The sequence below is a fragment of the Martinezella sp. CNPSo 3959 genome (genome assembly GCF_057784355.1).
Genome location: NZ_JBXSOV010000010.1, coordinates 1 through 55,562, shown reverse-complemented (window position 1 = coordinate 55,562; position 55,562 = coordinate 1). Strand labels below are relative to the sequence as shown.

General features: G+C 60.6%; 54 protein-coding genes and 1 tRNA gene (1 of these 55 running past the window's edge). 27 read left to right on the top strand and 28 right to left on the bottom strand.

Going from position 1 to position 55,562, the window contains the following annotated elements; translation table 11 throughout:
* Together AC13RE_RS20100 and ftsE are read right to left on the bottom strand one after the other, a co-directional pair.
* Positions 1-413, bottom strand: partial view of a cell division protein FtsX gene (locus tag AC13RE_RS20100; protein ID WP_112336440.1) — the beginning only. 535 nt of this gene lie to the left of the window's left edge; the window shows 413 of its 948 coding nt (coding positions 1-413); it begins with the start codon at positions 411-413; its stop codon lies beyond the left edge, outside the window.
* Between the two features lie 88 nt (positions 414-501).
* Entirely contained in the window at positions 502-1,161 is a 660-nt protein-coding gene (gene ftsE, locus AC13RE_RS20095) for a cell division ATP-binding protein FtsE (protein WP_015341323.1), read from the bottom strand.
* Positions 1,162-1,371: 210 nt separating this feature from the next.
* On the opposite strand from ftsE, the gene AC13RE_RS20090 reads away from it, so the two are divergent.
* The 3 genes from AC13RE_RS20090 (at position 1,372) to AC13RE_RS20080 (ending at position 3,246) form a co-directional block, all read left to right on the top strand.
* Positions 1,372-2,037, top strand: coding sequence for a hypothetical protein (locus tag AC13RE_RS20090; RefSeq protein ID WP_488564235.1), 666 nt, complete (start codon positions 1,372-1,374; stop codon positions 2,035-2,037).
* A gap of 141 nt (positions 2,038-2,178) precedes the next feature.
* Complete coding sequence (hpt, locus tag AC13RE_RS20085; protein ID WP_132720689.1) at positions 2,179-2,727, top strand: hypoxanthine phosphoribosyltransferase; 549 nt, start codon at positions 2,179-2,181, stop codon at positions 2,725-2,727.
* A gap of 159 nt (positions 2,728-2,886) precedes the next feature.
* Positions 2,887-3,246 (top strand): response regulator, encoded by a 360-nt coding sequence (locus AC13RE_RS20080; protein WP_106999186.1) that lies wholly within the window; start codon positions 2,887-2,889, stop codon positions 3,244-3,246.
* Positions 3,247-3,319: 73 nt separating this feature from the next.
* On the opposite strand, the gene AC13RE_RS20075 is transcribed toward AC13RE_RS20080, so the two are convergent.
* The 4 genes from AC13RE_RS20075 to argH all read right to left on the bottom strand — a co-directional run bounded on the left by AC13RE_RS20075 (position 3,320) and on the right by argH (position 9,281).
* Complete coding sequence (locus AC13RE_RS20075; protein ID WP_488564234.1) at positions 3,320-6,067, bottom strand: TIGR02302 family protein; 2,748 nt, start codon at positions 6,065-6,067, stop codon at positions 3,320-3,322.
* Positions 6,068-6,301: 234 nt separating this feature from the next.
* On the bottom strand, positions 6,302-7,573 hold the full coding sequence (lysA, locus tag AC13RE_RS20070; protein WP_488564233.1) for a diaminopimelate decarboxylase: 1,272 nt from the start codon (positions 7,571-7,573) through the stop codon (positions 6,302-6,304).
* A 13-nt stretch (positions 7,574-7,586) separates the two neighbouring features.
* Positions 7,587-7,781: an LPS translocon maturation chaperone LptM gene (lptM, locus tag AC13RE_RS20065; RefSeq protein ID WP_015341316.1), complete on the bottom strand. Its 195-nt coding sequence runs from the start codon at positions 7,779-7,781 to the stop codon at positions 7,587-7,589.
* Positions 7,782-7,880: 99 nt separating this feature from the next.
* On the bottom strand, positions 7,881-9,281 hold the full coding sequence (gene argH / locus AC13RE_RS20060; RefSeq protein ID WP_488564232.1) for an argininosuccinate lyase: 1,401 nt from the start codon (positions 9,279-9,281) through the stop codon (positions 7,881-7,883).
* A 23-nt stretch (positions 9,282-9,304) separates the two neighbouring features.
* Between argH and tlpA the strand changes: the two genes are divergently transcribed.
* Positions 9,305-9,970: a thiol:disulfide interchange protein TlpA gene (gene tlpA / locus AC13RE_RS20055; protein WP_488564231.1), complete on the top strand. Its 666-nt coding sequence runs from the start codon at positions 9,305-9,307 to the stop codon at positions 9,968-9,970.
* Positions 9,971-10,004: 34 nt separating this feature from the next.
* On the opposite strand, the gene AC13RE_RS20050 is transcribed toward tlpA, so the two are convergent.
* The 6 genes from AC13RE_RS20050 to AC13RE_RS20025 form a co-directional block, all read right to left on the bottom strand.
* Positions 10,005-10,883 (bottom strand): 3-hydroxybutyryl-CoA dehydrogenase, encoded by an 879-nt coding sequence (locus tag AC13RE_RS20050; RefSeq protein WP_488564230.1) that lies wholly within the window; start codon positions 10,881-10,883, stop codon positions 10,005-10,007.
* 144 nt (positions 10,884-11,027) lie between these two features.
* On the bottom strand, positions 11,028-11,957 hold the full coding sequence (locus AC13RE_RS20045; RefSeq protein WP_015341312.1) for an electron transfer flavoprotein subunit alpha/FixB family protein: 930 nt from the start codon (positions 11,955-11,957) through the stop codon (positions 11,028-11,030).
* A 26-nt stretch (positions 11,958-11,983) separates the two neighbouring features.
* Entirely contained in the window at positions 11,984-12,733 is a 750-nt protein-coding gene (locus AC13RE_RS20040; protein WP_488564229.1) for an electron transfer flavoprotein subunit beta/FixA family protein, read from the bottom strand.
* A gap of 195 nt (positions 12,734-12,928) precedes the next feature.
* On the bottom strand, positions 12,929-13,507 hold the full coding sequence (locus tag AC13RE_RS20035; RefSeq protein ID WP_488564228.1) for a cob(I)yrinic acid a,c-diamide adenosyltransferase: 579 nt from the start codon (positions 13,505-13,507) through the stop codon (positions 12,929-12,931).
* 182 nt (positions 13,508-13,689) lie between these two features.
* Positions 13,690-13,893, bottom strand: coding sequence for a twin transmembrane helix small protein (locus AC13RE_RS20030; RefSeq protein WP_047630776.1), 204 nt, complete (start codon positions 13,891-13,893; stop codon positions 13,690-13,692).
* A gap of 72 nt (positions 13,894-13,965) precedes the next feature.
* Positions 13,966-14,799, bottom strand: coding sequence for an SDR family oxidoreductase (locus AC13RE_RS20025; RefSeq protein ID WP_488564227.1), 834 nt, complete (start codon positions 14,797-14,799; stop codon positions 13,966-13,968).
* A gap of 112 nt (positions 14,800-14,911) precedes the next feature.
* Here AC13RE_RS20025 and AC13RE_RS20020 point away from each other — a divergent pair, with 112 nt between their 5' ends.
* Entirely contained in the window at positions 14,912-15,874 is a 963-nt protein-coding gene (locus AC13RE_RS20020; RefSeq protein WP_112400559.1) for a YihY/virulence factor BrkB family protein, read from the top strand.
* On the opposite strand, the gene gluQRS is transcribed toward AC13RE_RS20020, so the two are convergent.
* The gene (gene gluQRS, locus AC13RE_RS20015) at positions 15,839-16,720 is read right to left on the bottom strand and encodes a tRNA glutamyl-Q(34) synthetase GluQRS (RefSeq protein WP_488564226.1); all 882 of its coding nucleotides are present in this window, start codon (positions 16,718-16,720) and stop codon (positions 15,839-15,841) included. The genes AC13RE_RS20020 and gluQRS overlap by 36 nt on opposite strands.
* Positions 16,721-16,763: 43 nt before the next feature.
* Here gluQRS and AC13RE_RS20010 point away from each other — a divergent pair, with 43 nt between their 5' ends.
* Both AC13RE_RS20010 and AC13RE_RS20005 read left to right on the top strand, forming a co-directional pair.
* Positions 16,764-17,408, top strand: a complete 645-nt coding sequence (locus AC13RE_RS20010; RefSeq protein ID WP_488564225.1) for a DNA-3-methyladenine glycosylase family protein — start codon at positions 16,764-16,766, stop codon at positions 17,406-17,408.
* Between the two features lie 111 nt (positions 17,409-17,519).
* The gene (locus AC13RE_RS20005) at positions 17,520-18,077 is read left to right on the top strand and encodes an HNH endonuclease (protein ID WP_015341304.1); all 558 of its coding nucleotides are present in this window, start codon (positions 17,520-17,522) and stop codon (positions 18,075-18,077) included.
* A 268-nt stretch (positions 18,078-18,345) separates the two neighbouring features.
* Here the strand turns inward: AC13RE_RS20005 and AC13RE_RS20000 are convergent, their stop codons facing one another.
* From AC13RE_RS20000 to AC13RE_RS19980, 5 genes are all read right to left on the bottom strand, one after another.
* Positions 18,346-18,858, bottom strand: a complete 513-nt coding sequence (locus tag AC13RE_RS20000; protein WP_132720700.1) for a disulfide bond formation protein B — start codon at positions 18,856-18,858, stop codon at positions 18,346-18,348.
* Between the two features lie 18 nt (positions 18,859-18,876).
* A complete protein-coding gene (locus AC13RE_RS19995; protein WP_132720701.1) occupies positions 18,877-19,470 on the bottom strand; it encodes a YqaA family protein in 594 nt (197 codons plus the stop codon).
* Between the two features lie 147 nt (positions 19,471-19,617).
* Positions 19,618-19,944 carry a DUF6693 family protein gene (locus AC13RE_RS19990; RefSeq protein ID WP_488564324.1) on the bottom strand — a complete coding sequence of 109 codons (327 nt, stop codon included), beginning with the start codon at positions 19,942-19,944 and terminating at the stop codon, positions 19,618-19,620.
* Positions 19,945-20,119: 175 nt separating this feature from the next.
* A tRNA-Leu gene (locus AC13RE_RS19985) sits at positions 20,120-20,204 on the bottom strand.
* 144 nt (positions 20,205-20,348) lie between these two features.
* Positions 20,349-21,647, bottom strand: coding sequence for an MFS transporter (locus tag AC13RE_RS19980; RefSeq protein ID WP_374822700.1), 1,299 nt, complete (start codon positions 21,645-21,647; stop codon positions 20,349-20,351).
* 230 nt (positions 21,648-21,877) lie between these two features.
* On the opposite strand from AC13RE_RS19980, the gene AC13RE_RS19975 reads away from it, so the two are divergent.
* Positions 21,878-22,465 (top strand): TetR/AcrR family transcriptional regulator, encoded by a 588-nt coding sequence (locus AC13RE_RS19975; RefSeq protein ID WP_488564224.1) that lies wholly within the window; start codon positions 21,878-21,880, stop codon positions 22,463-22,465.
* A gap of 1 nt (position 22,466) precedes the next feature.
* On the opposite strand, the gene AC13RE_RS19970 is transcribed toward AC13RE_RS19975, so the two are convergent.
* The 3 genes from AC13RE_RS19970 to AC13RE_RS19960 form a co-directional block, all read right to left on the bottom strand.
* Positions 22,467-23,261: a class I SAM-dependent methyltransferase gene (locus tag AC13RE_RS19970; protein WP_488564223.1), complete on the bottom strand. Its 795-nt coding sequence runs from the start codon at positions 23,259-23,261 to the stop codon at positions 22,467-22,469.
* Positions 23,262-23,575: 314 nt separating this feature from the next.
* On the bottom strand, positions 23,576-24,556 hold the full coding sequence (locus AC13RE_RS19965) for an aldo/keto reductase (RefSeq protein WP_488564222.1): 981 nt from the start codon (positions 24,554-24,556) through the stop codon (positions 23,576-23,578).
* Between the two features lie 2 nt (positions 24,557-24,558).
* Entirely contained in the window at positions 24,559-24,774 is a 216-nt protein-coding gene (locus AC13RE_RS19960) for a hypothetical protein (protein ID WP_132720707.1), read from the bottom strand.
* A 36-nt stretch (positions 24,775-24,810) separates the two neighbouring features.
* On the opposite strand from AC13RE_RS19960, the gene AC13RE_RS19955 reads away from it, so the two are divergent.
* Positions 24,811-26,460 (top strand): AMP-binding protein, encoded by a 1,650-nt coding sequence (locus tag AC13RE_RS19955; RefSeq protein WP_488564221.1) that lies wholly within the window; start codon positions 24,811-24,813, stop codon positions 26,458-26,460.
* Here AC13RE_RS19955 and AC13RE_RS19950 read toward each other — a convergent pair.
* On the bottom strand, positions 26,447-27,718 hold the full coding sequence (locus AC13RE_RS19950; protein ID WP_488564220.1) for a GNAT family N-acetyltransferase: 1,272 nt from the start codon (positions 27,716-27,718) through the stop codon (positions 26,447-26,449). The two genes, AC13RE_RS19955 and AC13RE_RS19950, sit on opposite strands and share 14 nt — an antisense overlap.
* Before the next feature lie 2 nt (positions 27,719-27,720).
* Positions 27,721-29,136 (bottom strand): lipopolysaccharide biosynthesis protein, encoded by a 1,416-nt coding sequence (locus AC13RE_RS19945; RefSeq protein ID WP_488564219.1) that lies wholly within the window; start codon positions 29,134-29,136, stop codon positions 27,721-27,723.
* 248 nt (positions 29,137-29,384) lie between these two features.
* On the opposite strand from AC13RE_RS19945, the gene AC13RE_RS19940 reads away from it, so the two are divergent.
* On the top strand, positions 29,385-30,014 hold the full coding sequence (locus AC13RE_RS19940; protein ID WP_488564218.1) for a glutathione S-transferase family protein: 630 nt from the start codon (positions 29,385-29,387) through the stop codon (positions 30,012-30,014).
* A 128-nt stretch (positions 30,015-30,142) separates the two neighbouring features.
* Here the strand turns inward: AC13RE_RS19940 and secA are convergent, their stop codons facing one another.
* The gene (gene secA / locus AC13RE_RS19935; protein WP_488564217.1) at positions 30,143-32,863 is read right to left on the bottom strand and encodes a preprotein translocase subunit SecA; all 2,721 of its coding nucleotides are present in this window, start codon (positions 32,861-32,863) and stop codon (positions 30,143-30,145) included.
* Positions 32,864-33,109: 246 nt separating this feature from the next.
* Here secA and AC13RE_RS19930 point away from each other — a divergent pair, with 246 nt between their 5' ends.
* The 4 genes from AC13RE_RS19930 (at position 33,110) to mutT (ending at position 36,650) form a co-directional block, all read left to right on the top strand.
* Positions 33,110-34,033 (top strand): peptidylprolyl isomerase, encoded by a 924-nt coding sequence (locus AC13RE_RS19930; RefSeq protein ID WP_488486032.1) that lies wholly within the window; start codon positions 33,110-33,112, stop codon positions 34,031-34,033.
* 175 nt (positions 34,034-34,208) lie between these two features.
* Positions 34,209-35,450: a bifunctional glutamate N-acetyltransferase/amino-acid acetyltransferase ArgJ gene (gene argJ / locus AC13RE_RS19925; RefSeq protein ID WP_488564216.1), complete on the top strand. Its 1,242-nt coding sequence runs from the start codon at positions 34,209-34,211 to the stop codon at positions 35,448-35,450.
* Positions 35,431-36,240, top strand: a complete 810-nt coding sequence (locus AC13RE_RS19920; protein ID WP_488564215.1) for a GNAT family N-acetyltransferase — start codon at positions 35,431-35,433, stop codon at positions 36,238-36,240. The genes argJ and AC13RE_RS19920 overlap by 20 nt, the downstream gene beginning before the upstream one ends.
* Positions 36,237-36,650, top strand: coding sequence for an 8-oxo-dGTP diphosphatase MutT (gene mutT, locus AC13RE_RS19915; RefSeq protein WP_488564214.1), 414 nt, complete (start codon positions 36,237-36,239; stop codon positions 36,648-36,650). The genes AC13RE_RS19920 and mutT overlap by 4 nt, the downstream gene beginning before the upstream one ends.
* Positions 36,651-36,703: 53 nt before the next feature.
* Here the strand turns inward: mutT and AC13RE_RS19910 are convergent, their stop codons facing one another.
* The gene (locus tag AC13RE_RS19910; RefSeq protein WP_488564213.1) at positions 36,704-37,030 is read right to left on the bottom strand and encodes a hypothetical protein; all 327 of its coding nucleotides are present in this window, start codon (positions 37,028-37,030) and stop codon (positions 36,704-36,706) included.
* 385 nt (positions 37,031-37,415) lie between these two features.
* On the opposite strand from AC13RE_RS19910, the gene AC13RE_RS19905 reads away from it, so the two are divergent.
* Together AC13RE_RS19905 and AC13RE_RS19900 are read left to right on the top strand one after the other, a co-directional pair.
* Entirely contained in the window at positions 37,416-37,733 is a 318-nt protein-coding gene (locus tag AC13RE_RS19905; protein WP_488564212.1) for a hypothetical protein, read from the top strand.
* A gap of 173 nt (positions 37,734-37,906) precedes the next feature.
* Positions 37,907-38,089, top strand: coding sequence for a Flp family type IVb pilin (locus AC13RE_RS19900; protein WP_015341284.1), 183 nt, complete (start codon positions 37,907-37,909; stop codon positions 38,087-38,089).
* A 20-nt stretch (positions 38,090-38,109) separates the two neighbouring features.
* On the opposite strand, the gene AC13RE_RS19895 is transcribed toward AC13RE_RS19900, so the two are convergent.
* The gene (locus AC13RE_RS19895; protein ID WP_488564211.1) at positions 38,110-38,994 is read right to left on the bottom strand and encodes a methyltransferase domain-containing protein; all 885 of its coding nucleotides are present in this window, start codon (positions 38,992-38,994) and stop codon (positions 38,110-38,112) included.
* A 118-nt stretch (positions 38,995-39,112) separates the two neighbouring features.
* Between AC13RE_RS19895 and AC13RE_RS19890 the strand changes: the two genes are divergently transcribed.
* The 4 genes from AC13RE_RS19890 to AC13RE_RS19875 are packed head-to-tail and all read left to right on the top strand — an operon-like array spanning position 39,113 to position 41,483.
* Entirely contained in the window at positions 39,113-39,889 is a 777-nt protein-coding gene (locus tag AC13RE_RS19890; RefSeq protein WP_488564210.1) for a ComF family protein, read from the top strand.
* 30 nt (positions 39,890-39,919) lie between these two features.
* Complete coding sequence (gene grxC / locus AC13RE_RS19885) at positions 39,920-40,177, top strand: glutaredoxin 3 (RefSeq protein WP_112607655.1); 258 nt, start codon at positions 39,920-39,922, stop codon at positions 40,175-40,177.
* A gap of 23 nt (positions 40,178-40,200) precedes the next feature.
* Complete coding sequence (locus AC13RE_RS19880) at positions 40,201-41,058, top strand: carbon-nitrogen hydrolase family protein (RefSeq protein ID WP_488564209.1); 858 nt, start codon at positions 40,201-40,203, stop codon at positions 41,056-41,058.
* Positions 41,055-41,483 (top strand): DUF1178 family protein, encoded by a 429-nt coding sequence (locus AC13RE_RS19875; RefSeq protein ID WP_488486026.1) that lies wholly within the window; start codon positions 41,055-41,057, stop codon positions 41,481-41,483. Before AC13RE_RS19880 ends, AC13RE_RS19875 begins: the two co-directional genes overlap by 4 nt.
* A 255-nt stretch (positions 41,484-41,738) precedes the next feature.
* Here AC13RE_RS19875 and ubiG read toward each other — a convergent pair whose 3' ends face one another.
* Complete coding sequence (gene ubiG / locus AC13RE_RS19870) at positions 41,739-42,485, bottom strand: bifunctional 2-polyprenyl-6-hydroxyphenol methylase/3-demethylubiquinol 3-O-methyltransferase UbiG (RefSeq protein WP_488486025.1); 747 nt, start codon at positions 42,483-42,485, stop codon at positions 41,739-41,741.
* A 265-nt stretch (positions 42,486-42,750) separates the two neighbouring features.
* On the opposite strand from ubiG, the gene AC13RE_RS19865 reads away from it, so the two are divergent.
* The 7 genes from AC13RE_RS19865 (at position 42,751) to clpB (ending at position 53,198) form a co-directional block, all read left to right on the top strand.
* Positions 42,751-43,377, top strand: coding sequence for a hypothetical protein (locus AC13RE_RS19865; protein WP_488564208.1), 627 nt, complete (start codon positions 42,751-42,753; stop codon positions 43,375-43,377).
* A gap of 170 nt (positions 43,378-43,547) precedes the next feature.
* Positions 43,548-44,822: an aspartate kinase gene (locus AC13RE_RS19860; RefSeq protein ID WP_015341275.1), complete on the top strand. Its 1,275-nt coding sequence runs from the start codon at positions 43,548-43,550 to the stop codon at positions 44,820-44,822.
* 100 nt (positions 44,823-44,922) lie between these two features.
* Positions 44,923-47,190 carry a phosphoenolpyruvate--protein phosphotransferase gene (gene ptsP / locus AC13RE_RS19855; protein ID WP_488564207.1) on the top strand — a complete coding sequence of 756 codons (2,268 nt, stop codon included), beginning with the start codon at positions 44,923-44,925 and terminating at the stop codon, positions 47,188-47,190.
* 93 nt (positions 47,191-47,283) lie between these two features.
* On the top strand, positions 47,284-48,363 hold the full coding sequence (gene prfA / locus AC13RE_RS19850) for a peptide chain release factor 1 (RefSeq protein WP_488486022.1): 1,080 nt from the start codon (positions 47,284-47,286) through the stop codon (positions 48,361-48,363).
* Positions 48,360-49,235, top strand: a complete 876-nt coding sequence (gene prmC / locus AC13RE_RS19845; protein ID WP_488564206.1) for a peptide chain release factor N(5)-glutamine methyltransferase — start codon at positions 48,360-48,362, stop codon at positions 49,233-49,235. The genes prfA and prmC overlap by 4 nt, the downstream gene beginning before the upstream one ends.
* 346 nt (positions 49,236-49,581) lie before the next feature.
* Entirely contained in the window at positions 49,582-50,280 is a 699-nt protein-coding gene (locus AC13RE_RS19840; RefSeq protein ID WP_488564205.1) for a DUF4167 domain-containing protein, read from the top strand.
* Positions 50,281-50,597: 317 nt separating this feature from the next.
* Positions 50,598-53,198: an ATP-dependent chaperone ClpB gene (clpB, locus tag AC13RE_RS19835; protein WP_488564204.1), complete on the top strand. Its 2,601-nt coding sequence runs from the start codon at positions 50,598-50,600 to the stop codon at positions 53,196-53,198.
* A 98-nt stretch (positions 53,199-53,296) separates the two neighbouring features.
* Here clpB and AC13RE_RS19830 read toward each other — a convergent pair whose 3' ends face one another.
* On the bottom strand, positions 53,297-55,237 hold the full coding sequence (locus AC13RE_RS19830; protein ID WP_112336482.1) for a M23 family metallopeptidase: 1,941 nt from the start codon (positions 55,235-55,237) through the stop codon (positions 53,297-53,299).
* Between the last annotated feature and the right edge of the window lie 325 nt (positions 55,238-55,562).

Below are 55,562 nucleotides of genomic sequence, written 5' to 3'. Positions count from 1 at the left end.
AGCAATGCGCGCATCGCTTCGAAGTCAGGCGGATGCGTCTCATCGATGGTGATGATGACGAGGCGCGGAACGGGCAGTTCCTTGATATCGAGGCCGGCGCCGAGCCACGGTTCGAGCAGGCGCGCGGTCGCCGCCTCGTCGACAATCTGGCCCGATTTGGTGCCGACGAAGCTGAGCGCGATATCGCGGGCGCTCGCGAGCGCCTTTTCCATGTCGAGATTGTCATCCGGCTTGATCTGTATGGTGATCTCGCGGGAAATCTGGCTTTCCCAACTTGCCGCCGTCGAGCGCACCATGCTGACCGCACCGAGCGTCAGGCAGGCGAGAAAGGCCATGATGGCAATGACGACGATGAGCGCATTGCCTTGAATGTTGGAGGACGGCACGATCGGCCCCGTCGGACGAACGCGCATCTCCGGGCGCTTGCGTTCTGCCGGCGCCGCGGGCGCTTGCCGTGCCTGCGGTGCACGGGCATTCGGGGCTGTCCTGCGGGGGCGGGGGTCAGTCATAGATATCGAGATGCCCCCCCGATAGGATCATGCGTCTCGCCTCGATCTGGTCCATCAAAGCGAGATCGTGCGTGGCAATGACCACGGCAGTCCCGAGCCGGTTAAGCTCGAGAAAGAGATTGAGCAGGCGGCGCGCCATCGGCGGATCGACATTGCCTGTGGGCTCGTCGGCAAGCAGGATTTCCGGGCGGTCGATGAGGGCGCGCGCGATGGCCGCGCGCTGTTTCTCGCCGCCCGAAAGAACCGGCGGCAGCACGTTGATGCGCTCGCCGAGCCCCACCCATTTCAAAAGTTCGAGGACGTCGGTGCGATAGGAGCTTTCGTCCTTGCCGCGCACGCGGAGCGGCAACGCAACGTTTTCATAGGTCGTCAGATGCTCGAGCAGCCGGAAATCCTGAAAGACGATGCCGACACGGCGGCGAAGCAGCGGCAGTTCGTTGCGCGGGATCGAGGAGATCTCCCGGTCGAACATGCGGATCAGCCCACGCGTCGGCTGCAGCGACATGAAGAGCAGCCGCAACAGTGTCGTCTTGCCGGCGCCGGAGGGGCCGGTCAGGAACTGGAACGATTTCCTCGGTATGTCGAAGCTCAGGTCGCGGAGGATTTCCGGACCCATGCCGTAGCGCAAACCGACGTTCTCAAAATGAATCAACGGGCAGTCCAGTCTTCCGCAGGGTTCAATCAGGCGACTTGTTAACCAATGGCATTAACAGCCGGTAAATTTTTCTGGAAAGGCGCCCTATTCATGGCGATCTTTGCGAAGCATTAACCAATAAAATTTACGACTGGGCAGGATTCGTTTCAATGCCCAGATTGGCAATGGGCGTCGAAACCATGTGGATCACCGCAACGGGAGGCCATCATGGGCGCTTTTCGCCACCGTCAACAGCAGGCGGGGCTGGTTTATGACCTCATTCCGCCCGAACGAGGAGCGGGGTCGGGCCAGGCGCATTACGTCATGCCGAAGCCCGATATCGTCGATGCTGAATTCGTGACCGTTTCCGCCGCACGCGGACGGACTGTGTCCGGTGTTAACATGCGCTATGGCGGGCATACCAGACCAAAACCGCAACCGGTGACGCGCAAGACCACCTTCTCACGCATCCTGTCCGTCTTGCGCGGTGTCGAGGAGGTTCTGCAGCAGGCATCGCGGCGCAGCTTCGTCGCGCTGATCATTTGCCTCGCAATCTTGATTTTCGGTCTTTCCGGCGGTTTTTCCGGTCTCTCCAACGCGCCCGCCGAGGCGGCGTCCGATCCGCTGCAGTTCTCGCATGTGACACTGACGCCACGGGATGAGAGCGGGCTGCCCGTCTTGAGATTGAACGGCATCATCGAGAATGTCAGCGGTGCCACGCTTTCGGTTCCGCAGGTGCGCGCCGATCTTTTTGCAGGCGGCCAGCTGGTCAGGAGCATCGTTGTGGATACGCCCGTCGATCGCCTCGGGCCGCATGAAAGCCGCGGATTTTCGACGCGATTGCAGCATCCCGGTGGAAAAACGCCGGATGTCCGGCTTTCCTTCATGCCGTAGGGGGTGTGTCGGGCTTGCCGATTGTGCTAGGGGCTACTGCTTTAGAGTGCTACAGCGACCTTTGCGCGTCCTATGTGACACGCGGCGCTGTAGAGCTTGATCGGCGGCCAGGGGCCGCTTAGCCATGGAGCATGCCAATCAATGCCTGTCGTACGCGGGAAGAATATCGAGCCGCTTTTCACTGCCGAGCAGATTGCCGAGCGCAATCATGCCTTGGCGAAGGAAATCGCCAAGGGGCCGACGAAGGACCTCCTCGTCATCGCCATCCTCAAGGGCTCATTTATCTTCGCAGCCGATTTGCTCCGTGCTCTGCATGAGACCGGGCTTGCCCCGGAGGTCGAGTTCATCACGCTTTCGAGCTACGGCGCCGGCACGACGTCGCAGGGCGTGCGCATCGTCAAGGACATCGACAGCGACGTCAAGGATCGGGACGTGCTGCTTATCGACGACATTCTGGAATCGGGCCGCACGCTGCGTTTCGCCAAGGAGCTGCTCTATGAGCGCGGCGCCCGTAATGTCACGCTGGCCGTCCTGCTCGATAAGAGCGTCAAGCGCCAGGAAGAGCTGGAGGCCGATTATGTTGGCTTCGAATGCCCCGATTATTTCGTTGTCGGCTACGGCATGGATGTCGCCTACGCCTTCCGCGAATTGCCCTTCGTCGGTGTCGTCACGGGCGACGCCGAGGCCTGATCTTGAGTTAATGCAGGCGGCATGTCCGCCTGTGCCATTCTGCTCCAGCGATGACGAACCGTTAACCACGGAGCTTGATCGCCTGTCCGCTGTTTACCTATCGCAAACGGAATTCTGGTGATTTCGGTCGCGGAACATGACGGACCAGGAGCACGGACCATGGCAAAAATTCTGATCACGGAAGACGAGGACTCGCTGCGCAGCTTCGTCGCCCGCGCGCTGCGCTTGGACGGCCACGAGACCGAAGAGGCGGCAGACGGCGCGGAAGGCTTGGAAAAGCTGAAAGAGGGCGGCTATGATCTGCTTCTCTCCGATATCCGCATGCCCGTGATGGACGGTATCGAGCTCGCGCATCAGGCACATTCGACGTGCCCGGGGATGAAAATCCTGCTGATGACCGGCTATGCGGAGCAGCGCGAGCGCGCTGACGACCTTATGGAAAAGATCGTCGACGTCGTTGCCAAGCCATTTGCGCTGCCAGACATCCGAAAGGCTGTCGCGCGGGCTTTGGCTGCCTGACGTTGATTTCTGGTCAGCACGAGCGTCCTCGTGCTGGCTCCATTCTCGTGATGGACGGTAGCCCGAAGCTGCCTTACTGACCTAAATTCAGCAGACGTTCCAGATAGCGCCGTTCTTCGCTGAGCGTGGGATTGTTGCTCAGCCGCTCGCGAATGGCGTCGAGAATTTGGCGGGCGCGCTCTGCGTTGATGATATCAGGCACCATGTTGTCGTTAGGGTTGTCCGAGAAACCACCCTCGTTGCGCGACCGGCCGAGCGGATCGCGGCCGTTTTGACCGCCTTGGCCCATCTGCCCCGGCATCTGTCCCTGACCCTGCCCCTGGCCTTGTCCCTGCTGCATCTGGGCCATAAGCTGGTTCATCATTTCGCGCGTGCCCTTGCGCAGGGCGTCCAGCGCGCGTCCCTGGCCCTGCACCGCGCCTTCACCGTTGCCCTCGGCAAGCTGACCGGACGCGCCCTTCATTTCCTGCTGTGCCTTGCCGTAATTCTGATTCGGCTTCATGCCCAGTGAGCCAAGGTTTTTCTGGAGTTCGCCAAGCTGCTTGCCGAGATCCTCCTGCTGCTGGCGCAGTTGCTTCAGCGCGTCGCGGAGCTGATCGGCCGTCATGCCATCGGTGGGATCCTTGCCCTTATCGCCCTGCTGGTTCTGGCCTTGCTGCTGATCCTGCTGGCCTAGGCTGCGCTGGCCCATATCCGGGCGCATCGGGTCGTTGAGGCCGGGCATGGGCTGATCCATTAAGCCGTCGCCATCCTCATTGGAATCGCCGCGCTGCATGCGGTCACGCATGGCCTGATCGAGCTTGAAGGTCTGATCCATCAGCTTCTGCTGATCGCGCATGATGCGGCCGAGCTTGTCCATCTGCTCGCGCATCTTGTCGTTGGCCTGGTTCTGCTGCTGCCCCTGCTGCGGCTTGCCGGCCTGCAGGCTGTTCATCAGCTGCTGCAGTTCGGAAAGCATCTGCTGTGCGGCCTGGCGATTGCCGGAGCGGGCGAGATTCTCGATCTGATCCATCATGCGCTGCAGATCCTGCTGGCGCAGGATATTGGCGGAACGCTGGTTTGGCTGGGCCGGCATGTTGCGCATGCGCTCGGCCAGCTCCTTCATATAGGCGTCCATCGCCTTGCGCAGTTCGTCAGTCAGCTTCTTGATCTCGGCGTCGGGGGCGTTGCGCTGAAGCGCATCGGAGAGCTTCTGCTGGGCGTCGCGCAGGGCCTTTTCCGCGTCCGTCAACTGCGCATCTTCCATGCCGAGCGCGATCTGCCAGAGATAATCGGCCGTATCCTTCAGCGAGGTCTCGTTGCTCGCGAGCTTCATGCGCGTCAGCGCCGACTTGAGCGCTAGATAGTTGCCGAGATCGGGGATTGTTTCTTCGGGCCGTATGGTCAGAGACTTGTTGAGCTCGATCGCTTCCGGCATCTTGCGCGTATCGAGCGCGAAGACCTGACGTTCTTCGGCCACGGCGGCAGCAAGCGGCTGGCTGAAATTACGGGACGGCAATACCATCTCGTAAGGTGAGCTGCGTCCCGTCTGGCCGGCACCGTCCTTGGCGACGAGGGTGATGCGCACGCGCTTGCCGGCCAGCGGATCCTGAGTCAGATCATGGCTTGCCAGACCCTTGCCATTGCGGCGGTCGCGACGCGGCATTTCGAGCTTGAATTCCGGCAAGCCATAAAGCGGCGTCGCGGCAGGATCGGATTCCACGGGCACGATCTCGGCACGGGCTTCCTCGACGCCGTAATCATCCCTAACCTTGAAGCCGAGTTCCAGCGCACCGCTGGCCGTCGCATGTGGAACGCCGTCGAAGGTGATCTCCGGAGGCTTGTCGACGACCACATTGAAGGACCAGGACTTGCCGTTGACGGTGAGTTCGCCACCCTTTTCAAGCTTCAGGACGTGCGTGCGGGCGACCATCCCGTCCGCGGCCGGGATATTGCCGGTGCCGTTTGCTGCAGGCGGCACGGCGGGAGGCGTTGCAGGTCTTGCGCCCGCCGGACCCTGCTTGTCGGCATCAGCGGCCTGCTCGGGAATTTCGGCGCCTTTTTCCGCGCCAGCCGCCTGGAACAGCACTTTCTCATCCGTCGCAGCACCCGAAACACGCACGGTGAGTTCGGAGAATTGCGGCACGCTCAGGCTATTGCCGGCATTGTCGACATTGCCCGTCAGATAGACCGGTGGCTCGCCGGTATAATAGGGCGGGGTGACCCAGGCATCGACGCGGACATCCGGATTGCTCGAGGTGGAGGTCGATGCCGTGAAGGCATCACTGAGCGAGCCGCCGCTGTTGGACATGGAGAAGCTGAAGGCCGTTACCAGCAGCAATGCAGGGACTGCGCGCAATGCAAAGCGGTCGTAGCGTGTGATATCCGGCCTGGGCAGGCCCGCATCTAGAGCGGCGATGCGTTCGGCCATGCGCGTCTGGTGCTCGCGCCAGAGTGCCCGCGCAAACGGAGTATCCAGCGCCGGTTCGTCTTCCTGCACCGTAACGGGCTGGTGTGCGAGCCCATTGCGCTCTTCCAGCAGTCGGTCCGCCTCTGTGGTGTTCGGCCAGTGCAGGCGGCGTAGCGGATAGAAGGAGACGGCGAAGCCGACCGCGAAGACGGCAAGCAGCAGAAAGCGCAGAGTATCCGGCGCCATGCGAAAAATGCCGAACCAGGCGACGGAGAGGAAAAGGGCCAGAATGGATGCCGGCAACAGCAGCCGTGGCAGAAGCTGTTCGCTGACCAGAACCAGCCGCGCAAAGAGACGCTTGACCGCAACCATGCGCGCCAGCGCCGGACGGGTGGCGAAAGCGCCCTTCTTAGGGTTGCTGGGGCTGGTCATCGGTCCGGTCTTCTCCCGATCTGACGTTGGCTAGTAGCCCGTTTGGGTGGCGCGGCGTCCCACACGCTCGCGCACGCGGTGCCCGGCGAGACACCATTCAATCAAAGATAACATTCTTTGTGGCGAAGACGAGGGCAACGGGCATGAAAGGCTGTTTTTTCACCGGACTTCGCCGAAACGTGATCGGGCAGGACGGCTATTCCACCGTCCCCCGAGATCATGGATTGAAGCCGATTATCCCTCAAGCCAGGCCGGGATCGAATCCAGGGCAATCAGCTCTTCGTAGGTCGCGCGCGGGCGGATGACGTGGAATTCATTGCCCTTGACCAGCACTTCGGGAACCAGAAGCCGGCTGTTGTAGGTACCGGCCTGCACAGCGCCATAGGCACCGGCCGAGCCGACGGCCAGTAGATCGCCGGGCTTCGGCAGTGCCATCTCGCGGTCGAGCGCCAGATAATCGCCCGTCTCGCAGACCGGGCCAACGACATCGGCCTTGATGCGCGGCGTGCTTGCATCGCCGACCGCTACCGGCCTGATTTCGTGATAGGCCTCATAAAGTGTCGGGCGGATAAGATCGTTCATGGCGCCGTCGACGATGACGAAGCTCTTGTCGCCGCCATCTTTCACATAGATGACTTCGGTCACCAGAATGCCGGCATTGCCGACGATCAGGCGGCCGGGCTCGGTGACGATCCGGCAGTTGAGGCCACGCAGCTGGTTCTTGACGATCTCGGCATAGGCATCCGGCAGCGGCGGCGGATTGTTGTCGTCGCGATAGGGAATGCCGAGGCCGCCGCCGATATCGACATGATGGATATCGTGACCATCGCCGCGCAGCGTTTCCACGAGGTCGCGCAGCAGCTTGAAAGCGTCGTCGAAGGGCTGCAGCTCGGTGATCTGGCTGCCAATGTGCATATCGATGCCGGTGACCTTGATCCCAGGCAGGTTGGCGGCGCGCTCATAGACGGCGCGGGCGCGCTGCCATGAAATGCCGAACTTGTTTTCCTTCTTGCCGGTCGAAATCTTCGCATGCGTGCGCGCATCGACATCGGGATTGATGCGGAAGGAGACAGGCGCCACCTTGCCGGCGCGGACGGCGCGCTGATTCAGCACTTCCAGTTCCGGCTCGGATTCGACGTTGAAGCAGTAGATGCCGGCTTCGAGCGCTGCGTCCATTTCCTGCGCCGTCTTGCCGACGCCGGAGAACATGATGCGGCTTGCCGGAATGCCTGCAGCCAGTGCGCGGCGCAACTCACCGACAGAGACGACATCGACGCCGGCGCCGAGGCGGCCGAGCGTCTTCAGCACCGCCTGGTTGGAATTGGCCTTCATGGCATAGCAGACCATGGCATCGACATCGCCGAAGGCTTCCGCGAAGACGCGGTAGTGGCGTTCCAACGTAGCCGTCGAATAGACGTAGAAGGGGGTACCGACCGCCTTGGCGATCTCCGGAACCGGTACATCCTCGGCGTAGAGGATGCCGTCGCGATACTCAAAATGGTTCACAGTCGTTGCCTAATTAGAGAAGCGGGTCGAGGAAGAACTTCTTGTCCTCCGTGCCCGGCTCCTTCGTCGGCTTGGAGACGTCGCCGCCCTTGGTCGCGTGCGCACTCGGCGGATCGAGAGGGCCTTTGCGGCCACATCCGACAACGGCAAGGCCGACGACCGAAAGCACGACGGTCAGGCGGATGATGTGCGGCATGTTGATCTGCATCGAAATCCTCTTGGGCGGCAAACGCGAAAGCAGTCCTTCATAGCGAAGTTTCCGAGCCTTGTGCACCCTGATTGTTGGTTATGACTTTCGGCGATTTTCTCAGTTGCGGGCGCGCCAGAAGGCGATCTGCTTGAGCACTTCCGAAGGCGCCGTGCCGCCGAAGCTCTTGCGGCTGGCGACCGAGGCCTCGACCGTCAGGACATCGAAGATCTTGTCGGTGATATCCGGATGGATCGCCTGCAGGTCTGCAAGCGAGAGCTCCGCCAGCTCGCAGGATTTGCTTTCGGCAAGCGCCACGGCGCGGCCCGTTACATGGTGGGCATCGCGGAACGGCAGGCCGGCCTCACGCACCAGCCAATCGGCGAGATCGGTGGCGGTGGAATAGCCGGATCCGGCGGCGGCCTTCATGCGGGCGGTGTTGATCGTCATATCGCGCATCATGCCGGTCATGGCGGCAATGGCGAGTTCCAGGCTTTCGGCAGCGTCGAAGACCTGTTCCTTGTCTTCCTGCATGTCCTTGGAATAGGCGAGCGGCAGGCCCTTCATGATCGTCAGCAGCGCCACCAGCGAGCCGTTGATGCGGCCGGTCTTGGCGCGCACGAGTTCGGCGGCATCCGGATTCTTCTTCTGCGGCATGATGGAGGAGCCGGTGGAGAAGGCATCGGAGAGGCGCACGAAGCCGAATTGCGGCGTGGACCAGATGACGATCTCTTCGGCAAGGCGCGATAGATGCATGCCGGCGATCGCTGCAATCGACAGGAATTCCAGGGCAAAATCGCGGTCGGAGACGGTATCGATCGAGTTGCGGGTCGGCTCGCGGAAGCCGAGCGCCTTAGCCGTCATGTGGCGATCGATCGGAAAGCCGGTGCCGGCAAGGGCTGCGGCGCCGATCGGGGATTCGTCCATGTGCTCGATGGCGTGACGCACGCGCGAGCGGTCGCGGCCGAACATCTCGACATAGGCCATGCAGTGATGGCCGAAGGTGACGGGCTGTGCCGTTTGCAGATGCGTAAAGCCAGGCATGACGCTCTCGGCATGTTCCTCGGCACGGTCGAGGAAGGCAGAGATGAGCTCGGTCAGCGCCTGCTCGCACTTCTGCAGCTCTTCCTTCACCCAGAGGCGGAAATCGAGCGCCACCTGGTCGTTGCGCGAGCGTGCGGTGTGCAGACGGCCCGCAGCCGGGCCGATCAAGGTCGCAAGCCGCGCCTCGACGTTCATGTGGATGTCTTCGAGGCGGCGTGAGAATTCGAAATTGCCGCTTTCGATCTCTGACAGGATCGTGTTCAACCCGTGAACGATCTTGTCTTTATCCTCGGTTGAAATGATGCCTTGATTGGCGAGCATGCTCGCATGCGCGATTGAGCCGCGGATGTCCTGGGCAAACAGCTTCTTGTCGAAATCGATCGAGGCATTTATCTCCTCCATGATTGCCGCGGGGCCGGAAGCGAAACGCCCGCCCCACATCTGGTTGGAGGATTTGGTGTCCGTGCCGTCAGTCATGAGATGCCCACCTGGAGAATGTAATGACAGCAAAGAAGCCGTTCGGTCTGCCGTCCATGAAACTTGTTATGCTTGCCGCCGTCGCCGGGGTTATTGCCGGTGCGGCAGCGGTATACGTGAAGGAGGCGGGGTATGGCAATGGTATTGGTGAAACGGCCTTGGCCGATCAATGCGGGACTGCCAGGGATCGTGCCGCTGCCCTGATGCCTTTCACCAAGGGGCAGGTCGCTGCCATGAGCGTGCCGCCGGCACCGATCTCGCTCCAGGGTGTTTCCTTCAAGGGGGCTGACGGGCAGCCGCTGTCGATGAGCAATTTCGCCGGCAAGACCGTGCTCTTGAATGTCTGGGCGACATGGTGCGTGCCGTGCCGCGAGGAAATGCCGGCACTGAATGCGCTTGAGAAGAGCGTCGGCAGCGACAAGTTCGAAGTGGTCGCCGTCAATATCGATACCGGCGACGATGAAAAGACCAAAGCCTTTCGTGCGGAATATGCGATCGACAAGCTCGGCTACTACCGCGACAACACCATGGGCGTGTTCAATGCGCTGAAGAAACAGGGTCTGGCCTTCGGCCTGCCGGTGACGCTGCTCATCGACGACAAGGGCTGCCTGCTGTCAGCGATGAACGGTCCGGCGGCCTGGGACAGCGAGGATGCGAAGAACCTGGTGAAGGCGGCGGCGGGGATTTGATTTTCCTCCTTCTCCCCTCGCGGGAGAAGGTGTTTTATCGAGTCGGAACGGGCGTTTCGCCGCGGTAGTCGTAGAAGCCGCGGCCGGATTTGCGGCCGAGCCACCCGGCCTCGACATATTTTACCAAGAGCGGGCAGGGGCGATACTTGGAGTCGGCGAGCCCATCATGCAGCACCTGCATGATCGAAAGGCAGGTGTCGAGGCCGATGAAGTCGGCAAGCTGCAGCGGGCCTATCGGATGGTTGGCGCCCAGCCGCATGGCGGTGTCGATGGCATCGACGGTGCCGACGCCTTCATAGAGCGTATAGATCGCCTCGTTGATCATCGGCAGCAGAATGCGATTGACGATGAAGGCGGGGAAATCCTCGGCGACGGTGATCGTCTTTTCCAGCGAAGAAACATAGTCCTTGGCGGTGGAGAAGGTCGATTCGTCGGTAGCGATACCGCGCACCAGTTCCACCAGCTTCATGACCGGAACCGGATTCATGAAGTGGATGCCCATGAAGCGCTCGGGACGGTCGGTGGCGGAGGCAAGGCGGGTGATCGACAGTGACGAGGTATTCGTTGCGAGCAGCGCTTCGGGCTTCAGCACCGGACATACCTGCGCATAGATCTTGCGCTTGACGCTTTCGTCTTCCGTCGCAGCCTCAATGGCGAGATCGACCTGAGCGAGATCGTTGAGATCGGCGGAGCCGGTGATGCGGGCAAGGGCTGCCTTGCGTTCCTCGTCGGTCGTCTTGCCGGACGCGACCTGGCGGGCGAGGTTGCCGTTGATGGTGGCTAGCCCGCTTTCGATGCGGTCCTGCGCGAGATCGTAGATGTGAACCTTGTAGCCGGCCATGGCGGACACATGGGCAATGCCGCAGCCCATCTGGCCCGCGCCGATAATACCGATCGTCTTCAGCGAACTCATTGCCAACTCCCCGGCGCGCTCCTGGCGATGCGCTATGCTTTTAACTCAAATTTGCCGGGCCATTTCTAGCCCGGCAAAGATTGATAGACCTATAAGAGACGATTTTCCAGTCTCTCGCAACTGCGAGAAGGCCGGTGGGTGCGATCAAAGCGCCTTCTGGAGTTCCGGCAGTGCCTCGAAGAGGTCGGCGACGAGGCCGTAGTCGGCGATCTGGAAGATCGGGGCTTCCTCGTCCTTGTTGATGGCGACGATGACCTTCGAATCCTTCATGCCGGCCAGATGCTGGATGGCACCGGAAATGCCGCAGGCGATATAGAGCTGCGGTGCGACCACCTTGCCGGTCTGGCCGACCTGCCAGTCGTTCGGGGCATAGCCGGCATCGACGGCAGCGCGGGAGGCGCCGACGGCAGCACCGAGCTTGTCGGCAACCGGCAGGATGACTTCGCGGAACTTCTCGGCAGAGCCGAGTGCACGGCCGCCCGAGATGATGATCTTGGCCGAGGTTAGCTCCGGACGATCCGAGCTCGACAGCGCATCGCCGACGAAGGTGGACAGCGCTGGATCAGCAGCGGCAGAGACCGTCTCGATCGCGGCCGAACCCCCTTCGGCAGCGGACGCGAAGGAAGCCGTGCGCACGGTGATGACCTTCTTGGCGTCGGTCGACTGCACCGTCTGGATGGCATTGCCGGCGTAGATCGGCCGCTTGAAGGTGTCTGCGGAGACCACTTCGATGATTTCGGAGACCTGGGCGACATCAAGCAGGGCGGCAACGCGCGGCAGCACGTTCTTGCCGACCGAGGTTGCGGCGCCGATGATCACGTCGTAGGAGCCGGAAAGCGATACGATGAGGGCTGCCAGCGGTTCTGCGAGATTGTTGGCGAGACTTGCATCCTCGGCAACCAGCACCTTCGAGACACCGGCAAGCTTGGCCGCCTGCTCGGCTGCAGCCTGGGCGCCAGCGCCGGCGACCAGTACGTGAATGTCGCCGCCAATCTTTGCGGCCGCCGTCAGCGCCTTGGCGGTCTGATCGGAGAGGTGGGCATTGTCGTGATCAGCCAGAAGAAGAATGGCCATATGTCTAACTCCTCGTTCGGACTGGGTTACAGGACGCCGGCTTCGGTCTTGAGCTTTTCGACCAGCTCGGCAACCGAGCCGACCTTGACGCCCGCCTTGCGGCCGCCGGGCTCTTCCGTCTTCAACACCTTCAGCCGCGGCTCGGTCGAGACGCCGAAATCGGCCGGGCTCTTCTTGTCGAGCGGCTTCTTCTTGGCCTTCATGATGTTCGGCAGCGAGGCGTAGCGCGGCTCGTTCAGGCGCAGGTCTGACGTGACGACGGCCGGCAGCTTGACCTCGATCGTCTGCAGGCCGCCATCGACTTCGCGGGTCACCTTGGCGCTTCCCTCACCGATCTCGATCTTCGAGGCGAAGGTGGCCTGGGCGGCGCCCAACAAGGCTGCCAGCATCTGGCCGGTCTGGTTCGAGTCGTCGTCGATCGCCTGCTTACCGACGATGATGAGGCCCGGCTGCTCGGCGTCGGCGACGCCCTTCAGGATCTTGGCGACGGCGAGCGGCTCCACCGCATCGTCGGTCTCGACGAGGATGGCGCGATCCGCGCCCATGGCGAGCGCCGTGCGCAATGTCTCCTCGGCCTTGGCAGGTCCGATCGATACGACCACCACTTCCTCGGCCTTGCCGGCTTCCTTCAGGCGTAGCGCCTCTTCGACCGAAATCTCGTCGAACGGGTTCATCGACATCTTCACGTTCGAAAGCTCAACGCCGGAACCATCCGGCTTCACGCGAATCTTGACGTTATAGTCAACAACCCGCTTGACGGGGACGAGAATCTTCATGGAATCCTTCCTTCAACATGACCGCCCGAGAACATGCGCTGTTTAGCGCCATTCCATTTGTCGAATGGCGACATGGATACGCGTTTTTTTCCCAATTACAACGCTTCCAGGCCGCTGAGAGACGAATTGCTTGAAAGGCATAAATAACGTTTACGTCAACGTCAATATATGTGCCCTTGCGATTGGCATGTGCCGCTATCGATTCTTGCCGGGAACCCAGAGCACATCGCCTCGGCCCTTATCGTTCGCGTAGCGCGCCGCAACGAAAAGCAAATCGGAGAGCCGGTTGACGTATTTCAGCGCCGCCGGGCTGACGCGTTCGCCTTGCTCACGCGACAGTGCCACCATCAGTCGCTCGGCACGTCTGGCAATGGTGCGGGCGAGGTGCAGATGGGCAGATGCGGCGCTTCCGGCCGGCAGAACGAAGGATTTCAACGGCTCGAGATCGGCATTGAGCAAATCGATATCATGTTCCAGGCGTTCGACCTGGTGGTCGGTGATGCGCAAGGGTTCATAGGGTAGGGGCTCGTCCGTTTCGGGCGTCGAAAGATCGGCGCCCAGATCGAAGAGATCGTTCTGGATGCGCATCAGCATCGCGTCGATCTCGGGCATGTCACCCATGTGCAGCCGGGCAACGCCGATGGCGGAATTGGCTTCATCGACCGTGCCATAGCTTTCGACGCGCAGATCGTGCTTCAGCCGCCTGGGACCTGCGGCAAGGCCCGTCGTGCCATCGTCGCCGGTCTTGGTATAGATCTTGTTGAGCTTGACCATCGTGTTCCTGTGGTTAGAGCATTTCGCTTTTCTTGGGATCGCGAAATGCTCTAACCCTTTGTTTTACTTAATTCCGGACGGAAAACCGCTTCGCACTTTTCCTAGAATAGCTTTCGAGCATGGTGCCGAAAAGTGTGAGCGGTTTCAGATTTTAGGTCGAACAGACCTAAAATCATCCGGCTCTAGGCCGGGCGGCCGCCGCCGGTCAGCCAGAGCGTCAGCATGATCAGGATCACCGCCACTGCCTGCAGCAACACACGCAGCTGCATCAGCCGGTTCGAAAGGTTCGGGTTGTCGCCTTTCATCATGTTCAGCAGGCCGCGAACAAGAACGATCGCGACAAGTCCCATGACAATGATGGCGGCAACATAAGTAACGGTAGACATGGCTCCTCCATCCTTGTCTGCTTTTAAGCACTCTCAAGCGGAAAAGGCGCTTTGCCCTTTCGTGGGATTGCTCTAATCCAGCCGGCGCATCAGACGATAGAAAAGGTTAGCCGGCAATAGCCTTTTCAAGAGCACGCCCTGCTTGGCCGGTGTCGTTACCAGATAGTGCGGGCGCGGATTTCTAACGTTCAAAGCTGATTTTAGCACATCATAGACCGCTTCCGGGCCTAATTTATGTTTACTGATCGGGCCTGATCCATCAAGCCGCCTGAGCTGCCTGCGGTATTCCACCACATGGAGAGAACCTGCGAGGTCGATGTGCTCGTTGATCTTGGCGAGTGCATTGGCGGTAAACCGCGTCGCGATCGGGCCGGGTTCGATCAGGCTGACATGGATGCCGCTGTCCTGCAGTTCCATTCTGAGCGTGATCGTCAGCCCTTCGAGCGCAAATTTCGAGGCCGTGTAAGCGCCGCGGAAACGGTAGGGGATGAGTCCCAGAATGGAGGAGCAATTGACGATGCGGCCATGGTCCTGTTTGCGCATTAGCGGCAGGATCTGGCGCGTCAGCTCGTGCCAGCCGAAGAAGTTGGTTTCGAACTGTTCGCGCAGCACATCGGTCGTCAGGTCCTCGACGGCGCCCGGCTGCCCGTAGGCGCCATTGTTGAAGAGGGCATCGATGCGGTCGCCTGTGCGCTCGCGTAGTGTCGCCACCGTCGCGGAAATGGTCTCAGGCTTTGTGTAGTCAAGGAGTAGCGCTTCGATGCCGTCGGCTTCGAGCGAAGCGAGATCTTCCTGTTTACGCACGGTTGCAAATACGCGCCATCCGTCGGCCTTCAGTGCCCGCGCGCAATAAGCGCCGATGCCGGAGGAGCAACCAGTGACGAGTATCGTGCGTTGTTCCGTCATGGGAAGATGATTCCTGTACAAACCGAAACTCGTTTCCCATATTCAGGAACCCGATACAATCGACAACCGGCGGTATCGGCCGGGATGAATGTCGACGCCGAGCGGAGATGGAATGCCGACAGCCCTGCGGACGATTTACAAGGTGATCTACGACGCAGTGTTCCATTTCGTCGAGGATGACGGGTTTGCCATGGCAAGCCATGTGGCGCTGTCGACGCTGCTGGCGGTTTTTCCCTTCCTGATCTTCGGCACGGCGCTCGCGAGCTTTCTCGGCGCCAGCCAGTTTTCGTCGACGGCCGTGCATCTGATCTTCGATACCTGGCCGGAGGCGATCGCCAAGCCGCTCGCCGATCAGGTCGTGCAGGTGCTGACCATTCCGCGCGGCGGGCTTTTGACGATTTCCGTGCTTGCTGCCGCCTATTTCGCGTCGAACGGCGTCGAGGCGCTGCGCATATCGCTGAACCGCGCCTATCGCGTGCCTGAGACACGGCCGTGGTATTTCAACCGTCTCGCCAGCCTCGGCTATGTGCTGATCGCGGTGCTGATCTTCGCCATTCTCAGCATCCTGCTTGTCGCCGTGCCGCTCGCGCTCAATTACACCAGGCAGTGGCTGCCCAAGCTCGCCGATATCCTCGACATCGTCTTCAGCTGGCGGATCTACGGCACGATCTTTCTGCTGCTGGCGGGCCTGATGATCCTGCATCTGTGGCTAGCGGCCGGGCGCAGGCGGGTGTTCGACGTGATTCCCGGCGTGATCCTGACGCTGGTCTTCTGGTCGATCGGCGCAGTGCTCTTTGCTTATTATCTCTCGACCTTCGCCAACTATACCGCCACCTATGCCGGTCTGGCGTCCGTGATGATCGTGCTGATTTTTCTCTATATGCTCGCCGTGATCTTCATCATGGGGGCGGAGGTCAATGCGGCGCTGATGAAATTCCGCGTGCGGCGGCTGCTGTTCGGCAAGGTGGCGAGCCGCGCGGCCGCCGAGGTAGCTTCGGAAAAGATGCTCTCTGAACCACGGGCCGAACCAGGAGCAAAATCAGAGGCCGATGCGGCGGCGAAGCTCCGCCGGTGAGAGGCCCCGCCGGCGCCATTCGGCAATGCCGGTATCGCCCATGGTTTTGGAGAGCTTTTTGCCGTCCTCTCCGAGGATGAGGCGGTGATGATGATAGAGCGGCTCCGGCAGGCCGAGCAGCGTCTGCAGCAGGCGGTGGATCGACGTAGCATGGAAGAGGTCAAGCCCGCGCACCACATGGGTGATGCCTTGCACGGCATCGTCGACCACAACGGAAAGATGGTAACTGGAGGGCGCATCGGAACGCGATAGCACGACATCGCCCCAGGCGGCGGGATCGGCGGGGATTGTGCCCGTTTCGCCATCGCCGCTCTCCTGCCAGTGGAGCTCTCCACCTGCCGCCGCCAGCGTCTTTTCCATGTCGAGACGCCAGGCATGTTTCATGCCCGATGCCAGCAGGCGCTGCCGCTCGGCATCGCTGCGTTCGCGATCGTCGGGCGGATAGAGCGGCGTGCCGTCCGGGTCGCGCGGCCATGATTTGCCATCCGCCTCGAAAGCGGCGACGCGCGATTTGACCTCGCCGCGGGTCAGGAAGGCGGGATAAACGAGGCCGCGTGCGATAAGTGTCTGCAGGGCTTGCTGATAGGCCGGAAAGTGCTCGGACTGCCGGCGCACCGGCTGCTGCCAGCGGAGGCCGAGCCAGGAGAGATCTCTATAGATGCCCTCTTCGAAATCGGGTGTGCAGCGCGCCTGATCTATGTCTTCGATACGCAGCAGGAAATCGCCGCCGGCTTCCGCCGCCATGTCGTGATTGAGGATAGCCGACAGCGCATGGCCGAGATGCAGCGGGCCGTTCGGGCTCGGGGCAAAACGGAATTTCGGCTTTTGACGGGGAATCTCGATCATGCTTTCTTCTGCCACGAATTTTAACCGGGGACTACGAGACGTCATGCAGATCATTCGCGACGAGCGCGATATCGAACGGGGGCTTGCTGCCCTGCTGGAACTCGATCCGCGCCTGCGGCCCGTTGCCGCAGAGGCGGGCACCTTGCCGCTGCGCCTGCGCGAACCGGGCTTCGAAGGGCTTGCCCATATCATCGTCTCGCAGGTCGTCTCGCGCGCCAGCGCCGATGCGATCTGGGGGAAGATGATTGCCGGGATGGGGCAGGTGACCGCTGAGGGCTATGCCGACCTCGAGCCGGAGGCATGGCGAACCTTCGGCCTATCGCGAATCAAGCACGACACATTGGCCCGCGTGGCGGATGCCGTTGCCGGCAGCAGCCTCGATCTCCATGCGCTCAGCGCCGAATCACCTGAAAAGGCGCTTGCCGAACTGACATCGATCAAGGGAATCGGCCCCTGGACGGCGGAAGTCTATCTGATGTTCTGCGGCGGTCACGCAGATGTGTTTCCGGCCGGCGACGTGGCGCTGCAGGCGGCCGTCGGCATGGCTTTCGGCCATGAAGTCAGGCCCTTGGCCAAGGCAGTTGCCCGGGAAGCCGCGGTTTGGACGCCCTGGCGCTCGGTCGCGGCCCGACTCTTCTGGGCCTATTATGCCGTGAAAACACGCCGGGATGCGCTGCCTATCGTTTAATCGGCCGTCTCCCTGAAATTGCCTTTATGCACTGAATTTATTGGACTTCACAATCCTGTAACAACCGGCCTAATATACAGGTGCAGATGCCGAATCGATCAGGAGGGTTCCTTGACGATTGCAGTTTCCCCGCAGTCCTTGCCGGCGCTCGTGCTGAACGCTGACTATAGACCGCTGAGTTACTATCCCTTGTCGCTCTGGTCCTGGCAGGACGCGATCAAGGCGGTTTTTCTTGACCGTGTGAACATCATCGCAGAATACGATCAGTGCGTGTCCTCACCGAGCTTCTCGATGCGGCTGCCGAGCGTCGTATGCCTGAAGACATATGTGCAGCCGTCCCGCAATCCCGCCTTCACCCGCTTCAACGTCTTCCTGCGCGACAAGTTCGAATGCCAGTATTGCGGCTCCCATGACGACCTGACCTTCGACCATGTCATCCCGCGCGCCCATGGCGGCGAGACGACCTGGGAGAACGTCGTGGCCGCCTGTTCGCCGTGCAATCTGCGCAAAGGCAGCAAGCTGCCGAAGCAGGCCGGCATGTTTCCGGCGCAGAAACCATATCAGCCGACTGTGCAGGACCTGCACAATAACGGCCGCCTGTTCCCGCCGAACTACCTGCACGACAGCTGGCTCGACTATCTCTACTGGGATTCGGAACTGCAGCCATAGCGGTCGTATTGGCGACTGTGCTCGAGGAGGGTGCGGCACCCCCTCTGTCGCTTTCGCGACATCTCCCCCACAAGGGGGGAGATCGGTAACTTGCGATACCCTCCCGACCTACATCGACATCGTATCAGCTGTCGTTGAGCTTATCTTAATTCTCAAAGGTGCGGCATACTCCCACCAATCTCCCCCTTGTGGGGGAGATGTCACGAAGTGACAGAGGGGGGTATCAGAGCCGCGACATACGAGAGATCACCGCCGCTCGCCCAAAGATTCAACCCGCCTTCTTCGCCCCTACAAAAGCAATAGCCGCCAGTATCACGCTTGCGATTACATTCCAGCCGGCCATGGATAGGCCGAGGATGCGCAGCGCCGCTTCCGTGCAGGACGGCCCCTTGATGGTGTTCAGCTGGCCGAGCAGGTCGCCGGCATTCTGCGTGACGCTGCTTGCTGTCGTCGAGCAGGTGGTCGGGCCTTCCCAGAAGTGCCATTCGACGCCGGCGTGATAGACGCCGATGCCGCCGCCGACCACCATCATCAGGCCGGCGATGATGAGGAGCCCGCGGGTGATCCAGGAGGGCAGGCCGGCAACTGCCGTCAGCACGGCGATGATGGCGACCGGGATGCCGTAGTAATAGGGTTGGCGCTGCTCCAGGCAGAGCGCGCAGGGGATATAGCCGCCAATATACTGAAAGCCGAGTGCCGAGCCGATAACGACGATCATGCCGATCGTCAGCAGGGCGCCATAGCCGAGGCCGGCGCGGGAGGAAGGCGAAGTCGTGGACATGCGTTGGGGGCTCCTTGGTCAACTCGCCAGGGCAAAGTGGAAGACGGCATAGAGGGCGATGAGAACGGCGGCGGCGATCATGGTGATCTGCCCGAGGCGCTTCTCGATGAAATGGCGGATAGATTCGCCATAGCGGCGCAAAAGGAAGGCCAGGAAGAAGAAGCGGGCGCCACGGGCGACGATGGCGGAGACGATGAACAGGCCGAGATCGATATGCGCGACGCCGGAGAGGATCGTCACCACCTTGATCGGCGGCAGATGCGCCAGGCCTGATGTGACCAGCAGGAGCAGGATCCATTCATAGGTGACGCCGGCGCTCATCTGGTTGAAGGCGTCAAGCTTGCCGTAGAATTCGAGGATCGGCTTGGCAATGGTCTCGAAGGCGTAATAGCCGAGCGCCCAGCCGGCAATGCCGCCAAGCACGGAGGCAACCGTCGCCGTCAGCGCATAGCGCCAGGCGCGCTCAGGCTTCGCCAGCGACATCGGCAGGAAAAGTACGTCGGCCGGAACGAGAAAGATCGAGCTTTCGACGAAGGCGATAACGGCCAACCAGATTTCCGCCGATTTGCGGCCGGCAAGCGACATGGTCCAGTCGTAAAGTCTACGAAGCATGAGGGCCCCTTTTTGCTGCGTTGCAAACCTTTAGGGGGCAGGATTATGGCTGTAAATGGTCGGGGACTGACGGAAGTGGCGGAAAGGCAAAATTTTTCGTGATGGTGTGGGGTGATGTGGCGATGTCGAAGCCGTCACCAGACCTTCTCAGTAATATTCAACTCGCGTTTCGTTCAGGACGACGCGGATCACGCGATAAGCATAGAGGAAGCTGGCAAGGCCAAGGGTCACGATAATCAGAAGGACCCAGAGAACTACATGTCCTATCGAGTGACCGATATTGAAGGTGCAATTGAGGCGGCCGACGGGGCGGCCGGAGCCATCCAGCAGCTCGGTTTTGTTCAATACGGCGCGGTTGAGGTAGTAGGGGAAGACGATCAGTGCGAGGCCGAGCGTCACGATCGTCAATATGATCCAGAGAATCACGCTGCCGATCGATTCAGCCACGCTGAACGAGCATTTGAGCCGACCGATGCGGTGGAAATGGTGGCAATCTCAGACAATTTTTCGCCTTTTAAATTTTATGGTGACCAATATTTTGCTGGAAGAACAATTCGAACAGGATGCATCATTATTAATGATCGCGCAAAAGTAGCAATCAAGAGAAAATATTGATTAATGCACGAAAAACAATGGTCATGAGATTTTGTGGTGCCCCATGCCGGAGTCGAACCAGCACTTCTTTCGAAACTCGATTTTGAGTCGAGCGCGTCTACCAATTCCGCCAATGGGGCAACGGGGTACTGACGAGGCGGCTGTCTAGCATGTGATCGGCTCGGCGCGCAAGCCGGGTGCGGCAGATATTGCGAGCGTTTCCGCAGGGTTGCGGTTTGGCCCATGGCGCTGGTGCGCGCCATGGGCTTTTTGCCGTTTGAGGCTCAGTGAGCCATGGCCGGGCCTTTGCTGGTGGAGCCGGATTTTTGCAGGGTGATTGCCAGGATTGCGGCGAGCAGGCAGAAGGCGCCGGCGACGAAGAAGGCGGGCAGGTAGGTGTTGAGTTCGGTGCGGGTGAGGCCAGCGCCATAGGCGGCGGTGGCGGCACCGAGCTGGTGGCCGGCGAAGACCCAGCCGAAGACGAGGCCGGCCTTCTCGCGGCCGAAGCGGTCGGCGGCGATCTTGACGGTCGGCGGTACGGTGGCGATCCAGTCGAGGCCATAAAAAACGGCGAAGATCGACAGGCCGTAGAAGGTGAAATCGCTGAAGGGCAGATAGACCAGCGACAGGCCGCGCAGGCCGTAATACCAGAAAAGCAGCCAGCGATTGTCGAAACGGTCGGAGAGCCAGCCGGAGCCGATCGTGCCGAAGAAATCGAAGATGCCCATGACGGCGAGTACGCTGGCGGCCGCGACAGGCACGATGCCGAAATCGCCGCAGAGGGTGACGAAATGCGTCTGTATCAGGCCGTTGGTCGACAGGCCGCAGATGAAGAAGGTGGCGAACAGGATCCAGAAGGTCGAGGTGGTGGACACTTCCCGCAGGATCGCGATCGGCGACGCAAGTGCTGCCTTCAGGTTCCTGGTGGCCGCCGGCGGGGGCGTGATGTGGACCTCGCCGACCAGCGGCAGATTGACGTCCGAGGGACGGTCGCGCATCAAAAGCAGCACGATGAAGGCGGCGACGACGATCATGCCGCAGACGAAGAGCACGGTGGTGCGCCAGCCGTAGCGCGTCGTCAGCTCCGCCATCAGCGGCAGGAAGACCAGCTGTCCTGTGGCTGAGCTTGCCGAAAGCATGCCGATGACGAGGCCGCGATGCTTGGTGAACCAGCGCGTCGAGACTGTCGCCGCCAGCACCATGGCGGTGAGGCCGGTGCCGAAGCCGATGATGATGCCCCAGCACAAAAGCAGTTGCCAGACCTGCGTCATATAGAGCGAGCCGATGAAGCCGACGCATATGGTGCCTAGCGCGAAGACGATGACCTTACGCACGCCGAAATGGTTCATGAAGGCGGCAGCGAAAGGACCCATCAGGCCGAACAGCACCAACCGGACGGCAAGCGCGGAGGAAATCGAGGAAGTGCTCCAGCCGAACTCGTCCTCTAGCGGCTTGATGAGCACGCCGGGCGCGCCCATGGCGCCGGCCGTGACCAGCATGGTGAGAAAGGTGGCGGCGACGACGACCCATCCGTAATGGATGTTGCGCCGGGCGAGCGTCGAGGCAAGGGTAGTGGAAACCATGAGCTGCGTTCCAATCAGGTTGGCTATCGTGCCGTCAGGCCGGACTTGCGAAAACGCCGGATCGCGGACAGTCGGGGGTACCGTACCACGTCTAGCGCCCTGCCGTTCTCCAGGCTTGAACGTTTGTGCAAAGGCATTTACATGATTGTTATCATATTTGTTGCGTATTGATGATGGCCATCATATAAATTGTCAATACAGATTTATTGATGCTCTGATGGAGTTTTTTGATGAGAGTGAGCCGGGAGAAATTCGCCGAGAATCGCGAGAAGATCCTTGCCGTGGCAGGCGAGCTCTTTCGCGAGAAGGGTTTCGACGGCATCGGCGTCGCCGAGATCATGAAGGCGGCCGGGCTGACGCATGGCGGTTTCTACGGCCATTTCGATTCGAAGGACGAGCTTGCCTGCGAGGCGAGCAAGGCGTTGGTGGCCCGCTCGCTGGAGCGCTGGAAAGAGGTCGCGGCAAGCTCGCCCGACCAGCCGCTGAAAGCGCTGCTTGCCCATTATCTCTCGCATCGCAACGTTGTGGAACATGCGACCGGCTGCGTCTTCGCGGCGCTGACGCAGGAGGTCAGCCGCCATGGCCCCAAGATGCAATCCACCTTCACCGGCGGCCTGATGGGGCTGGTCGAGGTGCTGGAAGAGATCGTTCCCGGCGAAACGCCGGAGGATCGCCGGCGCAGGGCCTTTGCCAGCCTCTCGGCCATGGTCGGTGCCGTTATTCTGGCGCGCGCAATGGATAGCGCTGAGCTGTCGCAGGAATTCCTGTCGGCGACCCGGCAGGAGCTGTCGCCGCCGCCGGGTAACGAAAACAGCTGATCTAGTCGCGGAAGGCGAGCAGCCCGTTCGCCTCGACGACCTCCCTGAATTTGCCGTCGGGCGCGACCGCCAGCAGCTCGGCGCGCAGAGCCGCCTCGAAATCGGCTGCCTTGTGGCCGAGTGCCTGCGGCGAGGTCGACGACATCGAGAAGATGCGGCCGACGATCTCTTCGATATCCCTTGTATATTCCGAGATGATGCCGATCCGTTCGAGATTGCGGAAGGGGGAGGCGAGCAGCATGGCTTCATGCGGCGCCCATTCCTTGCTCCGGCGCATCTGCCGTTCCGCGCTACGCTCGGGTGAATAGGTTTCCATCAGTGGTTCTAGGATGCCGCGCCAGTTCGGCTCCGCCAGAATGCCTTTATCGTGGAAGAGCACGACGGCGCCGCCCGGCTCGATGAGCTTATCAAGTGCTTGAAGCGTTGCCGGCCTGTCCATCCAGTGGAACGAGCGGCCCATGACGCAGAGGTGCAGCCTGCCGATATCAGGGTCGAGATCGTAGGAAGACCCTTGCCGGATGTTGATATCGACGCCGGCCGTCTTCGCACCGAGCGCGGCTTCGGCAAGCATTTCCGGCTCGGGGTCCATGGCGGTGACGGCGGCAGCCTGCAGCCGCGCAAAGGCGATGCCGAGCTGGCCGGGACCGCAGCCGAGATCGAGCACATGATCGCCGGGCTTGAGGCCGCTACGCTCGGCAATGCGGGTAATCAGCCTGTCCGGATAGGGGATGCGATAGCGCAGGTAATAAGCCGCGGTCGACTGAAAGCGCCGCGCCTCGAAGGGAACTGTGATCATTGGATATCATCCTCGGGGAAAGGAACCACCACCTGTTAAGCCTCAACTATGACCTGCTCGTGAAGTCACTTTTGCGCGATTTGCCGTATGGTCAATCGACTTCAGAGGGTGTGAGGGCCCCCTCACCCTAGCCCTCTCCCCGCTCGCGGGGAGAGGGGACGATCGAGCAAAACACTGGCGGTCACCGTACGGACGGAACTTGGATTCGGCAGGAAAACACCCTCTCCCCGCAAGCGGGGAGAGGGTCGGGGTGAGGGGCCAGGCAAGCTGGCGCGGCATCACCAGCGTAACCTGATCAGCCGCAAAATCCGCGATCACTTAAATCCAGCAACCCCATGCGGAACGTAGGGGCTTTCCAGCGCTTCGATTTCCTCTGGCGTCAATTTGACCTCCAGCGACGCCACGGCATCGGTGATGTGGCCGGGCTTGGAGGCGCCGATGATCGGGGCGGTGACGGCGCTTTTCTGCAGGATCCAGGCGGTCGCGACCTGCGCGCGCGGGATGCCGCGCGCCTTGGCGATCGTGCCGACGGCATCGACGATCTTGCGGTCGGCTTCGAGCGCCTGTGTATAGAGCGTCTTGCCGAATTCGTCGGACTCGGTGCGGGCCGTCGCCTCGTCCCAATCGCGGGTAAGCCGGCCGCGGGCGAGCGGGCTCCAGGGGATGACGGCGATCTTCTGATCTTCGCAGAAGGGCAGCATCTCGCGCTCTTCCTCGCGGTAGAGCAGGTTCAGGTGGTCCTGCATGCTGACGAACTCCGTCCAGCCGTTGAGGCGGGAAGTATAAATCGCCTTCGCGAATTGCCAGGCATACATGGAGGAGGCGCCGATGTAGCGGGCCTTGCCGGCCTTGACGACATCATGAAGCGCTTCCAGCGTTTCCTCGATCGGCGTCGTATAGTCCCAGCGGTGGATCTGGTAGAGATCGACGTAATCGGTGCCGAGGCGGCGCAGGCTGTTGTCGATCTCGTCGAAAATCGCCTTGCGCGACAGGCCGGCGCCATTCGGACCGGGGCGCATGCGGTTGAAGACCTTTGTGGCCAGCACGATATCGTCGCGCTTGGCGAAATCCTTGATGGCGCGACCGACGATCTCTTCCGACGAGCCGTTGGAGTAGGTGTTGGCCGTATCGAGGAAGTTGATGCCGGCCTCGATCGCCTGCCGCAGCAGCGGGCGACTCTCGTCCTCTTTCAGCGACCAAGCATGCGTGCCTTTGTTGGGGTCGCCATAGGTCATGCAACCCAGGCAGATGCGTGAGACTTCAAGGCCGGTCCTGCCGAGCTTTACGTATTCCATCGCTATTCTCCGTCCATTCGATTATTCGGCGCAATGAGGACCACCGCCGGAAGAGCGGTGGAATATGTGCGTCGCGAAAGCAAATCGGCGGGCAAGATCGTCGCCGGACGACGCATCAGTTCGTGAAGAGCTTCGAAGTATTCTTCAATAAATAAGGCAATTCGTCCGGCAGAGAAGACGGCGATTTCAAATGTTTCCTTGAACCCCACGGGCGACAAGTGTTAGCTGCACCGCACAATTTTCTGGAACTGCGCATGAAATTGCCCCCGCGTGATACTTATGAAGCCCTCTATCGCGACTTTCGCTGGGAGATTCCGGCGAGATTCAACATGGGACATGCTGTTTGCGATGCCTGGGCCGAACGCGAGCCCGACCGGATCTGCCTTCAGCATTTCAATCCGGACGGCAATCACTTTTCCATGACCTATGGTGAGTTGCGCGATCGTTCCGCCTCCTTTGCCAACGCGCTTGTTTCGCTCCGCGTGCAAGCGGGAGACCGGGTGGCGCTGCTATTGCCGCAGGGTTTCGAGACGGTCGTCGCGCATGTGGCGATCTACAAGATGGGGGCGATCGCCCTGCCGCTGGCCTTGCTGTTCGGCGCCGAGGCGCTGGAATATCGGCTGAAGACATCAGGTGCGTCGGCAATCGTCACCAATCAGTTCGGTCTCGAGCGGCTGCGTCCGATCCGGGACAGGCTGCCGGAACTGGCGCAGGTGATCAGCATCGATGGTGCTGAGGAGGGCGCTGCAGGCTTTGCCGATCTGGAGGCCGCGCACCTGCCGCTGTTCGAGGTGGTGGATACTGGTCCGGACGATCCGGCTCTGATGATCTTCACCTCGGGCACGACCGGGCCGCCCAAGGGCGCGCTGCATGGCCATCGCGTGTTGCCCGGACATATTCCGGGCATGCAATTCGCCCATGAAGGCTTTCCCAAGGCCGACGACCGGCTCTGGACGCCGTCGGACTGGGCCTGGGCCGGCGGTCTCCTGAATGCTCTGTTGCCGAGCCTGATGCTTGGCGTTCCCGTCGTTTCCTCGCCGGCGCAGAAATTCGATCCGCATATGGCCTTCCGCATCATGGCCGAGATGGAGGTGCGCAATGCCTTCATCCCGCCGACGGCGCTGCGCTTGCTGAAGGCTGTCGACAGTCCGCGGGCGCATTATGATCTCAAGCTTCGCACCATCGGTTCGGCCGGCGAGGCGCTCGGCCGCGAAACCTTTGAATGGGCGCGATCCGCGCTTGGTGTCAGCGTCAACGAATTCTTCGGCCAGACGGAATGCAATTTCGTGCTCTCCTCCAGTGAAGCCTTTGGCGTCAGCCGTGCAGGCGCAACCGGCAAGCCTGTTCCTGGCCATCGCGTCGCGATCGTCGATGCCAAGGGTATCGAGGTTCCCGTAGGCGAGAGCGGGCAAATTGCCATCAAGCGGCCCGATCCGGTGATGTTTCTCGGCTATTGGCGGAACGAGGCGGCGACGGAGGCGAAATTCGCCAATGACTGGCTGCTGACCGGCGATATCGGCCGGCAGGACGCGGATGGCTATATTTCCTTCGTCGGCCGCGATGACGATGTCATCACATCGTCGGGCTACCGCATCGGGCCGAGCGAGATCGAGGATTGCCTCGGCGGCCATCCGGCCGTGCAGCTTGCTGCGGCGGTGGGAAAGCCGGATGCGGTCCGAACGGAAATCGTCAAGGCCTATGTCGTCCTCGTGCCCGGTCGCGAGCCGAGTGACAAACTGGCGATCGAGATCCGAGAATGGGTCAAGACGCGGCTTTCCATGCACGAATATCCGCGCGAGATCGAATTCGTCGACGCTCTGCCACTGACGACCTCGGGCAAGGTGATTCGTCGCCTGCTGCGCGAGCGGGCGATCGCCGAAACTCGCGGTTCTAGCGCTTCGTAAGCGACAGGATCTTTTCTCGCAGCAGCTTCGCCATGTTGCGGGTGCTGCGATACATGTGCAGCTGGGTGGTGACCTGACGGACGTCGCGGTCGCCGTTCGGGGTCAGGCCGATGATGAGCGTGCCCATGTCCTCGCGCTCGTGCCAGAAGCGGCTCATGATCGGATGATCGGGTACGGCGCAGGAATCGGAGCGGACGACGTTGGCGTCGTCGAGATGCCATTCCGTCAGTTCGCCCATCAAGAGCTTGCCTGGCGAATAGCGGGCATAGGTTTCGTCAAAGGCCGTCTTCCACGTATAGGCTTCGCCGCCCATGATCAACACGATCATCGAGGCGACGGCCTTGCCATTAAGATCGATTGAGTGAATGCGCACCGCGTCGATGGCGGCAAGGTTGGAAATCGCTTCGCGGGCAAAGGCGGCATGATGGCGATCGGTGACGAGCGCCGAGCGCTTCTTGCCCTTCCAGCCGCTTGCCTCCAGCGCCAGGAATTCTTCCATGCGCCCGTGAATATCGCGGGGCTGACGGGCGACGTTGTAGCTGACCTCGCCGTGGTTTTCCAAAAGTCGCCATTGGCGGCGCATTTCGCGCAAATGCGCGTTGGAAATCGTTCGCCTGAGATAGGTGAGCGCGTCGTCGTTGCTTTGGAGCATCGGGCGCTGGAATGGGTTGGCGATGGCGATCGGCAGGTTTCGGCCGATCGCAATGACCTTGGCCATCTGGACGAAACGGCCGTTGAGCCGGACATCCGGCAATACGAGCGTGGTCGGGAGATGCAGCTCCGGCCGGGAGAGTGCCTCGAAGAGGTTATCGAGCGTTTCGCCGGCATCCTCGGCGTCTAGCAGGGGCGTGCCGAGCGGGCCGAAGGAGTTCGACCAGACGCGGATGATCGACGGGCCGATGGCGAAGCCCGGCTTGTCGACCGTGAAGGGCATCAGCAGACGCATGCGGCTGCGCGTGCTGTTGATATCGCGCATCAGCGCCAGACGCACCTGCCGATCCTCAAGGCGTGGCATGGCGGGCGCCAGGAAGCGGCCCGAGAAGAAGACATTCGGCTCCATGGCGCGATTGGACAGGAAGTCCAGTTCGTCCTGCAGCTCATAGCCGAGCTTGCCGGGATAGAGGCAGAGTTCGCGTCCGGCGCGGCCGACCTCGACCCGGGCTTCCGCTTTCGGCGTTTCGAAATGCAGTGCTGCGAGCGTATGGGTCAGAGCGTTCACTTGGCTGTCGGTGGTTTCGGTGTAGGGGGGACGTGCCATGATCAGAAGACCCTCGTTGCCGATGACGCCGACGAACGCCGGAGGAGGGCGAATAGTTTGATGCCAAGCGCGCGGTGGACGGCCACGTGCAGGAGCAAGGCCTCGATTGCCATGGCAGTGGCGCCGGCAATCGCCGCTCCTTCGATGCCGAAATGCGGGATGAGCGTGACATTGAGCCCGACATTGGCAACGAGCGCTACAGCATAGAGATAGACGCAGAGCATCTGCTTGTCCGCCATGGTCAGGAGCACTTCGGCAGGGCCGACGAGCGCTCTCGCAAGAATGCCGGCAAGCAGGATCGCCATCACCATCTGTCCCTCCGTGAAGGCGGCGCCGAACAGCGAAAGCAGGAGCTGCCCCGCCGCCAGCACCACGAGGCCGAGGGCAAGTGCTGGAAAGAAGGACCAGCGTGTGGCCTCCGTGGCAAAGGCCGCGAGCTTGCTCCGGTCGCCTTCGGCAAGAATGGCGGCAAAGCGCGGTCCGATGGCCGCCCTGACGGCGAAGGAGACGAAGAGCACCAGGGCCATCGTTTTTGCCGCTGCGAAATAGACGGCGACTTCATCCGGATCGAGGAAAATGCCGACGACGATGACGTCCGAATTGGTGAGTAGGTAGCCCACGCCTTCGACCAGGAAGATCGGCAGGGCGACGGCTGTCCAGGCGCGGAATTCAGTGGCTTTCGGGCCGCTTGGATAATGGCGGCGCAGACGGAGCGTCACTGCGAGATATTGCAGCAGGACGCTGGTGAAAGCGCCGGCGAGAGCTGCGGCCATAGCGGTGACGGCATCACGCGGTGCGCCGGCGAGGATCGCGGCCACCATGAAGAGCAGGATCAGCGTCGGGCGGATGAGGAAGGTCGGGCTGAGCGCCATGACCGGCCAGTGCTTGGCGCGGGCCGTACCGTCCAGAACGTCTCCGAGCGAAATCATCGGCACGGCAATCAGGCCGAGGAAAACCGGCATGACGTAATAGTGCTCGATCATGCCGCGAAAGGCAAAAAGCAGGAGCGCCCCAATCAGCGCCAGCGTGCCCGAGACGGCAACCACGAACAGGCGTGCCGTCGTGTTCAGACCGCGAATGGCATCATGATTGCCGCTGGCATCATACTGCGGCAGGAAACGGATGATGGCCGTGGGGAAGCCCAGGCAGGCGAGATTGCCGAACAGGATCATCAGCACCCAGACGAAGACGAAAATGCCGTATTCGAACCGGCCCATCAGGCGAGCAAGAATGATCTGCGAGAGAAAGGCGAGCGCGGCGCCTGCAACGCGGATCGTGAAGGCGATCAGCGCCATGCGCTGCGACGCAGCTTTCTCGTCCTGAGCGGCAAGGAGGATGCTAATCTTGCGCAGATACGGTGATAGGGCGGCCCGCAAGGCGGACGGCAACATTCTTTCCGCTGTTTGAAAGACCGCCATGATCGATACGCAATACTTTAAGTATGATCCCAAACTCGCGTTAGTCTTGGCAGAGGAGAGTTAAGAATCGGTTCTTGCGACACGTAAAAGTGGCTTTGCCGAAATGGAGGGTTGCTTATCAAGCATGCCGGAAAGCAACCATGAGACGCAAGTTGCCCTTGGGCTGCTGCGCCATGCCGCTGCACAGGAAACGGGTGGCGACGGTTCGGTCGGTATGTAGAATCCAGGGTCTATCGGAGGAGGATTTCATGCTCACACTTCACGATTATTTGCCGTCGCAGAATGGCTGGAAGGCCAGGGTTCTGTTCGGATTGCTCGATATTCCCTACCAGACTCGCCTGGTGTCCATCTTCGAGGGTGAGGGGCGCACGGACGCCTTTCTCGATCTCAATCCGGCAGGCGGCATTCCCGTTCTCGAACTGGAGGATGGGCGAACGATAGCGGAATCGAACGCTATTCTCACCTATGTGGCCGAAGACACGCGGCTTCTTCCGGCGGATCGCTATCTGCACGCCAAGGTCATGCAATGGCTGTTCTTCGAGCAGTATCATGTCGAACCGGTCATCGGCACGCTGCGCTTCTGGACGCTGACGGGACGGCTCGAACTCAATGCCGTTATGGCGGAGGCCAAGCGCTTGGCCGGCCTTCGTGCCCTTGCCGCGCTTGAGCGCGGGCTGAAGAATACGCCATTTCTCGTCGGTGGCGAGTTTTCGATCGCGGACATAGCCGTTTACGCCTATGCCCATAAAGCGGCGGATTGCGGCTTCGATCTCGCTGATTACCCGGCGCTTACGGCCTGGTTCGATCGGGTGCTTGACGTCATCGGGCCAGGCTACCCGGTCCATCTCTACAGTGAGGATCCGCATTCCGCTATTTGAGCACGGTAGACGTGCTGGTGACGCTTGCCGGCTGCGCGTGTCGACGACAATTGCTGTGATCTGATCGTTGCAAACAAAAATGCCGCCCCAAAGGCGGCATTCTGTTCGTTGCTATCGGTTTGCGAGGCTTAGACCACTTCGCTGCTTTCGAAGGCGCCGTGGCAGTGCTTGTACTTCTTGCCGGAGCCGCAGGGGCAGGCCTCGTTACGGCCGACGCGGCCCCACGTCGCCGGATTGAGTGGATCGCGATTTTCCGGAGATATGAAGCTTTCGCTTGCAAGTGCGAACGGGGCGAATTCGTCCTCGCCGGTCGTCGCGTCGATATGACGGGCCTGCATCGGCGGTGTTTCCGGTTCGGCCGGCTGCTGCACCAGTTCAACGCGCGAAAGCTGGGCGGTCACGGCCTGGCGCAGATTGTTCAACAGCGCCTGGAACAGCTCGAAAGCTTCCGCCTTGTATTCCTGCAGCGGATCGCGCTGAGCATAGCCGCGGAAGCCGATGACCGAGCGGAGATGGTCGAGGTTGACGATGTGCTCGCGCCAGAGATTGTCCAGCGTCTGCAGCACGATGGAGCGCTCGACATAGGTCATGATCTCGGGGCCGAAGCGTTCGGCCTTTTCGGCCGCAGCCTTTTCGGCCGCTTCCGTCAGGCGGGCGCGGATATCGTCTTCAGCGATGCCTTCTTCCTTGACCCAGTCATGAATGGGCAGATCGAGATCGAAGAAGTTGGCAACAGCCGTCTTCAGGCCGTCAGCATCCCACTGTTCGGCATAGGCGCGCTCCGGAATATGTCTGGCGACGAGATCCTCGATGACGTCGTGGCGCATGTCGCCGACGAATTCGGAGAGGTCCTTCGATTCCATCAGTTCGACGCGCTGGTCGAAGATGACCTTGCGCTGATCGTTCAGCACGTCGTCGTACTTCAGAACGTTCTTGCGGATGTCGAAGTTGCGGGCCTCGACCTTCTTCTGAGCGCGTTCAACCGCCTTGTTGATCCAGGGGTGGACGATCGCTTCGCCTTCCTTGAGGCCGAGCTTCTGCAGCATGCCGTCCATGCGGTCGGAGCCGAAGATGCGCATCAGGTCGTCCTGGAGCGACAGGTAGAATTTCGAGCGGCCAGGGTCGCCCTGGCGGCCGGAACGGCCACGCAGCTGGTTGTCGATACGGCGGCTTTCATGGCGCTCCGAAGCGATGACGTAGAGGCCGCCGGCAGCGATTGATTTCTGCTTGAGCTCCTTGATCTCTTCGGCAATGCGGGCAATGGCCGCGTCGCGTTCCGGACCAGGCTCCATCTCGTCCAGGTCGCGCTCGACCCGCATTTCCAGATTGCCGCCGAGCTGGATGTCGGTGCCGCGGCCGGCCATGTTGGTGGCGATTGTCACCGCGCCGGGAACGCCGGCCTGGGCGACGATGTAGGCTTCCTGCTCGTGATAGCGGGCGTTCAGAACCTGGAAATTGGAAAAGCCGCGCTTGCGCATGAGATCGGCGAGAAGTTCGGACTTCTCGATAGACGTCGTGCCGACCAGCACGGGCTGGCCGCGCTTGTGCGCGTCGAGGATCTCGTTGATGATGGCGTTATATTTCTCGGCATGCGTACGATAGACCTCGTCGTCCTCATCGATACGCTGGATCGGCAGATTGGTCGGCACCTCGATCACGTCAAGGCCGTAGATGTTGCCGAATTCCTCCGCTTCCGTCGAAGCCGTACCGGTCATGCCGGCGAGCTTGTCGTACATGCGGAAATAGTTCTGGAAGGTGATCTGCGCCAGTGTCTGGTTTTCCGGCTGGATCTGCACATGTTCCTTGGCTTCCAGTGCCTGGTGCTGACCGTCCGAATAACGGCGGCCCGGCATCATGCGGCCGGTGAATTCGTCGATGATGACGACTTCGCCGTTGCGGACGATATAGTCCTTGTCGCGCTGGAACAGCTTATGCGCCTTGAGCGCATTGTTGATGTGGTGGACGATCGCGACGTTCTCGACGTCGTAGAGCGATTCACCCTTCAACAGGCCGGCTTCGCGCAGCATGTTTTCCAGCTTCTCGGTGCCTTCTTCGGAGAAGTTTGCCGAGCGCTGTTTTTCATCGATTTCGTAGTCTTCCTTCGCCAGGCGGGGAATGAAGGCGTCGATGGTGACATAAAGATCAGAGCGGTCGTCGAGCGGACCGGAGATGATCAGCGGCGTGCGCGCTTCGTCGACGAGGATCGAGTCCACTTCGTCGACGATCGCGAAGCTATGGCCGCGTTGAACCATCTGGGCGCGCTCATACTTCATGTTGTCGCGCAGATAGTCGAAACCGAGCTCGTTGTTGGTGGCGTATGTGATGTCGCAGGCATAGGCGTCATGGCGCTGTTCATCGGACAGGCCGTGGACGATGACGCCGGTCGTCAGGCCGAGGAAGCTGTACAGGCGTCCCATGGTGCCGCTGTCGCGCTGCGCCAGGTAATCGTTGACTGTAACGACATGTACGCCCTTGCCGGCCAGCGCGTTCAGATAGACCGGCAGGGTTGCGACCAGGGTTTTACCTTCGCCGGTCTTCATTTCAGCGATCGCATTGGAATGAAGGATCATGCCGCCGATCAGCTGCACGTCGAAAGGTCGCATGCCGAGAACGCGGCGCGACGCTTCACGCGCAACAGCGAAGGCTGGCACGAGGATATCATCCAGCGTCTTGCCGTCCGCGAGCTGCTGGCGGAACTCAACCGTCTTGGCGGCCAGAGCTTCATCGGACAGCGCGCGCATCTCCGGTTCGAGCGCATTGATTGCGGCTACTTGCGGCTGGAACGATTTGACCCGGCGGTCGTTGGACGAGCCGAACAACTTGCGGGCAATTCCACCTAGGCTGACCATGTGACTGGTCCTTTCTGAGATTTCATCCCGCCGTTTCCTGCTTTATCCCTTCCCGAAAAAAACGGGAGTATAGCACAAAACGGCCGGAAACTGTTCTGGACGCGAGGTTGCGTGACAGATAAGAGGGGGGTCGATTGATGTCAACGGGATTTGGCCGATACAGAAAGGCCACATTCTCCTGCTGAAGGCTTTTTCACGCCGGATTCACATCTGTCGAGCCGGTCGAGATCACCGAAGGGTTATTTTATGTTGAAGTATAACAAGCTTGCTGCGGTTGCTTTCGCGACAATCGTTACCTTCCAGGCTCCGGTCTTCGCGGCCGATGCCAAGGATCCCGTTGTCGCCAAGGTCGGCGATGTCGAAATCCATCAGTCCGAACTCAATCTCGCGATCGCCAATCTCGATCCGCAGCTCGGCCAGCTTCCGGATGACCAGAAGAAGGTCGCGGCACTTTCGGCCTCGGTCGATGTGAAGCTCTTGTCGCAGAAGGCCGCTGCGGAGAAGCTCGACCAGACGCCGGATTTCCAGGCACATATGGCCTATCTGCGCGACCGCGAGCTGCACAATGCTTTCTTCAAGGCACATGTCGCCGACGCCATCAAGGATGATGAAGTCAAGGCCCGCTACGACAAGGAAGTCGCAGCCCTGCCGAAGCAGGAAGAAGTTCATGCCCGCCACATTCTCGTGAAGACCGAGGATGAAGCCAAGGCGATCATCAAGGAACTCGATGCCGGCAAGGATTTTGCCGCACTTGCCAAGGAAAAGTCGACCGATCCGAATAAGGCTGACGGCGGCGATCTCGGTTATTTCGGCCATGGCCGTATGGTCAAGGAATTCGAAGACGCGGCTTTCGCGCTGCCGGTCGGCACCTATACGAAGACCCCGGTCAAGACCGATTTCGGCTGGCACATCATCAAGGTCGAGGACAAGCGCAATGCTCCTCCTCCGCCGTTCGATCAGGTCAAGGACCAGGTTCGTCAGCTCGTCATGCGCGACAAGTATCTTGAGCTTCTGAACAAGGCCAAGCAGGATACCAAGGTCGTCATCAACGACCCGGCGCTCAGCAAGGCCTATGACGATGCGCAGAAGCAGCAGGACGCGGCACCGGCCGATGATGCCGTTGCGCCTGCTGATGGTGCAGCAGCGCCCGACGCGCAGCCGCAGCAGTAAGTCACAGCAGTCAAACAATCGGGGCCCGGTTTTTTCCGGGCTCTTCACTGGAGCCGGGTGATTTTAGGTCGATACGACCTAAAATCTGAATCCGCTCCAGAATTAAAAAGCAGAGCATGATGTAATCCGAAAATTGCCTACACTTTTCGGCATCATGCTCGTCCAGGTGGGTCTCATGTCCGGTTCCGTCTCTCCGCTCGCTCCCAAATCCTTTGCGTCCATGCCCGCCCTTCGCGGCGTGCGCATGACCACGGCATCCGCCGGCATCAAGTACAAGAACCGGACCGATGTCCTGTTGATGGTCTTCGACAAGCCGGCCGCCGTTGCCGGCGTCTTTACGCGCTCGAAGTGCCCCTCGGCTCCGGTCGATTTCTGCCGCAAGAACCTTGCACACGGCAGCGCGCGCGCCGTCGTCGTCAATTCAGGCAATGCCAATGCCTTCACCGGCCTGAAGGGACGCCAGGCGACGGAACTGACCGCCAAGTCCGCGGCGGCCGCCGTCGGCTGCGGTGAAAACGAAGTCTATCTTGCCTCCACCGGCGTCATCGGCGAGCCGCTCGACGCCACCAAGTTTGCCGGCGTGCTCGACACGATGGCGAAGGATGCGACAAGCGATTTCTGGTTCGAAGCCGCCAAGGCGATCATGACTACGGATACTTATCCGAAGGTTGCGACCCGTACCGCCGAGATCGGCGGCGTCAAGGTGACCATCAACGGTATTGCCAAGGGCGCCGGCATGATCGCGCCCGACATGGCGACGATGCTCTCGTTCGTGGTCACCGATGCCGATATTTCCTCTGCCGCGTTGCAGACGCTGCTGTCCGAGGGTGTCGGTCCGAGCTTCAACTCCATGACCGTCGACAGCGATACCTCGACCTCGGACACGCTGATGCTCTTTGCCACTGGCGCTGCTGCTGCTGACGGGCAGGCGCATATCGATCGGGCCGACGATCCGAAGCTTGCCGGTTTCCGCGCGGCACTCAACGAGCTGCTGAAGGATCTTGCCATCCAGGTCGTGCGTGATGGCGAAGGCGCGACCAAGATGCTCGAAATCACCGTGACCGGCGCCGAAAATGACGCGGCTGCCAAGCGCATCGCCCTTTCGATCGCCAATTCGCCGCTGGTCAAGACCGCGGCCGCGGGCGAAGACGCCAATTGGGGCCGCGTCGTCATGGCGGTCGGCAAGGCCGGCGAAATGGCGGATCGCGACAAGCTCGCCATCTGGTTCGGCGATGTCCGCGTTGCCGTCAACGGCGAGCGTGACGCTTCCTATTCGGAAGACGCCGCCTCGAATGTCATGAAGCAGCAGGATATTCCCGTGAAGGTCGATCTCGGCCTCGGCAATGGCCGCGCAACGGTCTGGACCTGCGACCTCACCAAGGAATATGTTGCCATCAATGGCGACTACCGGAGCTGATACCTCGCTGATGCATGCGCAGTCCACGATAAACAAGCTGCCCCTGGTGCGCAGGCTCGAAGCCGTTGGCTTTAGGGCCTGGCCTGCCTCGTCGGTGCAATATGATGGCAGCTGGCAGATCCGGCTAACGGCGGGTCATCCGTCCAAGCGGCTGAATTCTGTCGTGCCGCTCGATCCTTCCGATCATCGCGATCTCGAAATACGGTTGACGAAGGCGCAGCGCAAGTTCGAGGCCTATGGCAGGCCGATGGTCGTGCGTGAGACCCCTCTTGCCTCGCCGAAGCTCATCGATCTCCTTCGGGAGCGCGGCTGGACGTGCTTCGACGAGACGATCGTCATGACCGCCAATCTCGTCGATCTCGAACTGCCTGACATGCTGGATCATCTGCCGAGCCACGATGTCGGCCGCTATGTTGATGCCAGCCTGCTGGTTGATGGGGCTGATCCCGCCCTGAAGCCTGCACTGGCGGAGGTGGTGAGCGGCATCAAGCCGCCATCGGGACTCTTCGTCATCGAAAATGACGATGCCGGACCGGTGGCGACCACGCTGTGCGTGCAGGATAATGATCTTGCCGGCATCATGTCTGTCGCCGTTTCCGTACAGCATCGGCGCAAGGGTCTAGGAGCCGAGATTCTGACCTCTGCTTTGCGCTGGGCCCGCATGCGCAGCGCCAAGACCGCCTGGCTTCAGGTCAGCGCCGACAATGCTCCGGCTCTGGCGCTCTATGTCCGTTTCGGCTTCCGCGAAGCCTATCGCTACTGCTATTGGCAACCGCCGGGGGCTGCATGAGCGAGGCTGGCCGCAAAATCGTTCTCGTTGCCGCCTGCGCGCTTATCGACACGGATGGCCGCATCCTGTTGGCGCAGCGTCCCGAAGGGAAATCCCTCGCCGGCCTTTGGGAATTTCCCGGCGGCAAGGTGGAATCCGGTGAAACGCCGGAGGAGACGCTGGTGCGCGAGCTTCAGGAAGAGCTTGGCATCCAGACGAAGATTGCCTGTCTGGCGCCGCTGACCTTCGCCAGCCACACCTATGAAACTTTTCATCTGCTGATGCCGCTTTACATCTGCCGGCGCTATGAGGGCATCCCGCATGGCCGGGAAGGGCAGGCGATCAAATGGGTGCGGCCGCAAGCTCTGCGTGACTATCCCATGCCGCCGGCCGACGAGCCGCTGATCCCGTTCCTGCAGGATCTGCTTTAGCTTCTATGGCAAGGGCTGAGACAGCGCTGCCTTCCGGCGGCGTCGTGCCATGTCTAGATATCCTTGAATTTGAAAGTTGATTTTGCGAGCTGATCGAGCTGGGAGACGCCCGGTCCTCTAGGGGACGCATCCGTCTTCGGCATTTTGCGGAGCAAATCCGTCAGCATGTCAGATTGCCTGTCACATTCGTGGCGAATTGCCTCAAGATGTTCGAGCATCAGTCCAAGGGCAAAAATCACGGCGCCGCTAAAAGCGTAGGAAAGGGCGCCTATCAGCCCCGCCGCGACGCCGGCTGCACTTCCACTAAACAACGTCGCAATCCCGAACAGGATCGCAATGCCAATCACCAAACCGCCAACCGCCTTGAGCAAACCTGCCATGTGTAAATTCCCGCAACCCAAGATAATAAAAGAGAGCTTGGCGATATATCACGGCGCACAAGCGTCAATCTCTATTATTTGATGTAGCGAGGAAATATTCTGTCAATACGTGTGCCCGCGCGGCGAATTTGATGTCCCGTAGCGGGGCGGATCTCTTTCGCGTTTATGCAGAGACGGTTTGGAATGCGTTAAGGAGGTGCATCGAATTTATGGTTAACGATAATTAGCCATTTAAAATCAGATCTATAGCCTGATTCGGCCATTGTCCCGGAATTTTACGTCTCATTAATTTGCATGTGGATATTAAGGGATCGTTTATGACCTTCTGGCATTCAATTCTCTCAATCAAGCGGGTTGTTAGGTGCGTTAAAGAAGGCTTGACATAATGGACGACGATTTCTGGAAAGCTGTTCAGGAAAAAGAGCAGTCCTATTCCACGTCGCGCAGGACTGGCGCGTTGAATATCGCTTTGCTGTTCGGTACGGCGGCGGTCGCGCTTTCGCTTATTCTGACCCCCATGCTCTCTGACAAATCCAAGTCGCGCGTGCTTGCAAGCGCGCCGGATATCGACAATATTGCTACGGGTTCGATCCCGCAGACGGAAAATGGCAAGCGGTACACGATCCGCCGCAGCGTTCTGCAGCAGGAACCGGGTTCGGTCTGCATCATCCAGGGTTATGGTGCCGATGCCGGCTGCCAATAGCGCATTTCCGGGAAAAGTGCGCAGCGGTTTTCCGTCCGGAATACGTAAGAAAAAATAGAGCGTTTTCGCGCATCGAAGAAAAGCGGAAATGCTATAGTGCATGAGCATAGCCTGCCGGATGCCATGACGAGCATCGGATTCTTCAGTTGTCCAATGCTGGGAGCTTCGAGCTTATGCGTTCCGTTCGGCGTATTTTCACCGATAAGACCGGTGCCACGGTCATTGAATACGGCCTCATTGCTGCCTTGATGTCGGCCGCAATCATCAGCGGTGTCGGCGCCTTCGGCGGCAGCCTTTCAAACACATTCAATCTTCTGTCCGATACGATACAGAATTCGGCGGCATCCCAGAACTGACGCGGCCGACAAATCTTTGGCTATTGTTTGAGCTTGTGCTCTTCAACCTTGAGCGCATCCGCCAAGCGCGCCTTGGCGGAACCCGGCCGCAGTGGCTTTTGCTGGCTTTCGTGCGGCGTCCAGCCTGAGACGTAGATGATCGAGAATGTCGCCCTAATCCGCCCGTCCGGATCGGAATAGCGCTCGGCATAGAGCTCGGCCGCACGCAGAAAGAAGGCACGCGTCAGCGGCTTGCGGCTGCGATCGACCAGCGGATTGGTCATGCCCATGGCGCGCAGGTCGCGCATCAAGGCAAACAGATTGTCGTAGCGCACGGTGTAGTTTTCGGCGTCGATGACGGGCAGTGTAAAGCCTGCACGCTGAAGGAGACCGCCGACATCGCGGACATCGGCAAAGGGAATGACGCGTGGGCTTGCGCCGCCCGTCAGCTCTATTTCGGTCGCGAGCAGCACGTCACGCAGTTCCTGCAGGGTTCCCGAGCCGGGGATCGCCGCCAGAAAAAGACCGTCAGCTTTCAGCGCCCGGCGGATCTGGATGAAGACGCCGGGCGTGTCGTTGGTGACATGCAGGCTAAGCGGGGAAAGCACGAGGTTGACCGATTCCGGCGCGAGCGGCAGCTCCTCCGGCGGCGCCTCGATGATGGTCTCGCCAGGAGCGGCAAAATCCTTCTCGCTTTCGATCCTTTTCAAATGGCCGATCTTGCCTGTCGCCAGAGCGAGGCGCGCGGCAATGCCTGTCGCGCCGTGCAGCTCGACCGCGTCGTCGAAATGACGTTCGGTGACGGCAAGCCGTTCCGCCAGTTCGCTGGCGGCAATATCGAGCAGGAAAGCCGCTTTCGTATCACCTTGTTTTAGCGCCCGGCGTTTGCGGGCCGAAAGCAGCGGTTGGTCGAATACGATTTCCATGGTGGTTTCCTGCACTATCATCAATTCGGCTGGGCATGCCGGGCACACGCGTTTCTTTCGCGCAATTCCGGGCGGAAAACCGCTATACACTTTTCCTGGAATTGCTAGTCTCAATCATATGGGGATGATGGGACGCGAAATCACCTTATCGATGCTGGGCGCCGGGCTGAAAAGGCCCTTCGTGGCGCTTGCGGATCTGGTCTATCCGCCCGCATGTCCGGGCTGTGGGGTTTCGGTCGGCGCGCATCGTGGTCTTTGCCCCGCATGCTGGTCCGGTATTCGCTTCATCGAGCGGCCCTATTGCGAAGTGCTCGGCAGCCCGTTTTCCCATGATCTTGGTGTTGGCATTCTAAGCGCAGAGGCGATCGCCGATCCACCCGTCTTCGACCGCTTGCGTTCCGCTGCCGTCCATGATGGCATCGTGCGCGATCTCGTTCTCAGCCTGAAATATCGCGATCGCACCGATCTCGCGCCGATGATGGCGGGCTGGATGCTGCGCGCCAGCGACGGCACGATTGCGGATTGCGATGCGATCATTCCGGTGCCTCTGCACCGGGCGCGGCTGTTTGCACGTAAATATAATCAGGCCGCCGAGCTTGCGCGACATATCGCTCGCCTTTCGGGCAAGCCGCTGCTGGCGGCAACGCTCCTGCGCGTCAAACGCACGAGCCAGCAGGTGGGTTTGGGAGCCAAGGCGCGGCAAGACAATGTGCGCGGCGCTTTCGCCGTTTCCGAGCATCGGGCCGCCGATATATTCGGGCGGCGCATCGTTCTCGTCGACGACGTTTATACGACCGGCGCCACGGTTGCCGCGGCCACGCGCGCGCTGAAGAAAGCAGGTGCTGCCGATGTCACTGTTTTGACCTTTGCAAGGGTCGTCGGCCATCTTATATGACAGTCAATATAGGCTTTTCCGGAGTGGATCATGGCATCCGTCGTTATCTATACGCGTGAATTCTGCGGCTATTGCGCCCGCGCGAAATCCCTGCTCGAATCCAAAGGCGTTGATTATGTCGAACATAATGCCACCTATTCGCCCGAGATGCGGCAGGAGATGATCGCCAAGGCGAATGGCGCCTCGACCTTCCCGCAGATTTTCATCAATGGTCAGCATGTGGGCGGCTGCGATGATATCCATGCGCTCGATCGGGCCGGCAAGCTCGATCCGATGCTGGCTGCCTGATCCATATGACGAGGGAGAGACCGATGAGCTTCAGGGCCGCTGCCATCCAGATGTGTTCCGGCGTCGATCCGGTGAAGAATGCGGCTGATGTGGCCCGTCTGGTGCGTGACGCCGCCTCGCAGGGGGCAATCTACGTACAGACGCCGGAGATGACCGGTGCCGTACAAAAGGATCGCCCGGGTCTGCGCGCTGTGCTGCGGGACGAGCCGAACGATATCATCGTCAAGACGGCCTCCGAGCTGGCGAAGGAACTCGGCATCCATCTTCACATCGGCTCGACGGCCATTGCGCTCGATGACGGCAAGATCGCCAATCGCGGTTTCCTCTTCGGCCCCGACGGCAAGCTCATCAATCGCTACGACAAGATCCATATGTTCGATGTCGATCTCGACAATGGCGAAAGCTGGCGCGAAAGCGCCGTCTACCGGCCGGGTTCGGAGGCGCGTATCGCGTCGCTGCCGTTTGCTCAACTCGGCTTTTCCATCTGCTACGACGTGCGCTTTCCCCAGCTCTTCCGCGCCCAGGCCGTTGCCGGCGCCGAGGTGATGACGGTGCCTGCCGCCTTCACAAAACAGACCGGCGAAGCGCATTGGGAAATCCTGCTGCGCGCCCGCGCCATCGAAAACGGCATGTTCGTCATCGCCGCCGCCCAGGCCGGCAAGCATGAGGACGGCCGTGAGACCTTCGGCCATTCGATGATCATCGATCCTTGGGGCAAGGTGCTGGCATCCGCCGGCGGCACGGGCGAGGTCGTCGTCATCGCCGAGATCGACATTGCTGCCGTCAAGTCAGCCCATGACAAGATACCGAACCTGAAGAATGCGCGTGAATTTTCGCTGGAGAAGATCGCGACGCCGGCGGCTGGAGGCGTCGCTGCTTGATCCGTTATTCGCTTACCTGTGACAATGCCCATGAGTTCGAGGGCTGGTTTTCCGAAAGCGCCGATTTCGATCGCCAGGTCGCAAGCGGTTTCCTTACCTGTCCTGTCTGCAATTCGGGTGCGATCTCCAAGCTCCTGATGGCGCCTTCGGTTTCGACGGCGCGCAAGAAGGATGAGTTGCAGACGCTCGCGATGGACGCAGCGCGCAAGCAGGCCTTGGTGAAACTCAAGGAAGCGGTCGACGCCATCAAGGCCAATGCCGAGGATGTTGGCACGAAGTTTCCCGAGGAAGCCCGCAAGATTCATTACGGCGAAGCAGATGCGCGCGGGATCATCGGTAAGGCGACGCCGGACGAGGCGCAGGCACTCGTCGAGGAAGGCATCGAGATCGCCGCCATTCCCATACTCCCCGACGATATCAACTGATGCCGGTACAGGCGGAGAACCTTTTCACCCCCCTCTGTCCCTTTCGGGACATCTCCCCCACAAGGGGGGAGATTGTTGGGAGTTTGCGGCGCTCTCTGCTAAGCCGATAAATTCAAGCATAAGCGGATGCGATACTTGTTTGGTGCGAGAAGTTACCACGCGCTACCGATCTCCCCCCTTGTGGGGGAGATGTCACGAAGTGACAGAGGGGGGTATCGGAGCTTCAGCATTCGCGGTGCTGTGGGCGTGAAGATCTCACGCGACCCGCTTCGCCAACAGCATATAATTGACGTCCATATCTTTCGATAGGTTCCAGCGGTCCTGCAGCGGCGAATAGAAGACGCCCGTGCGGGCGGTGATCTCGAGACCGCTTGCGGCAAGCGGCTTTTCGATCTCCTCAGGACGCACGAGCTTTTCGTATTGATGGGTGCCGCGCGGCAGCCAGCGCAGCACGTTTTCCGCCGCGAAAATGGCAAGCGCCGCTGCCTTCATGGTACGGTTGATGGTCGCGACGAACATCAGGCCGCCGGGGCGCACCATTTTCGCGCAGGTCGACAGGAAGAATTCGACGTCGGCGACGTGCTCCACCACTTCCATGTTTAGCACGATATCGAAGGTTTCGCCGGCTTCGGCCAGTTGCTCGGCCGTGACGGCGCGGTAGTCGACGGGAACGCCGGAGGCTTTTGCGTGCGTCGAGGCGATGCCGATATTCTTTTCGGAAGGGTCGGCGCCAATGACGGTGGCGCCCATGCGCGCGACCGGCTCGGACAGGAGGCCGCCGCCGCAGCCGATGTCGAGCACGCGCAGACCCTCAAGCGGCCTGCTGCTCTTCGGGTCGCGGTCGAAATTCTCGCAGGCGCGGTCGCGGATATAGGCAAGGCGCACAGGATTGAACTTGTGCAGCGGCTTGAACTTGCCAGTGGGGCTCCACCACTCGGCCGCCATGGCGGAGAAACGGTCCACTTCGCTCTGGTCGATCGTGCTCTTTGCCGTTTCGTTCATGGCTTGCTCCGTGATTTGCGTCGTTCGAAGGTTCGGACGACCGCACGCAATAATTCTATCCCGTAGGGTGAAGTCGGACGATCGATGCGCGATGTCAAGGGCCTGCGACCTTCGATCAGCTGTGGGCTATCCCGATCAGGAGTCGCGAATTGCGATGCGAAGGTTGACATGGAGGTATCTTATGGCCGATCAATCCGCGGGGCTGTGAAATGGACTTTCGGGACCGGGATCGATTGCGGTCGACCGGCTTGTAGAGGAGTTCCTCATGAGACCATTCCGTCTCGCGACGGCCATCGCCATGGGCTGGCTTGCGGCCAGCCATGCAAATGCCGGGGACGGCAAGGGGTTTCGCCTGACGATCGATGGCATTAGCGTCGGCATCAATCCCGGCGATACGCTCGAAGTTACCATGAAGGACGGCAGCAAGGTGCCGGTGGAGCTGCAGCGCAGCGAAACGGTGACGTTCACGGGCGGCAAATTCTCCTTCGATCACGATGGCAAATTCACGGTCGCAAAGACGGATCTCGGAGACGGCGTGCAGCAATATGCGCTGATGACGCCGATCGGCACGGGCATCATCGTGCAGGTCTATAAGGGTCTCAATCCGTCGAGCTATACCGATGTCGTCCTGCAGCAGATGGTGCAGGAGAGCCTGAATGGCGGCGCGAAGCTCAGCAAGCGGCCAACCCAGCGCACATTGCCGAGCGGTACCGTATTGAAGGGCATCAAGGCTGAGACGACCACGGACGGCGACGTCATGGAGTATGAGATCGTCGCGACCGGCCGGCCGGAAGGCGGGGTGCTTGTCGCCACCTTCCTCAACAGGGAAAACCTGCCCAGGGAAGAGGGCATTCTCGACAAGCTCTGGTCGACCTTAAAAGTTGATTTTTAGAGTAAGCTTTTAGCTGCCGAGGTATCCAGCGCTATTGCACCTGCCCGACAAACTCGCTAAGAGACGGCCCCATTGAGATCACGCTTTTCCGGCTACCGAACCGGGAGGGCGATTTTGCATGTCGGGCTTATCGCGTTCAGCCGCCCGGCGCAGGGTACTGGTAGAGGCACATGGCACGCATCGTGATGAAATTCGGCGGGACCTCCGTCGCGGATCTGGACCGTATCAAGAATGTCGCACGCCATGTGAAACGCGAGGTCGATGCCGGACACGAAGTGGCTGTGGTCGTTTCCGCCATGTCCGGCAAGACCAACGAACTGGTCGGCTGGGTCCAGAACATGCCGAAAGTCTCCGGCGCAAACCACTCGATCTATGATGCGCGCGAATATGATGCCGTCGTGGCTTCGGGCGAGCAGGTCACATCAGGCCTTCTGGCAATTGCGCTGCAGGCCATGGGCATCAATGCCCGCTCCTGGCAGGGCTGGCAGATCCCGATCCGCACCGACAACGCCCATGGCGCCGCCCGTATTCTCGAGATCGAGGGCGAGGACATCATCCGCCGCATGGGTGAGGGCCAGGTCGCCGTCATCGCTGGCTTCCAGGGGCTTGGCCCCGACAACCGCCTCTCGACGCTCGGCCGTGGCGGTTCCGACACCTCGGCCGTTGCGATCGCCGCCGCCGTGAAGGCCGACCGCTGCGATATCTATACCGACGTCGATGGCGTCTATACGACCGATCCGCGCATCGAGCCCAAGGCACGTCGCCTGAAGAAGATCGCCTTCGAGGAAATGCTCGAAATGGCCTCTCTCGGCGCGAAGGTGCTGCAGGTGCGTTCGGTCGAGCTCGCCATGGTGTTCAAGGTTCGCACCTTCGTGCGCTCTTCTTTCGAGGATCCCGATGCTCCGGGCATGGGCGATCTGCTTAACCCGCCCGGAACGCTGATTTGTGACGAGGAAGAAATCGTGGAACAAGAAGTAGTCACCGGCATTGCCTATGCCAAGGATGAGGCCCAGATCTCGCTGCGCCGTCTTGCCGACCGGCCGGGTGTTTCCGCCGCGATCTTCGGGCCGTTGGCCGAAAACCACATCAATGTCGACATGATCGTCCAGAACATTTCCGAGGACGGCTCCAAGACCGACATGACCTTCACGGTCCCGTCCGGCGATGTCGAGAAGGCGCTGCGCGTCCTTGGCGAGAACAAGGAAAAGATCGGCTACGATGTCGTCCAGAGCGAATCAGGTCTGGTCAAGGTTTCGGTCATCGGCATCGGCATGCGTTCGCATGCGGGCGTGGCCGCGACCGCTTTCAGGGCACTTGCCGAAAAAGGCATCAACATCAAGGCTATTACGACGTCAGAAATCAAGATTTCCATCCTGATCGACGGTCCTTATGCAGAACTCGCAGTCAGGACTTTGCATTCCTGCTACGGTCTGGATAAGAGTTGAGTCACGACTGCTGACGACGGACCGTGACGGAGGCGAGTTTCGGCCGGCCCTGACGTGGGCAAGACGAGCATGACATCTTGATTCGGGAGCTAGTGGCGCAATGAGAGACCTATCCGGCGGTCCACGCGTTCTGCTCAAGCGGCTACGCGAATTGATGGCGGAGCCGCTGGAGCCGCAGGAGCGCCTTGACCGGATCGTCCGCCAAATTGCCAGCAACATGGTGGCCGAGGTCTGCTCGGTTTATGTGCTGCGCGCGGACGGCGTCCTTGAACTTTATGCCACCGAGGGTCTGAATAAAGAGGCCGTTCACCTTTCGCAATTGAAGATGGGGCAAGGCCTCGTCGGCACGATTGCCGCCTCCGCCCAGCCGCTCAATCTTTCCGACGCGCAATCGCATCCGGCCTACCGCTACCTGCCGGAAACCGGCGAAGAGATTTATCACTCCTTCCTCGGCGTGCCGATCCTGCGCACCGGCCGGTCGCTCGGCGTTCTCGTCGTCCAGAACAAGGCGAGCCGCAACTACCGCGAGGAGGAGCTGGAGGCGCTCGAAACGACGGCCATGGTGCTGGCCGAGATGATCGCGACTGGCGAGCTGAAGAAGATCACCAAGCCGGGTCTGGAGCTTGACCTCACACGCTCCGTCACGATTGATGGCGACAGCTACAATGAAGGGATCGGCCTCGGCTATGTCGTGCTGCACGAGCCGCGCATCGTCGTCACCAACCTCTTGAACGAGGATACCGACAAGGAAATCGGCCGTCTCGCCGAAGCGCTGGGATCGCTGCGCATTTCGATCGACGACATGCTCTCGCGCCGCGACGTTTCCATGGAAGGCGAACATCGCGAGGTTCTTGAAACCTACCGCATGTTCGCGCACGATCAGGGCTGGGTGCGCAAGCTGGAGGAAGCCGTCCGCAATGGCTTGACCGCTGAAGCCGCCGTCGAAAAGGTGCAGAGCGACACCAAGGCGCGCATGATGCGCCTGACAGATCCCTATCTGCGCGAACGCATGCATGATTTCGAGGATCTGGCCAACCGGCTTTTGCGGCAGCTCATCGGACATTCCGGGCGTACCAGTGCTGAAGGCTTTCCGAACGACGCGGTCATCTTTGCGCGTGCGATGGGTGCGGCGGAACTGCTCGATTATCCGCGCGCCAATATTCGCGGCCTGGTGCTGGAAGAGGGCGCTGTCACGAGTCATGTCGTCATCGTGGCGCGCGCCATGGGCATTCCGGTCGTCGGCCAGGCGGCAGGCATCGTCGCGCTGGCGGAAAACGGCGATTCGGTCATCATCGATGGTGATGGCGGCCATGTTCACCTTCGGCCTATGGCCGATCATCAGCGCTCCTATGAGGAGAAGGTCCGGTTTCGTGCCCGCAGGCAGGAGCAGTTCCGGGCTCTGCGCTCCGTCGAGCCGGTCACCAAGGACGGGCAGCGCATTTCGCTGCTGATGAATGCCGGCCTGCTGGTCGATCTGCCGCAGCTTGCGGAATCAGGGGCCGAGGGTATTGGCCTGTTCCGCACCGAGCTGCAGTTCATGATCGCCTCGACCATGCCGAAGGCGGATGAGCAGGAAGCCTTCTATCGCAATGTCCTGAAGCAGGCGGGCGGCCGTGTCGTCACGTTCCGCACGCTCGACATCGGCGGCGATAAGGTGGTTCCCTATTTCCGCGCGCATGAGGAAGAAAACCCGGCGCTCGGCTGGCGTGCCATCCGCCTATCGCTCGATCGCCCCGGCTTGTTGCGCACGCAGCTCAGGGCCATGCTCAAGGCGGCGGCCGACAACGAATTGAAGATGATGGTGCCGATGGTCACGGAAGTCTCCGAGATCAGGGCCGTGCGCGAGCTTCTGCAGAAGGAAGTGCAGCACCTCTCGCGCTTCGGGCACAGCCTGCCGCGCAAGCTGCAGTTCGGCGCAATGCTCGAGGTGCCCGCGCTGCTGTGGCAGCTGGACGAGCTGATGGCGGAAGTCGATTTCGTCTCGGTCGGCTCCAACGACCTGTTCCAGTTCTCGATGGCGGTCGATCGCGGCAATGCCCGCGTTTCGGATCGCTTCGATCCGCTCGAGCGGCCGTTCCTGCGTATCCTGCGCGATATTGTGCGCGCTGGCGAACGCAACAAGACGCCGGTGACGCTTTGCGGCGAACTGGCGGGCAAGACGATTTCGGCTATGGCCCTGCTCGGAATCGGTTTCCGCTCGGTTTCGATGTCGCCGGCCTCGATCGGCCCGGTCAAGGCAATGCTGCTCGGGCTCGACCTCAAGGCCCTGTCCGAGGTCATGGAGGCCGCACTCGATGACAGGCAGCCGACGAGTTCCATGCGGGATGTCCTTGTGCGCTTTGCCGAGAGCCACAATATTCCGCTTTAGCGCCCGATCCTGAAAAGCACGAAGCGGTTTGCAGGCAGGATCATGCGCATCACAACATCAAAGCAGAGATAATAAGAAGAATTGGAGTAGAGGGTGGCGAAGCTCCCCGTTGAAAAAATGCGCGAGTTGGAACGTCGCTTCGGCGAGATCGAGGCGCGCATGTCCGCTGGCCCGGCCGCGGATGTCTATGTGAAGCTTGCTTCCGAATATTCCGAATTGCAGCCGGTCGTGACCAAGATCCGCGATTATGAGCGCGCTCTCGCCGAGGCTGCCGATCTTGAAGCCATGCTCTCCGACAAATCGGTCGATCGCGAGATGCGCGATCTTGCCGAGATGGAGCTGCCCGAGGTCAAGGAGCGCATCGAGGCGCTGGAAAAGGATATCCAGGTCGAGCTTCTGCCGAAGGACGCGGCCGACGAGAAAAGCGCGATCCTGGAAATCCGCGCTGGCACCGGCGGCTCCGAGGCGGCGCTTTTTGCCGGTGACCTCTTCCGGATGTATGAGCGTTTCGCCGCCAGCAACGGCTGGAAGGTGGAGGTGCTTTCGGCGAGTGACGGCGAAGCCGGTGGTTTCAAGGAAATCATCGCCACCATCAGCGGCAAGGGCGTGTTTTCCCGGCTGAAGTTCGAATCCGGCGTCCATCGCGTGCAGCGCGTGCCGGAAACCGAGGCGGGCGGGCGCATCCACACCTCGGCGGCGACCGTTGCCGTTCTGCCGGAAGCCGAGGAGATCGATATCGAAATCCGGCCCGAGGATATCCGCATCGACACCATGCGCTCATCCGGCGCCGGCGGCCAGCACGTCAACACGACGGACTCGGCCGTGCGCATCACGCATCTTCCCTCCGGCATCGTCGTCACGAGCTCGGAAAAGTCGCAGCACCAGAACCGCGCCAAGGCCATGCAGGTCCTGCGGTCGCGCCTCTTTGACATGGAGCGCCAACGCGCCGACAGTGAGCGTTCCGCCGACCGCAAAAGCCAGGTTGGCTCCGGCGATCGCTCCGAGCGCATCCGCACCTATAACTTCCCGCAAGGGCGCGTCACCGATCACCGCATCAACCTGACGCTCTACAAGCTCGACCGGATGATGGAAGGCGAGATCGACGAGGTGGTCGATGCGCTTTTGGCGGATTATCAGGCGAGCCAGCTCGCCCAGCTCGGCGAACAGGCATGAGCGGCGAGCAGGGGCCGACCATATCCGGGCTCCTGCAGGAGGTGCGCTCGCGTTTTGCCGAGGTCGATCTCGACGATCCCGCCACGGAAGCCCGCATTCTTGTCGGTGGCCTTCTTCGCCTTTCCGCGACCGGGCTGGTGACGCGCGGTTCCGAGCCTGTGTCCGCAGATGATGCCGCGACGGTACGGGCTGCGATTGCCCGGCGGCTCAATCATGAGCCGGTCCATCGCATTCTCGGCGAACGCGAGTTTTATGGTCTCTCCCTGCGGCTGTCGCCGGCGACGCTCGAGCCACGGCCTGATACGGAAATTCTCGTCGATACGATGCTGCCGCATATTAGGCGTCTTGAATCCAAGATCGGCAATATCCACATACTGGACATTGGAACGGGTACCGGGGCCATCTGTTTGGCTCTGCTCCATGAAAGCCCGCAAGCGACGGGTGTCGGTTCCGATATTTCCAGCGAAGCGCTGGAAACGGCTCGCGGGAACGCTGAGCGAAATGGCCTGGCAGAGCGGTTCATGACCGCGCATGGAAGCTGGTTTGACGCCATCCACGAATGTTTTCATGTGATTGTCTCAAATCCGCCCTATATTGCGTCCAATGTCATTTCCACTCTCGCTCCAGAAGTAAAGGATTTCGATCCTCCCGCGGCCCTTGACGGGGGCCTTGATGGGCTGGATGCTTACAGGGCGATCGCGAAGGACGCGGCTCGGTTCCTGCATCCGGACGGTATGATAGGTGTGGAGATCGGCTACGATCAGCGTGAAACGGTGACTTCAATTTTTGAAGGAGCAGGATTTTCCCTCGTCGAGGCGGTCCGTGACTACGGGCAGAATGACCGGGTTCTTGTGTTTGAATTTCAACATTAATGCGACGTTTTCAGCGGATTTGTGAGACCCCGTTGCTATCGCAAAGAAAAAGCTTGGATTTCCTGAGGAAGCAATATAGGTTGCGCTCACGCGTTGGGCGGCTGGGAATGAGCGAGACGATTCGCTTATCTTGGACAGCCTCGGGGAACCGCTCTCTGGTAAGAGTGTCAAAGGTTGAAGATAACCCAATGCGTGATCAGTTTAATCTGACGTAGTCGAGCGGCAGACCGGCGCTAAAGCGCAGTTTGCTTGCGGCACGAAAGCCCTGGTTTGGCAGTGTCCGAACCGCGGCGGCGGGTGTCGTGTATAATTTTATCCCAACGAAGAGAATTCAGGTGAAGGATCTATGAGGCCAGGACAGCAGAACAAGCGCGGTCGGGGGCGTGGTAACAACAACAACGGCGGCGGCGGAAATAACAACAACAATTTCAACCGCAAGGGCTCGAACCCGCTGACCAGGACTTACGACAGCTCTGGTCCCGATGTGAAAATCCGCGGAACCGCACAGCATATCGCCGAGAAGTACGCGGCCTTGGCTCGCGATGCTCAAAGCTCCGGCGACCGCGTCATGGCGGAAAACTACCTGCAGCATGCCGAACACTACAATCGGATCATTGCCAGCGCTCAGGCGCAGATGCAGGAGCGCTACCAGCGCGACGATCATCACAACTACAATGACCGCGATAATGCCGAGCGTGACATCGACGATATGGACGCGCAGGAAATCGACGATCAGCCGCAGATGGCTCAACCTCACGTTCGCCAGCAGCAGGCTGCTCCAGCCGTTGCTGCTGCTCCGGCCAGTGAGCCCGAAGCCATCAACGGTACCGGCCCGCAGCCGGTGATCGAAGGCATTCCGGCCGAAGTGGCGATCGAAGAGGAAACTCCGGCAGTCGCTGCCACCGAGCGCCAGCCGCGCCGTCGCAGTGCAGGCGGCAATCGTCCGCGCCGCCAGCCGCGCCGCAGCGCTGCAGCCGAGGGCGAAGACCAGGGTGAAGCCGGGTCGAGCGAAGCTCCGGCTTTGGCGGACGCTACCTCGGAATAAGTCGCTCCGCTGGAGTGAACGAGTTAATAAAGCGAGAATGCAGGAATGGCGGCGAAAGCCGCCATTCCTTTTTGTATGGCGGGTAGTCCCTTTCTGGACTAACCGGCGCTTCTTCGATTGCCGAAGCAAATGGAGCCACTCCGTCCGGTTTTTCCATTCCGCGACCCTTTAAACTCTTCGAATATCCTCCCATATTCTCTCCAGTTGTCTTGCCGCAAATCTCAATGGCGGAAAGGCGGGGCCTGCCTCTAGAGGGGGCTCAATCTCAATCATCGGTCTGTGCCGGGTCCGGGCAGAGCGATTCATGGAGGTCTCATATGAATATTGAAAAATACTCCGAGCGGGTACGCGGTTTCCTGCAATCCGCCCAAACCAATGCGCTTGCGCAAGGAAATCAGCAGTTCACCCCCGAACATGTTCTCAAGGTGCTTCTGGACGACGACCAGGGCATGGCTGCCTCGTTGATCGAACGCGCCGGCGGTGACGCCAAGGCTGCGCGTCTTGCCAATGATGCCGCGCTTGCCAAGCTACCGAAGGTTTCCGGCGGCGACGGTCAGGTCTATCTCTCACAGCCGCTCGCCAAGGTCTTTACTACTGCTGAAGATGCCGCGAAGAAGGCTGGCGACAGTTTCGTCACCGTCGAGCGTCTCTTGCAGGCTTTGGCCATCGAACCCTCGGCTTCCACTTCGGAGAGCCTGAAGAAGGCCGGCGTTACACCTGTCGCCCTCAATCAGGTCATCAACGATATCCGCAAGGGCCGCACGGCCGACTCGGCCAATGCGGAGCAAGGCTTCGATTCCTTGAAGAAATATGCCCGCGACCTCACCGCCGAGGCCCGCGAAGGCAAGCTCGACCCTGTGATCGGCCGTGATGACGAAATCCGTCGCACGATCCAGGTCCTGTCGCGCCGCACGAAGAACAATCCTGTGCTGATCGGCGAGCCTGGCGTCGGCAAGACGGCGATCGTCGAAGGCCTGGCGTTGCGCATCGTCAATGGCGACGTGCCGGAATCGCTGAAAGATAAGAAGCTGATGGCGCTCGACATGGGGGCGCTGATTGCCGGTGCAAAATTCCGCGGCGAGTTCGAAGAGCGGCTGAAAGCCGTGCTCAACGAGGTGCAGTCGGAAAACGGCGAGATCATCCTGTTCATCGATGAAATGCACACCCTCGTCGGTGCCGGCAAGGCTGACGGCGCCATGGATGCGTCCAACCTGCTGAAGCCTGCGCTTGCGCGCGGCGAGCTGCACTGCGTCGGCGCGACCACGCTCGATGAATACCGCAAGCATGTCGAGAAGGATCCGGCTCTTGCGCGTCGTTTCCAGCCCGTCATGGTCGAGGAGCCGACGGTCGAAGACACGATCTCGATCCTGCGCGGCTTGAAGGAAAAGTATGAGCAGCATCACAAGGTGCGCATCGCCGATGCCGCGCTGGTGGCGGCCGCAACCCTGTCGAACCGCTACATCACCGACCGCTTCCTGCCGGATAAGGCCATCGACCTGATGGACGAAGCCGCAGCGCGTCTGCGCATGCAGGTGGATTCCAAGCCGGAAGAGCTCGACGAACTCGATCGCCGCATCATTCAGCTGAAGATCGAGCGCGAGGCGTTGAAGAAGGAAACCGACCAGGCCTCGGCTGACCGGCTGAAGCGGCTGGAAACGGATCTTACGTCTCTGGAAGAGGAAGCCGATGCGCTGACTGCGCGCTGGCAGGCCGAAAAGCAGAAGCTTGGTCTTGCCGCCGACCTGAAGAAGCAGCTCGACGATGCCCGCAACGAACTTGCCATTGCCCAGCGCAAAGGTGAATTCCAGCGCGCCGGCGAGCTTGCCTATGGCGTGATCCCCAATCTGGAGAAGGAACTCCACGCCGCGGAAGAGCAGGATAGTGCCCGTGATTCTATGGTGCAGGAGGTCGTCACCGCCGACAATATCGCCCAGGTGGTTTCCCGCTGGACCGGGATTCCCGTGGACAAGATGCTGGAAGGCGAGCGCGACAAGCTGCTCAGGATGGAAGACGAGCTGGCAAAATGGGTCGTCGGCCAGGGCGATGCCGTTCAGGCTGTTTCCCGTGCCGTTCGCCGCTCTCGCGCCGGCCTGCAGGATCCGAACCGGCCGATCGGCTCGTTCATCTTCCTCGGCCCGACCGGTGTCGGCAAGACGGAGCTGACCAAGGCGCTTGCCCGTTTCCTCTTCGACGACGACACTGCGATGGTGCGCATCGACATGTCCGAGTACATGGAAAAGCACTCCGTGGCCCGACTGATCGGCGCTCCTCCCGGCTATGTCGGCTATGAGGAAGGCGGCGCGTTGACCGAAGCCGTCCGCCGTCGGCCCTATCAGGTCGTGCTGTTCGACGAGATCGAAAAGGCGCATCCCGATGTCTTCAACATCCTGCTCCAGGTTCTGGACGACGGACGGTTGACGGACGGACAGGGCCGCACGGTCGATTTCCGGAACACGATGATCATCATGACTTCCAATCTGGGCGCCGAATATCTGACCCAGCTGAAGGATGGCGATGATAGCGATCTGGTGCGCGAGCAGGTGATGGAAGTCGTCCGGTCGCATTTCCGGCCGGAATTCCTGAACCGTATCGACGAGATCATCCTGTTCCATCGCCTGAAGCGCGATGAGATGGGCGCGATCGTCGACATTCAGCTCGAGCGGCTGCTGAAGCTGCTGTCGGAACGCAAGATCACGCTCGAACTCGATGAGGATGCCCGCAACTGGCTCGCCAACAAGGGTTACGATCCGGTCTATGGGGCAAGGCCGCTGAAGCGGGTGATCCAGAAATACGTCCAGGATCCGCTCGCCGAACAGATCCTTTCGGGTCAAATTCCGGATGGTTCGCTCGTCAAGGTCACCAGCGGTTCGGACCGGCTGTTGTTTCGTCCGCGCCAGGCGGTAAACGAAGCGGCCTAAGCTATAGTATGTGAATAAATGCGGATGGCGGTCTTCGGGCCGCCATTTTGCCATCGGTCGCAGCGCAGCCCCAATTTGAAATGGCTGAGCGGCTGGGGCTATTTGCTGGCGATCTGCTTCGTCTTCTCGTCGGTCAGCAGTGTATCGATGCGCTTGCGCTCTTCCTGGAATTTGGCGAGCGCGTCGCCTTCAAGCGATTTGCCGCCGGGAAGGCGGATGCGCAACGGGTCGACCTTCGTACCGTTGACGATCAGCTCATAGTGCAGGTGCGGACCGGTCGCGAGACCTGTCGAGCCGATGAAGCCGATCACCTGTCCCTGCACGACCTTCGCGCCGGGGACGACGCCCTTGGCGATGGCGCTCTGGTGATTGTAGGAGGAGACGTAGCCGTTCGCATGGCGGATCAAGGTCTGATTGCCGAAACCGCCGGAATCCCAGCTGGCCTTTTCGACGATGCCGTTGCCGGCAGCGATGATCGGCGTGCCGCGCGGTGCTGACCAGTCGACGCCGGTATGCATGCGGGCAAAGCCTAGGATCGGGTGGCGGCGCATGCCGAAGCCGGATTTGAAGACGCCGGTGGGAACAGGATTGCGCAGCAGGAATTGCCGGATGCTCTTGCCGGCCTCGTCGAAGTAATCAATCGAGTGATCAGTCGGATCTTCGAAGCGGTAGAAACGGGTGACGTTATCGCCGAAACGGGCGTTGACGTAGAGCAGCTCGGAATCGGCCGTCGCCTGTCCCTTGTCGTCAGTTACGGAGAAGAAGGCTTCCAGCGAATCCGTTGGCTTTAGCTGTGCCTGGAAATCGACATTGCTCGCGAGCAGCTTGACGATCTGTGCCACCATCTCCTTGGTCATGCCGTAGGAAAGGGCGGCGCGATAGATGCCGTCATAGACGCTCGGGAGGTCACGACCGGCTGCCAGGGCGGGTGCGTCATTGTCGAAAGCCGTCGAGATGGCATCGAGCATTGGCGGCGCGCTGCCGGCAACGAAGTCGCCATGATCGTTCTGCGCGACGGTCAGCAGATGTTTCGTGCCGCGATAGATGCTGGCGCGGATGATTTTTGCCTGCTCGCCCTTCTGCAGGATGCCGATGCGCAGCACGTCGCCGGCGGAGACATCGGACGAACCGAAGAGCGGCTGGATCTTGGTTGCGACATCATTCGCGTCGGCTTTGAGGTAGCCGGCGCCTATTAGTGCCGCGGCAATCGGCATGTTCTCGCGGACGGGAATAATATCGTCGGCAAATTCTTCCGTCTGCGCAGTCACCGCTTCCGGAGCCGAGACGGACATGTTCTCTTCTACGATGCGAGCTGCAAGGCCCGCTGTCAGGTCGACGTCGGAATCGTCATTGGCGAAACGGCGCGGGTCGACATAGTAGAGCGCCGAAAGCTGGGCATTGCCGTCGGCCAGCACCGAACCATTGGAACGGACATTTTCTTCGACCTCATCAAGCGACATGGAGCCGGCAAGCTGGAATGGAATGTCCTTGGCAGGAAAGGCTATCGTCTTCAGGCTGACTTCGGATTCGACGTCTGATCCATAAATGGCACCGGTCTTGTTGGCTGGCTGCGGTATGTTGTCGTCCGTCGAAAAGATCGCCAAAGGATCGAAGGGCGGGTAGCTCTCGCTGGCGATCCGGTTGGTGGCGAGGGCGATCTTCACATGGGCGAAGGGTTGGCGGCGCACCACTTCCTTGTCGCCATCGCGTACAACGGTCGACACTTCAAGAACATTGCGGTCGGAAGGCTTCGAGGCGATCGCGGTGGAAATTAGTCGGCCGCCGCGCGTGACCTGATCATCGGCAGCATTATGATTATCGACCGTCGCATAGGCTTCCGCAGGGATTGCGAGCTGCTGCCGGCCGTCGAGTGCGGCAAACAATGCTACGCCCATAAGGATGCTTGACGTGACACCGGTCAGAAAGGTGCCGGAAAGCCAACGGAGAGAGACCTCGCGCCGATCCGGTGCCCGTCGGCCATCCGCCAGGATTGGCGGCTCGTTGCCGAGGGATCGGAGCATCATCTTGTCCGTCATCATGCCGATCGTGATCCGCTTCCTTCATGCGAGCCCGCAGGCTGGGGGCGAAGATGTGCATATTTATGACAGAAGTGTCAAATCAACCAGCCGCTTTTTGAGTCATTCCGTGCCCTGTTTCCCATAAATGCCAGGAACGCTGGCACTGGGTTCTGGTGCCGAGATGCAGCTTTTGAGCCGGTTCCACCATTTTGCGGCCATGTCGGATGCTCTCTGGTGGATATCTAAAGGTGTTCTGGGCGGATTTTTAGGACGTCCGCCGAGATGTTCATAAAAGTTACATAGGAATCAAACAGTTATGTGTTTTTTGATTTTTTTCAAAATAGGC

Excerpts from the sequence above, each read along its gene's own strand:
- AC13RE_RS19995 (WP_132720701.1), bottom strand. The coding sequence starts at position 19,470 with ATGCTTCGTAGACTTTACGACTGGACCATGTCGCTTGCCGGCCGCAAA.
- AC13RE_RS20035 (WP_488564228.1), bottom strand. The coding sequence starts at position 13,507 with ATGGTCAAGCTCAACAAGATCTATACCAAGACCGGCGACGATGGCACG.
- AC13RE_RS20050 (WP_488564230.1), bottom strand. The coding sequence starts at position 10,883 with ATGAGTTCGCTGAAGACGATCGGTATTATCGGCGCGGGCCAGATGGGC.
- AC13RE_RS20030 (WP_047630776.1), bottom strand. The coding sequence starts at position 13,893 with ATGTCTACCGTTACTTATGTTGCCGCCATCATTGTCATGGGACTTGTC.
- AC13RE_RS20000 (WP_132720700.1), bottom strand. The coding sequence starts at position 18,858 with ATGTCCACGACTTCGCCTTCCTCCCGCGCCGGCCTCGGCTATGGCGCC.
- AC13RE_RS19895 (WP_488564211.1), bottom strand. The coding sequence starts at position 38,994 with ATGGAAATCGTATTCGACCAACCGCTGCTTTCGGCCCGCAAACGCCGG.
- AC13RE_RS20020 (WP_112400559.1), top strand. The coding sequence starts at position 14,912 with ATGCCGACAGCCCTGCGGACGATTTACAAGGTGATCTACGACGCAGTG.
- AC13RE_RS19965 (WP_488564222.1), bottom strand. The coding sequence starts at position 24,556 with ATGGAATACGTAAAGCTCGGCAGGACCGGCCTTGAAGTCTCACGCATC.
- AC13RE_RS20090 (WP_488564235.1), top strand. The coding sequence starts at position 1,372 with ATGGGCGCTTTTCGCCACCGTCAACAGCAGGCGGGGCTGGTTTATGAC.
- AC13RE_RS19950 (WP_488564220.1), bottom strand. The coding sequence starts at position 27,718 with ATGGCACGTCCCCCCTACACCGAAACCACCGACAGCCAAGTGAACGCT.
- lptM (WP_015341316.1), bottom strand. The coding sequence starts at position 7,781 with ATGCAGATCAACATGCCGCACATCATCCGCCTGACCGTCGTGCTTTCG.
- argH (WP_488564232.1), bottom strand. The coding sequence starts at position 9,281 with ATGACTGACGGCACGGACACCAAATCCTCCAACCAGATGTGGGGCGGG.
- AC13RE_RS19880 (WP_488564209.1), top strand. The coding sequence starts at position 40,201 with ATGAGCTTCAGGGCCGCTGCCATCCAGATGTGTTCCGGCGTCGATCCG.
- AC13RE_RS19860 (WP_015341275.1), top strand. The coding sequence starts at position 43,548 with ATGGCACGCATCGTGATGAAATTCGGCGGGACCTCCGTCGCGGATCTG.
- AC13RE_RS19890 (WP_488564210.1), top strand. The coding sequence starts at position 39,113 with ATGGGGATGATGGGACGCGAAATCACCTTATCGATGCTGGGCGCCGGG.
- secA (WP_488564217.1), bottom strand. The coding sequence starts at position 32,863 with ATGGTCAGCCTAGGTGGAATTGCCCGCAAGTTGTTCGGCTCGTCCAAC.
- grxC (WP_112607655.1), top strand. The coding sequence starts at position 39,920 with ATGGCATCCGTCGTTATCTATACGCGTGAATTCTGCGGCTATTGCGCC.
- AC13RE_RS19910 (WP_488564213.1), bottom strand. The coding sequence starts at position 37,030 with ATGGCAGGTTTGCTCAAGGCGGTTGGCGGTTTGGTGATTGGCATTGCG.
- AC13RE_RS19975 (WP_488564224.1), top strand. The coding sequence starts at position 21,878 with ATGAGAGTGAGCCGGGAGAAATTCGCCGAGAATCGCGAGAAGATCCTT.
- AC13RE_RS20010 (WP_488564225.1), top strand. The coding sequence starts at position 16,764 with ATGCAGATCATTCGCGACGAGCGCGATATCGAACGGGGGCTTGCTGCC.
- AC13RE_RS19905 (WP_488564212.1), top strand. The coding sequence starts at position 37,416 with ATGGACGACGATTTCTGGAAAGCTGTTCAGGAAAAAGAGCAGTCCTAT.
- AC13RE_RS19900 (WP_015341284.1), top strand. The coding sequence starts at position 37,907 with ATGCGTTCCGTTCGGCGTATTTTCACCGATAAGACCGGTGCCACGGTC.
- AC13RE_RS19865 (WP_488564208.1), top strand. The coding sequence starts at position 42,751 with ATGAGACCATTCCGTCTCGCGACGGCCATCGCCATGGGCTGGCTTGCG.
- argJ (WP_488564216.1), top strand. The coding sequence starts at position 34,209 with ATGTCCGGTTCCGTCTCTCCGCTCGCTCCCAAATCCTTTGCGTCCATG.
- AC13RE_RS19930 (WP_488486032.1), top strand. The coding sequence starts at position 33,110 with ATGTTGAAGTATAACAAGCTTGCTGCGGTTGCTTTCGCGACAATCGTT.
- ptsP (WP_488564207.1), top strand. The coding sequence starts at position 44,923 with ATGAGAGACCTATCCGGCGGTCCACGCGTTCTGCTCAAGCGGCTACGC.
- AC13RE_RS20045 (WP_015341312.1), bottom strand. The coding sequence starts at position 11,957 with ATGGCCATTCTTCTTCTGGCTGATCACGACAATGCCCACCTCTCCGAT.
- prmC (WP_488564206.1), top strand. The coding sequence starts at position 48,360 with ATGAGCGGCGAGCAGGGGCCGACCATATCCGGGCTCCTGCAGGAGGTG.
- AC13RE_RS19940 (WP_488564218.1), top strand. The coding sequence starts at position 29,385 with ATGCTCACACTTCACGATTATTTGCCGTCGCAGAATGGCTGGAAGGCC.
- AC13RE_RS19945 (WP_488564219.1), bottom strand. The coding sequence starts at position 29,136 with ATGGCGGTCTTTCAAACAGCGGAAAGAATGTTGCCGTCCGCCTTGCGG.
- AC13RE_RS19840 (WP_488564205.1), top strand. The coding sequence starts at position 49,582 with ATGAGGCCAGGACAGCAGAACAAGCGCGGTCGGGGGCGTGGTAACAAC.
- AC13RE_RS19920 (WP_488564215.1), top strand. The coding sequence starts at position 35,431 with ATGGCGACTACCGGAGCTGATACCTCGCTGATGCATGCGCAGTCCACG.
- gluQRS (WP_488564226.1), bottom strand. The coding sequence starts at position 16,720 with ATGATCGAGATTCCCCGTCAAAAGCCGAAATTCCGTTTTGCCCCGAGC.
- AC13RE_RS19955 (WP_488564221.1), top strand. The coding sequence starts at position 24,811 with ATGAAATTGCCCCCGCGTGATACTTATGAAGCCCTCTATCGCGACTTT.
- AC13RE_RS19830 (WP_112336482.1), bottom strand. The coding sequence starts at position 55,237 with ATGATGACGGACAAGATGATGCTCCGATCCCTCGGCAACGAGCCGCCA.
- hpt (WP_132720689.1), top strand. The coding sequence starts at position 2,179 with ATGCCTGTCGTACGCGGGAAGAATATCGAGCCGCTTTTCACTGCCGAG.
- AC13RE_RS20040 (WP_488564229.1), bottom strand. The coding sequence starts at position 12,733 with ATGAAGATTCTCGTCCCCGTCAAGCGGGTTGTTGACTATAACGTCAAG.
- clpB (WP_488564204.1), top strand. The coding sequence starts at position 50,598 with ATGAATATTGAAAAATACTCCGAGCGGGTACGCGGTTTCCTGCAATCC.
- AC13RE_RS19980 (WP_374822700.1), bottom strand. The coding sequence starts at position 21,647 with ATGGTTTCCACTACCCTTGCCTCGACGCTCGCCCGGCGCAACATCCAT.
- mutT (WP_488564214.1), top strand. The coding sequence starts at position 36,237 with ATGAGCGAGGCTGGCCGCAAAATCGTTCTCGTTGCCGCCTGCGCGCTT.
- ubiG (WP_488486025.1), bottom strand. The coding sequence starts at position 42,485 with ATGAACGAAACGGCAAAGAGCACGATCGACCAGAGCGAAGTGGACCGT.
- AC13RE_RS19970 (WP_488564223.1), bottom strand. The coding sequence starts at position 23,261 with ATGATCACAGTTCCCTTCGAGGCGCGGCGCTTTCAGTCGACCGCGGCT.
- AC13RE_RS20080 (WP_106999186.1), top strand. The coding sequence starts at position 2,887 with ATGGCAAAAATTCTGATCACGGAAGACGAGGACTCGCTGCGCAGCTTC.
- AC13RE_RS20025 (WP_488564227.1), bottom strand. The coding sequence starts at position 14,799 with ATGACGGAACAACGCACGATACTCGTCACTGGTTGCTCCTCCGGCATC.
- tlpA (WP_488564231.1), top strand. The coding sequence starts at position 9,305 with ATGACAGCAAAGAAGCCGTTCGGTCTGCCGTCCATGAAACTTGTTATG.
- AC13RE_RS20075 (WP_488564234.1), bottom strand. The coding sequence starts at position 6,067 with ATGACCAGCCCCAGCAACCCTAAGAAGGGCGCTTTCGCCACCCGTCCG.